Source organism: Burkholderia sp. IMCC1007 (assembly GCF_027257875.1).
Lineage (GTDB): Bacteria > Pseudomonadota > Gammaproteobacteria > Burkholderiales > Burkholderiaceae > Burkholderia.
On sequence record NZ_JAPVQY010000060.1, the window covers coordinates 1 to 49127 of the forward strand.

General features: G+C 69.0%; 55 protein-coding genes. 37 read left to right on the forward strand and 18 right to left on the reverse strand.

Annotated features, from left to right (window positions below; all coding sequences use genetic code 11):
* From O1Q03_RS33045 to O1Q03_RS33065, 5 genes are all read left to right on the forward strand, one after another.
* A partial coding sequence (locus O1Q03_RS33045; RefSeq protein WP_269508911.1) for a glycosyltransferase family 9 protein occupies window positions 1-546 on the forward strand: 546 nt, incomplete at its 5' end.
* Between the two features lie 3 nt (window positions 547-549).
* Window positions 550-2295: a carbamoyltransferase family protein gene (locus tag O1Q03_RS33050; protein WP_269508913.1), complete on the forward strand. Its 1746-nt coding sequence runs from the start codon at window positions 550-552 to the stop codon at window positions 2293-2295.
* Window positions 2292-3293, forward strand: a complete 1002-nt coding sequence (locus O1Q03_RS33055; RefSeq protein ID WP_269508915.1) for a glycosyltransferase family 2 protein — start codon at window positions 2292-2294, stop codon at window positions 3291-3293. Before O1Q03_RS33050 ends, O1Q03_RS33055 begins: the two co-directional genes overlap by 4 nt.
* Window positions 3290-4366, forward strand: coding sequence for a glycosyltransferase family 9 protein (locus O1Q03_RS33060; protein ID WP_269508917.1), 1077 nt, complete (start codon window positions 3290-3292; stop codon window positions 4364-4366). Before O1Q03_RS33055 ends, O1Q03_RS33060 begins: the two co-directional genes overlap by 4 nt.
* A complete protein-coding gene (locus tag O1Q03_RS33065; protein ID WP_269508919.1) occupies window positions 4356-5306 on the forward strand; it encodes a glycosyltransferase in 951 nt (316 codons plus the stop codon). Before O1Q03_RS33060 ends, O1Q03_RS33065 begins: the two co-directional genes overlap by 11 nt.
* Window positions 5307-5340: 34 nt before the next feature.
* On the opposite strand, the gene O1Q03_RS33070 is transcribed toward O1Q03_RS33065, so the two are convergent.
* A complete protein-coding gene (locus O1Q03_RS33070) occupies window positions 5341-6402 on the reverse strand; it encodes a sigma-54 interaction domain-containing protein (protein WP_269508921.1) in 1062 nt (353 codons plus the stop codon).
* A 351-nt stretch (window positions 6403-6753) separates the two neighbouring features.
* Between O1Q03_RS33070 and O1Q03_RS33075 the strand changes: the two genes are divergently transcribed.
* Window positions 6754-8121: a sigma-54-dependent transcriptional regulator gene (locus O1Q03_RS33075; protein WP_269508923.1), complete on the forward strand. Its 1368-nt coding sequence runs from the start codon at window positions 6754-6756 to the stop codon at window positions 8119-8121.
* Between the two features lie 17 nt (window positions 8122-8138).
* Here the strand turns inward: O1Q03_RS33075 and O1Q03_RS33080 are convergent, their stop codons facing one another.
* Window positions 8139-9062, reverse strand: coding sequence for a glycosyltransferase family 2 protein (locus tag O1Q03_RS33080; protein WP_269508925.1), 924 nt, complete (start codon window positions 9060-9062; stop codon window positions 8139-8141).
* On the reverse strand, window positions 9041-9736 hold the full coding sequence (locus O1Q03_RS33085) for a PIG-L deacetylase family protein (protein WP_269508927.1): 696 nt from the start codon (window positions 9734-9736) through the stop codon (window positions 9041-9043). Before O1Q03_RS33085 ends, O1Q03_RS33080 begins: the two co-directional genes overlap by 22 nt.
* Before the next feature lie 118 nt (window positions 9737-9854).
* On the opposite strand from O1Q03_RS33085, the gene O1Q03_RS33090 reads away from it, so the two are divergent.
* The gene (locus O1Q03_RS33090) at window positions 9855-12158 is read left to right on the forward strand and encodes a hybrid sensor histidine kinase/response regulator (protein WP_269508929.1); all 2304 of its coding nucleotides are present in this window, start codon (window positions 9855-9857) and stop codon (window positions 12156-12158) included.
* Between the two features lie 33 nt (window positions 12159-12191).
* Here O1Q03_RS33090 and O1Q03_RS33095 read toward each other — a convergent pair whose 3' ends face one another.
* Genes O1Q03_RS33095 through O1Q03_RS33105 form a run of 3 tightly spaced genes read right to left on the reverse strand, consistent with a single transcriptional unit; the run spans window position 12192 to window position 14960 of the window.
* Entirely contained in the window at window positions 12192-13238 is a 1047-nt protein-coding gene (locus O1Q03_RS33095; protein ID WP_269509008.1) for a UDP-glucuronic acid decarboxylase family protein, read from the reverse strand.
* Entirely contained in the window at window positions 13238-14554 is a 1317-nt protein-coding gene (locus O1Q03_RS33100; protein WP_269508931.1) for a glycosyltransferase family 4 protein, read from the reverse strand. The genes O1Q03_RS33095 and O1Q03_RS33100 overlap by 1 nt, the downstream gene beginning before the upstream one ends.
* Complete coding sequence (locus O1Q03_RS33105; RefSeq protein WP_269509016.1) at window positions 14529-14960, reverse strand: hypothetical protein; 432 nt, start codon at window positions 14958-14960, stop codon at window positions 14529-14531. Before O1Q03_RS33105 ends, O1Q03_RS33100 begins: the two co-directional genes overlap by 26 nt.
* On the opposite strand from O1Q03_RS33105, the gene O1Q03_RS33110 reads away from it, so the two are divergent.
* From O1Q03_RS33110 to O1Q03_RS33140, 7 genes are all read left to right on the forward strand, one after another.
* Window positions 14863-15201 (forward strand): BON domain-containing protein, encoded by a 339-nt coding sequence (locus O1Q03_RS33110; protein ID WP_269509010.1) that lies wholly within the window; start codon window positions 14863-14865, stop codon window positions 15199-15201. The genes O1Q03_RS33105 and O1Q03_RS33110 overlap by 98 nt on opposite strands.
* 26 nt (window positions 15202-15227) lie before the next feature.
* Window positions 15228-16256 carry an SDR family oxidoreductase gene (locus tag O1Q03_RS33115; RefSeq protein WP_269508933.1) on the forward strand — a complete coding sequence of 343 codons (1029 nt, stop codon included), beginning with the start codon at window positions 15228-15230 and terminating at the stop codon, window positions 16254-16256.
* A 41-nt stretch (window positions 16257-16297) separates the two neighbouring features.
* Window positions 16298-16597 (forward strand): DUF2795 domain-containing protein, encoded by a 300-nt coding sequence (locus tag O1Q03_RS33120; protein ID WP_269508935.1) that lies wholly within the window; start codon window positions 16298-16300, stop codon window positions 16595-16597.
* Between the two features lie 67 nt (window positions 16598-16664).
* The gene (locus O1Q03_RS33125; protein ID WP_269508937.1) at window positions 16665-17231 is read left to right on the forward strand and encodes a hypothetical protein; all 567 of its coding nucleotides are present in this window, start codon (window positions 16665-16667) and stop codon (window positions 17229-17231) included.
* A 148-nt stretch (window positions 17232-17379) separates the two neighbouring features.
* A complete protein-coding gene (locus O1Q03_RS33130) occupies window positions 17380-18237 on the forward strand; it encodes an SDR family oxidoreductase (RefSeq protein ID WP_269508939.1) in 858 nt (285 codons plus the stop codon).
* A 28-nt stretch (window positions 18238-18265) separates the two neighbouring features.
* A complete protein-coding gene (locus O1Q03_RS33135) occupies window positions 18266-18877 on the forward strand; it encodes a DUF4142 domain-containing protein (protein ID WP_269508941.1) in 612 nt (203 codons plus the stop codon).
* A gap of 59 nt (window positions 18878-18936) precedes the next feature.
* Window positions 18937-19548 (forward strand): DUF892 family protein, encoded by a 612-nt coding sequence (locus O1Q03_RS33140; protein ID WP_269508943.1) that lies wholly within the window; start codon window positions 18937-18939, stop codon window positions 19546-19548.
* A 124-nt stretch (window positions 19549-19672) separates the two neighbouring features.
* Here the strand turns inward: O1Q03_RS33140 and O1Q03_RS33145 are convergent, their stop codons facing one another.
* Window positions 19673-20980 carry an NRAMP family divalent metal transporter gene (locus O1Q03_RS33145; RefSeq protein ID WP_269508945.1) on the reverse strand — a complete coding sequence of 436 codons (1308 nt, stop codon included), beginning with the start codon at window positions 20978-20980 and terminating at the stop codon, window positions 19673-19675.
* Complete coding sequence (locus O1Q03_RS33150) at window positions 20977-21645, reverse strand: UdgX family uracil-DNA binding protein (RefSeq protein ID WP_269508947.1); 669 nt, start codon at window positions 21643-21645, stop codon at window positions 20977-20979. The genes O1Q03_RS33145 and O1Q03_RS33150 overlap by 4 nt, the downstream gene beginning before the upstream one ends.
* Before the next feature lie 233 nt (window positions 21646-21878).
* Here O1Q03_RS33150 and O1Q03_RS33155 point away from each other — a divergent pair, with 233 nt between their 5' ends.
* The 3 genes from O1Q03_RS33155 to dctA all read left to right on the forward strand — a co-directional run bounded on the left by O1Q03_RS33155 (window position 21879) and on the right by dctA (window position 24922).
* Window positions 21879-22328 (forward strand): response regulator, encoded by a 450-nt coding sequence (locus O1Q03_RS33155; protein WP_269508949.1) that lies wholly within the window; start codon window positions 21879-21881, stop codon window positions 22326-22328.
* Window positions 22329-22611: 283 nt separating this feature from the next.
* Window positions 22612-23535 carry a LysR family transcriptional regulator gene (locus O1Q03_RS33160; RefSeq protein WP_269508951.1) on the forward strand — a complete coding sequence of 308 codons (924 nt, stop codon included), beginning with the start codon at window positions 22612-22614 and terminating at the stop codon, window positions 23533-23535.
* Window positions 23536-23599: 64 nt separating this feature from the next.
* Complete coding sequence (gene dctA / locus O1Q03_RS33165) at window positions 23600-24922, forward strand: C4-dicarboxylate transporter DctA (protein ID WP_269508953.1); 1323 nt, start codon at window positions 23600-23602, stop codon at window positions 24920-24922.
* A gap of 24 nt (window positions 24923-24946) precedes the next feature.
* On the opposite strand, the gene O1Q03_RS33170 is transcribed toward dctA, so the two are convergent.
* The 5 genes from O1Q03_RS33170 to O1Q03_RS33190 all read right to left on the reverse strand — a co-directional run bounded on the left by O1Q03_RS33170 (window position 24947) and on the right by O1Q03_RS33190 (window position 28802).
* Window positions 24947-25729 (reverse strand): substrate-binding domain-containing protein, encoded by a 783-nt coding sequence (locus tag O1Q03_RS33170; protein ID WP_269509012.1) that lies wholly within the window; start codon window positions 25727-25729, stop codon window positions 24947-24949.
* Between the two features lie 57 nt (window positions 25730-25786).
* Window positions 25787-27082, reverse strand: coding sequence for an MFS transporter (locus O1Q03_RS33175; RefSeq protein ID WP_269508955.1), 1296 nt, complete (start codon window positions 27080-27082; stop codon window positions 25787-25789).
* Window positions 27083-27365: 283 nt separating this feature from the next.
* Window positions 27366-27851 (reverse strand): PRC-barrel domain-containing protein, encoded by a 486-nt coding sequence (locus O1Q03_RS33180; protein WP_269508957.1) that lies wholly within the window; start codon window positions 27849-27851, stop codon window positions 27366-27368.
* An 85-nt stretch (window positions 27852-27936) separates the two neighbouring features.
* Complete coding sequence (locus O1Q03_RS33185) at window positions 27937-28368, reverse strand: CBS domain-containing protein (protein WP_269508959.1); 432 nt, start codon at window positions 28366-28368, stop codon at window positions 27937-27939.
* A 179-nt stretch (window positions 28369-28547) separates the two neighbouring features.
* The gene (locus tag O1Q03_RS33190; protein WP_269508961.1) at window positions 28548-28802 is read right to left on the reverse strand and encodes a hypothetical protein; all 255 of its coding nucleotides are present in this window, start codon (window positions 28800-28802) and stop codon (window positions 28548-28550) included.
* Between the two features lie 153 nt (window positions 28803-28955).
* Between O1Q03_RS33190 and O1Q03_RS33195 the strand changes: the two genes are divergently transcribed.
* The 12 genes from O1Q03_RS33195 (at window position 28956) to ligD (ending at window position 39729) form a co-directional block, all read left to right on the forward strand.
* Window positions 28956-29258 carry a hypothetical protein gene (locus O1Q03_RS33195; protein WP_269508963.1) on the forward strand — a complete coding sequence of 101 codons (303 nt, stop codon included), beginning with the start codon at window positions 28956-28958 and terminating at the stop codon, window positions 29256-29258.
* A gap of 182 nt (window positions 29259-29440) precedes the next feature.
* The gene (locus O1Q03_RS33200) at window positions 29441-29710 is read left to right on the forward strand and encodes a hypothetical protein (protein ID WP_269508964.1); all 270 of its coding nucleotides are present in this window, start codon (window positions 29441-29443) and stop codon (window positions 29708-29710) included.
* A complete protein-coding gene (locus tag O1Q03_RS33205) occupies window positions 29707-30018 on the forward strand; it encodes a hypothetical protein (RefSeq protein ID WP_269508966.1) in 312 nt (103 codons plus the stop codon). Before O1Q03_RS33200 ends, O1Q03_RS33205 begins: the two co-directional genes overlap by 4 nt.
* Window positions 30019-30076: 58 nt before the next feature.
* The gene (locus O1Q03_RS33210; protein WP_269508968.1) at window positions 30077-30400 is read left to right on the forward strand and encodes a hypothetical protein; all 324 of its coding nucleotides are present in this window, start codon (window positions 30077-30079) and stop codon (window positions 30398-30400) included.
* 57 nt (window positions 30401-30457) lie between these two features.
* On the forward strand, window positions 30458-30967 hold the full coding sequence (locus O1Q03_RS33215; RefSeq protein WP_269508969.1) for a DUF892 family protein: 510 nt from the start codon (window positions 30458-30460) through the stop codon (window positions 30965-30967).
* A 228-nt stretch (window positions 30968-31195) separates the two neighbouring features.
* Window positions 31196-32629 carry an RNA polymerase factor sigma-54 gene (gene rpoN / locus O1Q03_RS33220; RefSeq protein ID WP_269508971.1) on the forward strand — a complete coding sequence of 478 codons (1434 nt, stop codon included), beginning with the start codon at window positions 31196-31198 and terminating at the stop codon, window positions 32627-32629.
* Window positions 32630-32699: 70 nt separating this feature from the next.
* Window positions 32700-32888, forward strand: coding sequence for a DUF3008 family protein (locus tag O1Q03_RS33225; RefSeq protein ID WP_011879877.1), 189 nt, complete (start codon window positions 32700-32702; stop codon window positions 32886-32888).
* A gap of 46 nt (window positions 32889-32934) precedes the next feature.
* On the forward strand, window positions 32935-33096 hold the full coding sequence (locus O1Q03_RS33230) for a DUF1328 family protein (RefSeq protein ID WP_269508974.1): 162 nt from the start codon (window positions 32935-32937) through the stop codon (window positions 33094-33096).
* Window positions 33093-33479: a DUF3022 domain-containing protein gene (locus O1Q03_RS33235; RefSeq protein WP_269508976.1), complete on the forward strand. Its 387-nt coding sequence runs from the start codon at window positions 33093-33095 to the stop codon at window positions 33477-33479. Before O1Q03_RS33230 ends, O1Q03_RS33235 begins: the two co-directional genes overlap by 4 nt.
* A 136-nt stretch (window positions 33480-33615) precedes the next feature.
* Window positions 33616-35724 (forward strand): catalase HPII, encoded by a 2109-nt coding sequence (gene katE, locus O1Q03_RS33240; protein ID WP_269508978.1) that lies wholly within the window; start codon window positions 33616-33618, stop codon window positions 35722-35724.
* A 71-nt stretch (window positions 35725-35795) separates the two neighbouring features.
* Complete coding sequence (gene ku / locus O1Q03_RS33245) at window positions 35796-36824, forward strand: non-homologous end joining protein Ku (RefSeq protein WP_269508980.1); 1029 nt, start codon at window positions 35796-35798, stop codon at window positions 36822-36824.
* Between the two features lie 61 nt (window positions 36825-36885).
* Window positions 36886-39729: a DNA ligase D gene (ligD, locus tag O1Q03_RS33250; RefSeq protein WP_269508983.1), complete on the forward strand. Its 2844-nt coding sequence runs from the start codon at window positions 36886-36888 to the stop codon at window positions 39727-39729.
* Between the two features lie 5 nt (window positions 39730-39734).
* On the opposite strand, the gene O1Q03_RS33255 is transcribed toward ligD, so the two are convergent.
* On the reverse strand, window positions 39735-41051 hold the full coding sequence (locus O1Q03_RS33255) for a cation:proton antiporter (protein ID WP_269508985.1): 1317 nt from the start codon (window positions 41049-41051) through the stop codon (window positions 39735-39737).
* A gap of 103 nt (window positions 41052-41154) precedes the next feature.
* A complete protein-coding gene (locus O1Q03_RS33260; protein ID WP_269509014.1) occupies window positions 41155-41511 on the reverse strand; it encodes a DUF3175 domain-containing protein in 357 nt (118 codons plus the stop codon).
* A gap of 65 nt (window positions 41512-41576) precedes the next feature.
* Here O1Q03_RS33260 and O1Q03_RS33265 point away from each other — a divergent pair, with 65 nt between their 5' ends.
* From O1Q03_RS33265 to O1Q03_RS33285, 5 genes are all read left to right on the forward strand, one after another.
* Window positions 41577-42341: a hypothetical protein gene (locus tag O1Q03_RS33265; RefSeq protein ID WP_269508987.1), complete on the forward strand. Its 765-nt coding sequence runs from the start codon at window positions 41577-41579 to the stop codon at window positions 42339-42341.
* Between the two features lie 91 nt (window positions 42342-42432).
* Window positions 42433-42798 carry a hypothetical protein gene (locus O1Q03_RS33270; RefSeq protein ID WP_269508989.1) on the forward strand — a complete coding sequence of 122 codons (366 nt, stop codon included), beginning with the start codon at window positions 42433-42435 and terminating at the stop codon, window positions 42796-42798.
* 337 nt (window positions 42799-43135) lie between these two features.
* Window positions 43136-43690 carry a type 1 glutamine amidotransferase domain-containing protein gene (locus O1Q03_RS33275; RefSeq protein ID WP_269508991.1) on the forward strand — a complete coding sequence of 185 codons (555 nt, stop codon included), beginning with the start codon at window positions 43136-43138 and terminating at the stop codon, window positions 43688-43690.
* A gap of 4 nt (window positions 43691-43694) precedes the next feature.
* Window positions 43695-44036 (forward strand): DUF1488 domain-containing protein, encoded by a 342-nt coding sequence (locus O1Q03_RS33280; RefSeq protein WP_269508993.1) that lies wholly within the window; start codon window positions 43695-43697, stop codon window positions 44034-44036.
* 233 nt (window positions 44037-44269) lie between these two features.
* Window positions 44270-44494 carry a hypothetical protein gene (locus O1Q03_RS33285; protein WP_269508995.1) on the forward strand — a complete coding sequence of 75 codons (225 nt, stop codon included), beginning with the start codon at window positions 44270-44272 and terminating at the stop codon, window positions 44492-44494.
* Window positions 44495-44576: 82 nt separating this feature from the next.
* Here O1Q03_RS33285 and O1Q03_RS33290 read toward each other — a convergent pair whose 3' ends face one another.
* Window positions 44577-45827, reverse strand: a complete 1251-nt coding sequence (locus O1Q03_RS33290; protein ID WP_269508997.1) for a phosphatidylserine decarboxylase family protein — start codon at window positions 45825-45827, stop codon at window positions 44577-44579.
* 117 nt (window positions 45828-45944) lie between these two features.
* Here O1Q03_RS33290 and O1Q03_RS33295 point away from each other — a divergent pair, with 117 nt between their 5' ends.
* Window positions 45945-46196 carry a hypothetical protein gene (locus O1Q03_RS33295; protein WP_269508999.1) on the forward strand — a complete coding sequence of 84 codons (252 nt, stop codon included), beginning with the start codon at window positions 45945-45947 and terminating at the stop codon, window positions 46194-46196.
* 187 nt (window positions 46197-46383) lie between these two features.
* Here the strand turns inward: O1Q03_RS33295 and O1Q03_RS33300 are convergent, their stop codons facing one another.
* Both O1Q03_RS33300 and O1Q03_RS33305 read right to left on the reverse strand, forming a co-directional pair.
* Window positions 46384-47505, reverse strand: coding sequence for a sensor histidine kinase (locus O1Q03_RS33300; RefSeq protein WP_269509001.1), 1122 nt, complete (start codon window positions 47503-47505; stop codon window positions 46384-46386).
* A 172-nt stretch (window positions 47506-47677) separates the two neighbouring features.
* Window positions 47678-47830, reverse strand: a complete 153-nt coding sequence (locus O1Q03_RS33305) for a hypothetical protein (protein WP_269509003.1) — start codon at window positions 47828-47830, stop codon at window positions 47678-47680.
* 413 nt (window positions 47831-48243) lie between these two features.
* Between O1Q03_RS33305 and O1Q03_RS33310 the strand changes: the two genes are divergently transcribed.
* A complete protein-coding gene (locus tag O1Q03_RS33310; RefSeq protein WP_269509005.1) occupies window positions 48244-48762 on the forward strand; it encodes an Hcp family type VI secretion system effector in 519 nt (172 codons plus the stop codon).
* An 89-nt stretch (window positions 48763-48851) separates the two neighbouring features.
* Window positions 48852-49127, forward strand: a 276-nt coding sequence (locus tag O1Q03_RS33315; RefSeq protein ID WP_269509007.1) for a contractile injection system protein, VgrG/Pvc8 family, incomplete at its 3' end; no start/stop codon positions are given.

The following is a 49127-nucleotide window of genomic DNA, read 5'->3' on the forward strand; positions in this document are numbered from 1 at the left end:
TGGCCGGCCGAGCGCTTCGGCGACGCGGCCGCGCGGCTCGCGCCGCTGTTCGACGGCATTGCCGTGACCGGCAGCGCGAGCGAGCAGGCGCTGGTCGACGCGGTGTGCCGGCGCGTCGGCCCGCGCGCGCTGCCGCTCGCCGGCACGCTGCCGCTGGGCGAACTCGGCGCGCTGATCGAAACCGCCGACCTGCTGCTGTCGAACAACAGCGGGCCCGTCCATCTCGCGGCCGCGCTCGGCACGCCGGTCGTCGACCTGTACGCACTGACCAATCCGCAGCACACGCCGTGGCGTGTGCCGCACCGCGCGTTGAACGTCGATGTGCCGTGCCGCAACTGTTACCGCAGCGTGTGCAACCAGCCGGGCCATCCGTGCCTGCTCGGGGTGAGCGCCGATGACGTCGTCGCGGCCGCGCAAGCGCTGCTGCGCGGCAGCGAGCGCCATGCACTGCGTGCGGCCGCGCGCGCCGCGGCGCACCGCGACGAGCCGGTCGCGGTCAACGCATCGAACGTGATTCCCTTCGCGCACGTCATCAACAGGAGCTGACGCATGCCCGAACCCATCCATACGCTCGGCATCAACGCCGCGTTCCACGACAGCGCCGCGTGCATCGTGCGCGACGGCGTCGTGATCGCGGCGGCCGAGGAAGAACGCTTCACGCACGTGAAGCACGCGAAACGGCCGGTGCCGTTCTCCACGTGGGAGCTGCCGTACCACGCGATCGACTACTGTCTCGCGGAAGCGGGCATCGTGCTCGCCGACGTGCAGCACGTCGCGTATTCGTATGATCCTTGGCTCGAACTCGACCGTCAGGGCGACGCGCCCGCGCTGACGCTGCCGCTCGCGCCGTCCGCGCATGCGCCGCGCGCGGACGGCGCGTCGCCGTGGCATCCGCTGTTCCTGTCGTCGATCGTGAACGCGCCGCGCCAGCTCGCGGGCGGCGCGCCGCACCATCTGCAGCGGCGTTTTCGCGGCGTCGCGCACGACGGGCCGTTCCGCTGGCACTTCATCGAGCACCATCTCGCGCACGAGGCGAGCGCGTTTCTCGCGGCGCCGTACGACCATTGCGCGGTGATGACGATGGACGGGCGCGGCGAACGCGCGACGACGAGCTACGGCGTGTTCGACGGCAAGTCGTACCGGCGGCTCGGGCAGGTCAACCTGCCGCATTCGCTCGGCCTGCTGTACGAGCGCGTGACGCGCTACCTCGGCTTCCTGCATTCGTCGGACGAGTACAAGGTGATGGCGCTCGCGTCGTACGGCAAGCCGGTGTTCGCCGACGCGATGCGCAAGCTGGTCGACTATCGCGGCGAAGGGCGCTACGAGGTCGCCGACGGCGATCTCGTCGCGCTGTTCGGGCCGGCGCGCGAACGCGGCGGCCCGATCGAGCCGCATCACTGCGACATCGCGCATGCGCTGCAGCTCGTGCTCGAGGAGACGGCGCTGCAGGCAGCCGACTGGCTCGCCGCGGAGAGCGGCGAGAAGCAGCTCGCGATGGCGGGCGGCGTCGCGCTGAACTGCGTGATGAACGGGAAGATCCGCGATCGCGGCCCGTTCGACGACGTATGGGTGCAGCCGGCCGCGGGCGATGCCGGCACCGCGCTCGGCGCCGCGTTATGGACCGACTTCCGGATGCGCGGCGCGCGCGGCGACTGGCGGATGGACCATGCGTATCTCGGGCCGTCGTACGGCGACGACGTGATCGAGGCATTCCTGAAGGAAGCGCAGCTGCCGTACCGGCGGCTCGCGGACGTCGCCGCGCAGACCGCCGCGCTGCTCGCCGCGAACCGCGTGATCGGCTGGTTCCAGGGGCGCATGGAGTTCGGGCCGCGCGCGCTCGGCGCGCGCTCGATCCTCGCGTCGCCGATCGATCCGGACATGCAGCGCAAGCTGAACCGGATCAAGGATCGCGAGGACTTCCGGCCGGTCGCGCCGGTCGTGCTCGAGAGCAAGGCACATCAGTGGTTCACCGGCGGCCGGCGCACGCCGCTGCGCGCGCCGTTCATGCTGTTCGTGTACGACGTCGCACCCGGCGCCGAAGCGACGATTCCGGCGGTGCGCCATATCGACGGCACCGCGCGCGTGCAGACCGTCGACGAACACCAGCATCCGCTGCTGCATGCGCTGCTGACCGAGTTCGACGCGCTGACCGGCGTGCCGGTGCTCGTCAATACGTCGTTCAACACACGCGGCGAGCCGATCGTCTGTTCGCCGCGCGACGCGATCGAATGCTTCTGGACGTCGCCGCTCGATGCGCTCGTGATCGGTTCGTTCCTGCTGGAGAAGCCGAGATGAACGTGCGCGACACGCAACTGCCGCCGGTCGTGTCGGTCGTCGTGCCGACCTACCGGCGCCCCGACCTGCTCGAGCGCTGCCTCGACGCGCTGTGCATGCAGGTGTTCGATCCGACCGCGTACGAGATCGTCATCGTCGACGACGATCGGGCCGGCAGCGCGAGGGCGGTCGTCGATGCGTGCCGTGCGCGCGTGACCGACGTGCCGGCGATCCGCTACATGACGGCGCCCGATACGCAGGGGCCGGCCGGCGCGCGCAACGTTGGCTGGCGCACCGCGCGCGGCGCGCTGATCGCGTTCACCGACGACGACACGATTCCCGACCCGACCTGGCTGCGGCACGGCGCGGCCGCGCTGCTGGCCGAGCCGTCGGCGGCGGCGGCGGCCGGGCGGATCGACGTGCCGTTGCGGCCGCGCCCGACCGACTACGAGCGCGACGCGGCCGGGCTCGCGCACGCGGAATTCGCGACCGCGAACTGCTTCGTGCGGCGTACCGCGCTCGAGCGCGTCGGCGGTTTCGACGAACGCTTCACGCGCGCGTGGCGCGAGGATGCCGACCTGATGTTCGCGCTGCGCGAGCATGCGGGGCCGATCGTCGGCGTCGACGCCGCGCGGATCGTGCATCCGGTGCGGCCCGCGCGCTGGGGCGCGAGCATCGGCCAGCAATCGAAGGTGTATTTCGACGCGCTGCTGTACAAGAAGCATCGCGCAACTTACCGGCGCCACATCCGGCCGGCGCCGCCGTGGAACTACTACGCGGCCGTGCTCGCCGCGCTCGGCGCGATCGGCTGTGTCGCGGCCGGCTGGCACGTGCCGGCAATCGTTTGCGCGGCCGCATGGGCGGCGATTACCGCCGCGTTCTGCGTGAAGCGGCTGCGCGGCACGCAGCTCACGCCATCGCATATCGCCGAGATGATCGTCACGTCGATCGCGATTCCGCCCGTGTCGCTGTACTGGCGCATGCGCGGCGCGCTTCACTTCCGGGTGTTCTTCCTATGATGCTCGATCCCGTTTCACCCTCCGGCCCGCCGCGCATCGCGGTGTTCCGCGCGCTGCAGCTCGGCGACATGCTGTGCGCGGTGCCCGCGCTGCGCGCGCTGCGACGCGGCGAACCGGATGCGCGCATTACGCTGATCGGCTTGCCGTGGGCGCGCGAATTCGCGTCGCGCTTCTCCGATTACATCGACGGCTTCATCGCGTTTCCCGGCGCGCCGGGCCTCGGCGAACAGCCGGATGCCGGCACGGCCGCGCGCGAAGCGTTCGTCGCGGAATGCCGCGCGCGCGACTTCGATCTCGCGATCCAGCTGCATGGCAGCGGCGTGCAGACCAACGCGATCGTCGCGTCGCTCGGCGCGACGCGCACGGCCGGCTTCGTGCCGGCCGACGGCGACGCGGCCGCGCTCGACTACACGGTGACGTGGCGCGACGACGAACCCGAAGTCAAGCGGTATCTGTCGCTGATGCGCAAGCTCGGCTACCCGGACTGGGGCGACTACCTGGAATTTCCGCTCGGCGGCCTCGACTACGCGCTGTGGCACGTGCTGTGCGACGAGCATGCGCTCGATCCGGGCCGCTACGTGATCGTCCATCCGGGCGCGCGGATGGCGTCGCGCCGCTGGCCGGTCGAACGCTTCGCGAGCGCCGCGCGGCAGCTCGCCGACGACGGCTGGCAGATCGTGCTCACCGGCACGCGCGCCGAACTGCCGCTGGCCGCCGCGTTCGCCGAGCATCTCGGGCGGCCGTGCGTGAACCTGTGCGGCCGCACGCCGCTCGGCGCGCTGGCCGCGCTGATCGGCCGCGCGCGGCTGCTGTTGTGCAACGACACGGGCGTGTCGCACGTCGCGGCGGCGCTCGGCACGCCGAGCATCGTCGTCGCATGCGGCAGCGACACGGCGCGCTGGGCGCCGCTCGACACCGAACGCCATCGCGTGCTCGCGAACTACCCGGCCTGCCGGCCGTGCATGTTCGACACCTGCCCGTACGGGCACGAGTGCGCGGCCGCGATCGGCGTGGGCGACGTGATGGAACGGGCGGGCGAACTGCTCGCGGAGGAGAGACGTCATGTCACGTAAGCGGTTGCGCGTGCTGACCTGGCACGTACATGGGAATTATTTGTATTACCTGTCGCAGACGCCGCACGATTTCTACATCGTGACGAAACCGCAGCATCCGCCGGGCTATGCGGGGCGGGTGGGGCACCTGCCGTGGGGCGACAACGTGCACGAGGTGCCCGTCGAATGCGTGCGCGACACGGCGTTCGACTGCGTGCTGTACCAGCATCACAGCCACTATCAGCACGACCGCCTGCGGCTGCTGAGCGACGCACAGCGCGCACTGCCGGCGGTGTTCGTCGAGCACGATCCGCCGCGCGAGCATCCGACCGACACGCTGCATCCGGTGCAGGACCCGAACGTGTTGCTGGTGCACGTGACGCCGTTCAACGCGCTGATGTGGGACAACGGCATCACGCCGACGCGTGTGATCGAGCACGGCGTGCTGATGCCCGACAACGTCGAGTATCGCGGCACGTTGCCCAAGGGCGTGACGGTCGTGAACAACCTCGCGCGGCGCGGGCGGCGCCTCGGCGCGGACCTGTTCGACGTCATGCGCCGCAGCGTGCCGCTCGATCTGGTCGGGATGAACTCGGCCGAACTCGGCGGGATCGGCGAGGTGCCGAATCCGGCGTTGCCGCATTTCCTGTCGCACTACCGGTTCTTCTTCAACCCGATCCGTTATACGAGCCTCGGGCTTGCGGTGATCGAGGCGATGATGATCGGCATGCCGATCGTCGCGCTCGCGACGACGGAGATGGCGCAGCTCGTCAGGAGCGGCTACAACGGCGTGGCCGACACGCGGCCGGCCGTGCTGATCGAGGCGATGCGCATGTTGATCCGCGATCCGGAACTTGCGCGCGAGTGGGGACAGGCTGCGAAGCGCGACGCGTGCGAGCGCTTCAATATCGAGCGTTTCGCGCGCGACTGGGATCGCGCGCTGTGCGACGTGACGGCGTAGCGGCGACGCACGCCGCCGCGCGTGCATCGCGCATTTACCGGCCCGGTGCGCGTGGCGCCGCGGCCGAGCCGGCCGCGCTGCCGGTGTTGCCCGTGCCGGTGGCAGTCGGCGTCGCCGCCGGGGGCGCCGTTCCGTTCGCGCCGTTGCGTTCATGCTCGGGCAGCAGCGCGAGCCGGTTGTAGAGCGTCTTCAGGCTGATGCCGAGCGCCTTCGCGGTGCGCGGCTTGTCGCCGTTGAAGTGTCGCAGCGATGCGACGATGAAGCGCTGCTGCGTATGCGCGAGCGTCGTGCCGATATGCAGCGTCATCGCGTTGTGGCGCACTTCTTCACGCGGCGGCGCCCGGCGCGGCAGCTGCAGTTCGATCTGTTCGTCCGCGAGGATGAACGCGCGCTCGAGCGTGTTGCGCAGCTCGCGCACGTTGCCGGGCCACGAGTACGTGCGCAGCGCCTTCAACGCCTGCGTCGACAGACGCTTGCGCGTGCGGTGCCGCGCATTCAGCCGCTCGATGATCTGCAACGCGATGTCGCCGACGTCGTCTTCCCGCTGCCTGAGCGCGGGCACGTGCAGCGCGACCGTCGCGATCCGGTAGAAAAGATCGTCGCGCAGCCGGCCGCTGCGCACCGCTTCGACCGGATCGTGATGGGTGGCCGCGATGATCCGCACGTCGAGCGGAATCGGCTCGTAGCCGCCCACGCGCATGATCGTGTTCGATTCGAGCGTGCGCAGCAGTTTCACCTGAAGCTCCGCGGGCATCTCCGCGACTTCGTCGAGAAACAGCGTGCCGCCGCGCGCGGCTTCGAACACGCCCACGTGTTGTGCAACGGCGCCGGTAAAGCTGCCTTTTTCGTGACCGAACAGATGCGATTCGGCGAGGTCTTTCGGAATCGCGCCGCAGTTGACGGGCACGAATGGCCCGCGCCGCCGCGGGCTCATGTCGTGGATGAGCCGCGCGACGATGTCCTTGCCCGCGCCGCTTTCGCCGACCACGAGCACGCTCACGCCCGTCGCGGCGACGCGCGATATTTTCAGCAACAAGTCCTGCATTGTTCGCGAACGACCGAACAGACGCGTGCCATCATCGTCGGATTTCGACATGGATATGACCAGCTTGGGAATTTATGACCGAATGCGGTGAAGACACGGTGAAAAAATGACGTGGCACACGTTGTTTTTCACTGGAAAAGCATACCGTTTAACGCTGCCGCAAGACATTGAATCTTGCAATGCGAACGCCGCGAACGGATAGATTTATTCGATGGAGCGCGACTGCGGGAGCCGCTTCTTCTATACTGCTAGACACTCGTTTGTCATGGCAGAACAGCTTGTCTGCTCGTTCGTGTGCCATGCGGAAGGCCGCTCGCCGAGTGCCTCGGCGCGGCGCTCCGCACGGCATGTCCGCCGCGGTTCCGGCCGATGCTCGGGCCGGCCGCATTACAAGGAGCTTCGATGCCTTATGTGCTGATCGTCGAAGACGATGCCGATACACGCACGATGCTCGCGACGCTCGCGCAAGCGCAGCAGTTGACGTGCGACACGGCCGCGACGCTAGAAGAAGCGCGCACGCTCGTCACGACGAATACCCCCGATCTCGTGCTGTGCGACCTCGTGCTGCCGGACGGCAACGGCATGGATCTGTTTGACGCATTGCCCAAGCGCGGGCATTGCGAAATGGTGTTGACCACCGGTCACGCGAGCCTCGAAACCGCGATCGACGCATTGCGCCGAGGCGCCACCGATTACCTGGTGAAGCCGCTCAACATGCAGCGGCTGAACAGCATCTTCGCGCGCGTGCCGCGCACCACTGCGCTGCACGAGGAAATCGCCGAGCTGCGTTCGGAACTGCAGCGCCTCGGGCGCTTCGGCCGGATGCTCGGCAGCTCGCCGGCGATGCAGACCGTCTACGACGCGATCGGTCGCGTCGCGCGCACCGAGGCGTCCGTGCTGCTGACGGGCGAATCGGGCACCGGCAAGGAGCTCGCCGCGCAAACGGTGCACGATCTGAGCCTGCGCCGCCGCGGCCCGTTCCTCGCGGTCAATTGTGGCGCGATCGCCGCGAACCTCGTCGAAAGCGAGATGTTCGGCCACGACCGCGGCAGCTTCACCGGCGCCGAGCGTCAGCATAAGGGTTTCTTCGAACGCGCGGACGGCGGCACGCTGTTCCTCGACGAAATCACCGAGATGCCGCTCGAGTCGCAGGTCAAGCTGCTGCGCGTGCTCGAAACCGGCCGCCTCACGCGGCTCGGCTCCACCCGCGAGATCGATGTCGACGTGCGCATCATCGCGGCGACCAACCGCGATCCGGAAGCCGCGATGGCGGACGGCAAGCTGCGCCCCGACCTCTTTCACCGGATCAACGTGTTCCCGATTCCGCTGCCGTCGCTGCGCGAGCGCGGCGACGACATCCCGATGCTCGCCGACGCATTCCTGAAGCGCTACAACGAGGAGAGCGGCCGTAACCTGAGCTTCTCGCCGGCTGCCCGCGAAGCGCTGAAGCGCTACGCGTGGCCGGGCAACGTGCGCGAGCTGCGCAACTTCGTGCAGCGCGCGAGCATCTTCAGCGACGCCGACGTGATCGACACGCTGCCGCCGCCGATCATGGACGAGCTGTCGAGCATGGTCGACTCGCATGAAGATCGCGTGACCGTGCCGTTCGGCACGCCGCTCGAGGAAGTCGACCGCAAGCTGATCCTCGGCACGATCGCGCAATGCGGCGGCGTGAAGGCGCAGGCGGCCGAAGTGCTCGACGTCAGCCTGAAGACCATCTACAACCGGCTCGCACAACTGGAAGACGAAGTCGAAAAGCCCGACTCGTGATCCGGCACCGGCCGCGCTCATGCGTGCGAGCCGGTGCGGCGTCGTTCGTCGCGGTCGAGCCGGCGGCGCATGCGTTCGACGTGCGGCGGAATCGGCCGGCGCTCGCGCAGGATCCACGGCAGGCCGGCGAACGTGCGTGCGACGCCGCGCCCGCGCCACAGGCGCGGCAGCATGCGCACCGTATGCGCGAGCGCGGCCCTTGCCGGCCATCTGAGCCACGCGGTCCATACCGCGTTGCGCGTCGACACACTCATGCGCGTCCGGATGTCGCGCTGCATCGAAGGGTAATGATGAACCGTCAGGTGCGGTGCATAGACGAGCCACGCGCCCGCGCGGCACAGATCGAGCGCGAGCAGCGCCTCCTCGCCGCCGAGGAAGTAGCGCGGGTGATAGCCGCCCGCACTCAGGAACGCATCGCGCCGGAACGCCGTCGCGCCGGCCAGCAGCCCGAGGATAGGCCGGCCCGGCAGCGCGACGGGCGCATCGAGCGGGCTGTCGGCCATCAGCCGGCAGGTCGGGTCTTCGCGCTGCTCGGGGCCGACCAGCACGCGCGCGGTCACGGCCGCGACGAGCGGATGCGCGTCGAGCAGGTTGGCCGCCGCGGCGAGCGAGCCGGGCGCCCACCATGTGTCGTCGTCGCAGAACGCGACGTGCGGCGTGCGCGCGAGGGCCACCCCCAGGTTGCGCCCGGCCGCGCCGAGATTGGCGGGCGCATGCACGAGCGTTACATGCGGAAAACGGGTGCGCACGAGCGCGGCGGTGTCGTCGTCCGACGCGTTGTCGACGACCACGATCGCCGGGCGGTCGGGCAATTCGGTGAGGCGCGCGAGCGTGCGCGCGAGTTCCGTCGCGCGCCGGTAGGTCAGCACGATCGCGGTCACGCGCGGCTCGCGCGGCGGCAGCGGTGCGCGCGGCGGCGTTACGCGCACGTGCCGTCGCATTCGAGCCGCCAGTACGTTTCAGGTTCGAGGAGATCGGCGCGCATATGAGGTTCCAACAGCGCAATCTGGCTTGCGTACGCTTCCACCGCCGCAGCTTTCTGCGGCACGCCGTCGGTGCGGTTGCCGGCCGGCATGGCAACCGGATGGCCGATCCAGCCGTGCTCGCGCCAGCCGATCACGCGCCTGGCCATCAGCCCGTCGATCCGCCGGTACGGCACGTCCTCGTAGAAGCGCCACGTGCGCGACGCGTCGCCGTCGCGCAGCAGCGCGAGCACGGCCTGCTGCACCTGCAGGTGATCGCGATGGAACAGACCGGCCGGCGCGAGCACGCCGAACGCCGGGTGCGCGTCGATCGTGTCGGCCGCGCGTGCGGCGATCTCCGGCGACGCGGCGCGCGTGCCGTACTGATCGTCGAGGAAGTCGAGCCATACCGGGCGAGCGTGGAGCAGCGCAAGCGCGCGGCGATCCTCGTCGCGGCGCACGCGCATCGCCTCGTCGGCCGTGCGGAATCCCGCGCGGCGATCCCACGGCGGTGCGGCCGTGTCGCGTGGCGGAATGCCCGCGAACACGGTGACGACGACCGAGCCGGGCGCCTGCGCGAGCAATTGCCCGCAACTGAAGACGGCATCGTCGAGATGCGGCGAGATGACGAGCCAGCGTGTCGGAGCGGTCATGTCGTGAGAGTCCCCGTGGTGAGCGGTCGAACCGGCGATCCGGTTCGGCGAGCACGCGCCGTGCCCACCCGTCCAACCCTGGCGCGCGGCCGCCAGCCTTCCGGCAGGAGCGTGTCCGATGTTTGAAATTGCACGGCCGCGAGCCGGAAATTACGCAACCGCCGTCATGCTGGTCGCGATCGCCACCGTGCTGCAGGCGCTCGTGATCCGGTTCGGCGGCACGAACCTCCCGTTGTTCCTGTACTACCCGCTGCTCGGCGCCGCCGCATGGGCGACGTCGTTCCTGTTCGGCGTGACGGCGACCGTGGCGAGCGGCGCGCTCGTCTGGATGCTGTTCCTGTCGGATCCGGCGGCGTACACCGGCGCGCTGCCCGAGCGCATCGTGCGGCTCGGCACGTTCGTGCTGGTCGGGCTGCTGGTGTGCGCGATCGCGTCGATGCTGCGTCACGCGCGGCTCACCAACGACCTCGCGCGCCGCAGCGAGACCGCCGCGCGACGGCGGCTCGACGCGCTGCTGCAGGCGCTGCCGCACGGCGTGATCGCCGCCGACACCCAGGGGCGTGTCACGTACGTGAACGCGGCGGCCGCCGAGCTGATCGGCTGCCGGGCCGACGATGCGACGGGCCGGCCGGTGCGCGACGTGCTGCGCGTGTGCGATCGCGACGGCCAACGCGTGGCGAGCTCGCCGCTCGAACGCGCGCTCGCCGGCGAAAGCGCGACGTCCGACCGTCACTGGCTATACGGGGAAGGCGGCGACCCGGTGCCGATCGTCGAAGCCGCGTCGCCGCTCGGCGATGCGGACGGCAACGTCGACGGCGCGGTGCTGCTGCTGCGCGATGCCGGCGCGGAACGTGTGCACGCCGATGCGTCGCGGCTGCAGCGGGCGGTCGTCGACACGTCGCCGGACGCGATCGTCGGCGTCGACGCTGCAGGCCGCATCGTCAGCTGGAATCCGGCCGCGCAGCGGATCTTCGGCTACGACGCGGCCGACGCACGCGGGCGCGCGTTCGACACGTTGATCGCCGCGCGCTGGTTGCGCCGCAATCCGCTGGCCGACGTGTTCAGCGACATGCAGGAACCGGTCGGCCCGCTCGACGTGCTGTGTACGCGGCGCGACGGCCGGCGGTTTCGCGCGACCGTGTCGGCATGCCCGGTGCGCGGCGCCGCGCGCGCGAGCGTCGCGATGTCGCTGACGCTGCGCGATACCGGCGCGCAGCGCCGCCGCGATCTGCGCACGCTGCGCTCGCTGCAGGGTGCGCGCAACCAGGCCGACCAGGCCGATACGTCGAACCGGCTGAAGGACGAACTGCTCGCGACCGTGTCGCACGAATTGCGCACGCCGCTGAACGTGATCTACGGCTGGGTCGAGGTGCTGCGCAACACCGGCGACCTGACGCTCCAGCAGCAGGCGATCGACGCGATCGACCGCAGCGCGCGCTCGCTCACGCGCATGGTCGGCGACATTCTCGATGCGTCGTCGCTCGCGACCGGCAAGCTGCAGCTCGATACGATGCCGGTCGACGTCGCGCGGCTCTTTTCCGACGCGACCGCCGCATTCCAGACGGCCGCGTCGTCGGCCGGCATCGTGCTCGAGTACGACTGCGTGCCGGCGACCTGCATCGTATCGGGCGACGCCGAGCGGCTGCGCCAGATGCTGTCGAACCTCGTGTCGAACGCGTTGAAGTTCACGCCGGGCGGCGGGGCGGTAAGCGTCACGCTCACGCGCGACGCCACGCATGCGATGCTGACCGTATCGGATACCGGCCAGGGTATCGCGCCGGAATTCGTGCCGCACGTGTTCGACATGTTCCGCCGCGCGGACGATTCGCCCGCGTCGTCGCGGCGCGGGCTGGGCCTCGGGCTGTCGATCGTCCGGCATATCGCGCAGCTGCACGGCGGCAAGGTGCGCGTCGAAAGCGCGGGCCGCAACCGCGGCAGCACGTTTACCGTCACGCTGCCGGCCGGCTGGCAGCCGGTGGGGGCGATGGCGTGGGGCGCCGCGCAGGCGAACGGCCGTCTCGATGCGCTCGCGCTCGATGCGGAGCGCATCCTGATCGTCGACGACGACGCGACCACGCGCGCGAGCCTGACCGCCGCGCTGACGACGCTGGGCGCCGACGTCGCGATCGCCGCGTCCGGGCGCGAGGCGCTCGCGGTCGTCGCCGATCTGCAGCCGACCGTCGTGCTGTCCGATCTCGCGATGCCCGACGGCGACGGCTTCTGGCTGCTCGACGCGTTGCGGCGCGGCGGCGCGAACGTCGGCAGTCCGCCGGCCGTGCGCGTGCTCGCCGTGACCGCGCATGCGGGCCTCGCCGACGAGCGCCGCGCGCTCGACGCCGGCTTCGACGGCTATCTGTGCAAGCCGGTCGACGTGCGCGAGCTCGCGCACAAGATCGCGCAGGTGACGAAGCGCGACGGCTGACGCATCGCGCGCCGGCCGTCGCGTCACAGCGGCTCAGGTCGCGGCGGCCGGCCGGTTCTGCGTGCTGATCTGCGCGAGCATGTGCGATGCGATCTGCGTGCTGCGCACGAGATCGCCCGGCGTGTGATGTATCGCTTGCCGATGGATGAAATAGCGCGCGGTATGCGCGAGCCCGCTCGCGAGCGGGGTCGTCGCGCGCCAGTCGAGCCGGCGTCGCGCCGCGTCGAGGTCGGGGCGGCGCTGACGCGGGTCGTCCGAGGGCAGCGGCCGGAACTCGATCGCGACCGGCGTGCCGACGATGCGCACGACTTCGCGCGCGACATCGATCATCGCGATCTCGTCGTCGCTGCCGAGATTCACCGGCTCGCACGCATCGCCCGGTTCGTCCATCAGGCGGATCAACGCGTCGACCATGTCGTCGACGTAGCAGAACGAGCGCGTCTGCTTGCCGTCGCCGTACACCGTCAGCGGCTCGCCGGCGAGCGCCTGCGTGATGAAGTTCGACACGACGCGACCGTCCGCCGGATGCATGCGCGGCCCGTACGTGTTGAAGATCCGCGCGATCCGCACGTCGACGCCGTACTGGCGGTGATAGTCCATGAACAGCGTTTCCGCGCAGCGCTTGCCTTCGTCGTAGCATGCGCGCACGCCGATCGGATTCACGCGCCCGCAGTAGCGCTCGTCCTGCGGATGCACGTCGGGGTCGCCGTACACCTCGCTCGTGGACGCCTGCAGGATACGCGCCTTCACGCGCTTCGCGAGGCCGAGCAGGTTGATCGCGCCGTGCACGCTGGTCTTGGTGGTCTGCACCGGGTCGCGCTGGTAGTGCACGGGCGACGCGGGGCACGCGAGGTTGTAGATCTCGTCGACCTCGACGTACAGCGGAAACGTCACGTCGTGCCGCATCAGCTCGAAGTTCGGCGCATCGAGCAGGTGCGCGATGTTGTCCTTCGTGCCCGTGTAGAAGTTGTCGACGCACAGCACGTCGTGCCCGGCCGTCACGAGGCGTTCGCACAGGTGCGAACCGAGGAAACCGGCGCCACCGGTGACGAGCACCCGTTTGCGATCGTAGCCCTTCATCATGCATTCTCCTTGCGGTGCGCGAGGACGCCCGGCGTGGTCGCCACCGGCGTGCGGCGCGCGCTCGCCGCGGTGCCGGCGCGCTGCGGATGCGCGACGTCGCGGTAGATCTCGACGAGGCGATCAGCGACGCCGCGCCACGTATAGAGGCGGTGTGCGCGCAGATAGCCGGCGCGGCCGAGCGCATCGCACAGATCTGGTTGCGCGCGCAACTGTATGAGCCGCGCGGCGAGCGCGGCCGGATCCCGCGGCGGCACGAGAAAGCCGGTGGTGCCGTCGTCCACCGTGGTGCGGATGCCGCCCACGTTGCTGCCGATCACGGGCGCCGCGCACGCCATCGCCTCGACCGGCGTGATGCCGAACGGCTCGTACCACGGCGTCGTCACGAACACGTCGGCCGCGCTGTAGTACAGGTGCAGCGCGTCGCGGTCGCGCCGGCCGACGAAGATCACGCGATCGGCGATGCCTGCGTCGTGCGCGAGCCCGGCGAGCCGCGCGAGCTCCGGATCGCGCGCGGGGTCGGGTTCCGCCTGGCTGCCGCCGACGATGTAGAGCTGCGTCGGCCGTTGCGGGTCGCGCGGCATCCGTGCGAGCGCGTCGATCACGGTGTCGACCCCTTTGCGCGGCACGAGGCGGCCGAGCTGCAGTACGACGAATGCATTCCGCGCCCAGCCGAGCCGCGCGCGTGCATCCGCGCGCGGCACCGGGCGGAATTCGCGCGCGTCGAAACCGCACGGCACGATCTCGATGCGCGCGGCGTCCGCGCGATAGTGCGTCGTCAGGTCGAGCGCGTCCTGCGGACATTCGGCGATCAGCCGGTCGGAGCGGCGCGCGAGCGTATCCTCGATCGCGAAGCGCGCGTCCGGAAAGCCGTCGGCCGCGCCCTGGTGCAGGCGGCGCACGCGGCCGAGCGCATGAAACGTCGTGACGAGCGGAATGCCGAGGCGCCTTTTCACGCGCAGCCCGGCTTCTCCCGACATGAAGAAGTTCGCGTGCATCACGTCGACCGGATCCGGCTCGCGGCGCATGCGCGCGATCATGTAGTCGGCGAACGCGCCCATGTACGGGAGCAGCTGTTCCTTCGGCACGTCCGTGGCGGGGCCGGCCGGCACGTGGATCACGCGCATGCGCGCGCCGATCTGCACGACTTCCGGCAGGTGTGCATTGTCGCAGCGCGTATAGACGTCCACGTCGAGGCCGCGCTCGGCCAGTTGCTTCGCGACGTTCGCGACGTAGATGTTCTGGCCGCCTGCATCCACGCCGCCGATCACCCCCAGCGGTGACGCATGTTCACTGATCAACGCGATTCTTTGCATGGTGTTGCTCCCGATGTCGGAGGCCGCGCCGATGGGCCCCGTTGCGCACTCCCTCGGCAATCGCCATGCCCGGCGTTTTGCGGGTGAATCGGCCGCTCGATGCGCCGAAAAAATTACAACGCGTTGGATGAAAGGGCGTCTGATCGGGCCGCCGGAGGCCCGTGCGGCGGACAGTGCGCGGCACGCGACTTGCGCCAGCGGGGTGTCCGCCGGCGCTGCCGGCTTCATCAAAGGAGGTCACGATGAAGGTATTCCCGCTGCAAGCCCGCTCTCCGCGATTTCGTCGTCGTCCCGCGAAGCGCGTCGGCATGGCGCTGGCGATCGCCGCGGTAGCCGCCTGCACGGCGGCCGCGCCGAACGTGTTCGCCGCCGGCGACGACGACGCGGCCTCGTCATCGTCATCCATGTCGCATTCGAGTACCGGCACGAAGATTCACGACGCGACCATCACGACCAAGGCGAAGGCCGAACTGGTCGGCACGAGCGGCCTGTCGGCCGGCGACATTCACGTGAAGACCCGTCGCGGCATCGTGACGCTCACCGGCAGCGTGCCCGACGACCAGCAGCGCGCGCAGGCGGTCAGCGTGGTCAAGCAGATCGACGGCGTGCAGGACGTGCGCAACCAACTGACCATTCGGCCCAAATAACGACGCCCCCTGACAGGAGTCCAGTGATGAACTGCATGCTCAAACCGGTCGGCGAGCAGACGATCGTGATCACGGGCGCCACGAGCGGTATCGGCCTCGTCACCGCGCGCAAGGCGGCACGGCGCGGCGCGAAGCTGGTGCTGTTCGCGCGCAACCAGGAGGCGCTCAACACGCTGTGCGACGAAATTCGCCAGCACGGCGGCCTCGCGGTGGCGGTGGCCGGCGACGTCGGCAACGTCGAGGATCTGCAGCGCGCGGCCGCGCAAGCGGTCGAAACCTACGGCGGCTTCGATACGTGGGTCAACAACGCGGGCGTGTCGATCTTCGGCACGGCGGCCACCGTGCCGCTCGAGGACCAGCGCCGGCTGTTCGATACCAACTACTGGGGCGTCGTGCATGGTTCGCTCGTCGCGTCCGATCATTTCCGGCGCAAGAGCGATTTCCACGGCGGCGCGATCATCAACATGGGCAGCGAGGCGTCGGATGCGCCCGTGCCGCTGCAAAGCGCGTACGTCGCATCGAAGCACGCGGTGAAGGGCTTCACCGATTCGCTTCGGCTCGAGCTGGAGTCGGATCGCTTGCCCGTCTCCGTCACGCTGATCAAGCCGGCCGCGATCGACACGATGTTCGTGATGCACGCGAAGAACTACATGAACGTCGAGGCGAAGCTGGCGCCGCCGATCTACGACCCCGATCTCGTCGCCGACGCGATCCTGTTCGCGGCCGCGCATCCGCGCCGCACGCTGTTCGTCGGCGGCGCCGCGAAGTTCACGTCGGCGAGCGCGTACCACGCGCCGCGGCTGTTCGATCGCTTGGCGGCCACGCTGTTCTCGCGCGGCCAGCGCACGGTGCGGCCCGCACGGCCGCGCGACGACAACGCGCTGTACGAATCGCGCCACGCGCTGCACGAGCGCGAGGGCATGGAAGGGCCGGTGCTGCGCGCCTGTGCCTACAACGCGGTGGTGCAGCGGCCGAAGGTCGCCGGCGCGGTCGCGCTCGGCGCGGCGGCGCTGGTGGTCGCCGCGCTCGCGCGTGCGCGCCGCACTCCGGTGTAAGCGGCGCGCGTCATTTCATCCATCATCCGAAGGAGGTTTCCATGACATCCCGACAACATACGGGCCACGAACACAGCCACTCGCGTGCGCACGAGGGCGAGCGCACGCAGCAGGATCACGACAAGGGCGGCCACCAGACAGGGCACGGCAAGGTGCCGAGCCCGGTCGACGTGCAGAAGGCGCTCAAGGGGATGGACTACCCCGCGAGCAAGGCGGACGTGGTCCAGTGCGCGGAGCGTTCGCATGCGGACCCGAGCGTGCTCGACATGCTGCGCCAGATACCCGATCGCGAATACAGCACGCCGGCATCGGTGTCGAAGGAACTCGGGCGGCTGATGTGAGCGCCGCCGCGTCGCGTCGCACGCGCCTGCGCGCGTGCGGCGCTCTACCGTCACGAGGAGGATGAGCATGGCGATGATCGTCGCAGGCCGCTTCACGACGTTCGATGAAGCGGAAGGCGGGGCGCGCCGCCTTTACGAGCGCGCGTTCGCGCCGGACGACGTGTCCATCTTTTTCCTGAACCCCGGCGGCCAGCACGCGCGCTTTCCGATCGGCGGCGACGTATACGCCGATACCGCCGCGAAACCGGGCGGCCGCGGCGCGGTGATCGGCGTGTTGCGCGGGTTGCTGATCGGCGTGATCTTCGGGCTGATCGTCTATGCGCTCGGGCTGCGCTACTGGTTCGTGCCGGTCGCCGGTGCGCTCGCGGGCGCGTACCTCGGCGCGTTCGGCGGCGCGCTCGGCCGGATGCGCGGCGAGCAGGCCGAAGGCAAGGGCACGCTCGCGCACACCGAGACCGGCGTGATCCTCGCCGCGCGCGTGACGGCCACGACCGCTGCCGCCGCGGAGGACGTGCTGCGTGCCACTGGCGCGCAGGCGATCGAGCGCGTCGAAGGCGACTGGCAGGACGGCGAATGGCGCGACTTCGACCCGGTGCGCCGACCCGACGGCACGACGCAGGGCACCCCGCGCTGAGCCCGCGCGGCGGAATCGGCCACGTCCTTTTTCTGCATGCGTTTGCAACACGGCGCGCGCGCCGTGCGCACGGCCGCGGGCGAGCCGGCGCGCCGCGCGCGGCACGCCGCTTGCGCTGCACTCGCGACACCCGCTCAAGGAGGAATCCATGACTACGTCACACACCCCGCCGCCCCAGAAGCAGACGCAGCAGCCGGGCCGGGAGCAGCAGATGAATCCGAAGCCGCACGACGAGGCGGCCGATTACGTCGGCAGCGGCAAGCTGTCCGGCAAGGTCGCGCTCGTGACGGGCGGCGACAGCGGGATCGGCCGCGCGGTCGCGATCGGTTTCGCGAAGGAGGGCGCCGACGTCGCGATCGTCTACCTGAACGAATCCGACGATGCCGCGCACACCAAGCACCTGATCGAGCAGGTCGGCCGGCGCTGCGAGGCGATCGCGTGCGACGTCGGCGATCGCAAGCAGGCGCGCGACGCGGTGGCGCGCACGGTCGATCGGCTCGGCCGGCTCGACGTGCTGGTGAACAACGCAGGCGAACAGCATCCGCAGTCGGGTATCGAGGACGTCACCGAGGAACAGCTCGAGCGCACGTTCCGGACGAACATCTACGGGATGTTCTTCTGCACGCAGGCCGCGCTGCCGCACATGAAGCAGGGCGGCCGCATCGTCAACACCGCGTCGGTGACCGCGTACCACGGCAATCCGAAGCTGCCCGACTACTCGGCGACCAAGGGCGCGATCGTCGCGTTCACGCGCTCGCTGTCGCTCGAACTGGCCGAGCGCGACATCCGCGTGAACGCCGTTGCGCCGGGCCCGATCTGGACGCCGCTGATCCCGTCCACGTTCAGCCCCGAGCAGGTGTCGAAGTTCGGCTCGAACGTGCCGCTCAAGCGCCCCGGTCAGCCGGACGAACTGATCGGCTGCTACGTGCTGCTCGCCTCGGAAGGCGCGAGCTACATGACGGGACAGACGTTGCATCCGAACGGCGGCTCGATCGTCGGCGGCTGACGGCCATCCCCATGCAAGGAGAAAGCGCATGAAACAACCCAACTGGACGATCGCGGCGGTTGCCGTGGGCGTACTCGCCGTGTCGGGACTCGCGCATGCCCAGATGCCGAGCGAGCCGCCGGCATCCAATTCGCATGTGCCGAGCGGCGTGATCAATCCGTCGTCGGGCGCGGGCGCCGGCGACGCGGGCATCGCGAAGGCGCCGCAGGGTGGCGACGCGGAATTCGTCGACAAGGCCGCGATAGCCGGCAAGGCGGAGGTGGAGGCCAGCCAGCTCGCGCTGAGGCAGGCGCAGTCGCCGGACGTGCGTGCATTTGCGAAGCGCATGGTCGCCGATCACGGCAAGGCGAACGCGAAGCTCACCGAGATTGCGGCGGCCAAGGGCATGAAGCCGCAGGCCGACCAGATCAAGGACCCGGACGTCGAGGCGCTGCGCGGCAAGTCGGGCCACGACTTCGACGTCGCGTATCTCGCGGCGGCCGGCCCCGATGCGCACAAGAAGGCGATCGCGCTGTTCGAAGGCGAGGCGCGCGATGGCCAGGACGCGCAGCTGCGCGCGTTCGCCAAATCCACGCTGCCGACGCTCAAGCATCACCTGAGCATGGCGCAGCAGGCCGAACGCAAGGTGGGTGCGCAATAACGCGCGCCCGGTTCACCCCCAGGGCCGCGCGTGCGGCCCGCTTTTTCGGAGAAGCAGTCATGGCCCAACGGCAATCGAAGCACGAAGGCATCCTCGAACTGCTCTGCCAGGCTTACGAGACCGAGCTTGGCGGCGCGAAGATCTACGAGGCCGCGATCCAGTGCGCGACCGACGAGGACCTGCACAAGGAATGGGAGAAGTACCATCGCGAGACGCTGCACCACCAGGAAGTGCTGCAACAGGTGTTCAAGAAGCTCGGCCTCGATCCGAATACGAAGTCGCCGGGCCGTAGCGCGGTCGAAGCTACCGGCAAGTCGCTGGTGCAGGTGATCGAGCAGGCGAAGAAGCAGGCCGATCCGGCCGTCGCGCAGGTCGTCGCGGCCGAGTGCGTGGTGCTCGCCGAGACCAAGGATCACCTGAACTGGGAGCTGATCGGCTACGCGGCCGACCAGTTGCCCGACGGCGACGCGGCGAAGGCGCTGAAGGCCGCGCACGACGAAGTCGAGGCCGATGAAGATCATCACCTGTATCACACCCGCGGCTGGGCGCGTGAAATGTGGATCCAGTCGATGGGCTTCAAGGCGGTGCTGCCGCCGCCGGAAGAAGTGAAGAAGGTCGAATCGGCCGCGGATGCGGCGCGCGCCGAAAAGTCGCGCGGCAAGATGATGTAACGACACACCTGGCTTCACCTGCCCTCGGCCGGGCCGTGGCGCTTGCGCGGCGGCCCGGCTTTCCGCCTTCCGTTTCGTCGATTTTCATATCGGTTGCGTACGCAACCAGTTGCGACGCGCCTCGTCAGCTCAGCAAATCCGCGGCCATCACGATCACCGACGCCGCCATCAGCACGACCGCCAGCCATCCGAAGCACTTCGACACGAAGCCGGTGCCCGGCTGCCCCTCGGCATCGCGGCGCTGCGCCAGCAGCATCACGAGCCCGAGCATCGGCACTGCGGCGATGCCGTTGAGCACGGCGCTCCAGTACAGCGCCTTGATCGGATTGATCGGGCTGAAGCAGATCGCGATGCCGACGATCACGCACAGCGCGAGGACCGTATAGAACCCGGGCGCGCGCCGTACCGGCTCGTTCAGCCCTTCGCGGAACCGCCACGCTTCGGCACAGCCATACGCGGCGCTGCCGGCGAATGCAGGAATGGCGAGCAGCCCGCAGCCGACGATGCCGAACGCGAACACGAGAAACGCCGCTTCGCCGGCGATCGGCCGCAGCGCTTCGGCTGCCTGCGCGGTCGAGCCGATGTCATGCTTGCCGTGCGTGAAGAACACCGCCGCGCCGATCACCATGATGCAGAACGACACCGCATTGGTCACGATCATCCCGGTCCACGTATCGATCGTGATGCGCCGCTCGGTCTCGCGGCGCGCGCCCGGCGCGCATGCCGCCTCGCCGTTGCGGCGCTCGGCCTGCGTCTCCTCGACCTCGAGCGCCGCCTGCCACACGAACAGGTACGGGCTCAGTGTCGTGCCGAGCACGGCGACCGCCGTCGTCGCATAGTCGTGCGTGAACGCGATGTGCGGCAGCACGAGCGCATGCAGCAGGCTGCCCCAGTCGACGTGGACGAACGCGAGTTCGATCACGTACGCGAGCAGGCCGAGCGTCATCCATTTGAGCCAGCGCGCGTAGCGTTCGTAGGACATCAGCACCTGCAGCGCGAGCGACGCGAGCCCGTAGACCGGCGCATACCAGTAGCTGCGGCCGCCGGCGACGAGCGCGGTCGCGTCGCCCATCGCGGCGAGATCCGCGCCGACGTTCACGACGTTGACGATCACGACCATGGCGACCAGCGCCTTGGCGAGCGTGTCGGAGAAGTGCTCGCGGATCCCCGCGATCAGACCTTTGCGATTGCTGCGGCCCACGAATGCCGACGCGAGCTGCACGACCACCATCATCGGCAGCGTGACGACGATCATCCACAGCATGTGGAAACCGAACTGGCTGCCGGCCTGCGCGTATACCGCGACGTTGCTCGGATCGGCGTCGGAGGCGCCCGCGAGCAGGCCGGGGCCGAGGCGCCGGTACCACGGCTTCGCGGCGGCCGGGCTCGGCGCCGGCTCGGGCCGCGCGTCGTCGCCGCGCAGGTCGCTCATTCGGCGTCTCCTCGTGCCGCTTGCGGCCCGTCGCGCGCGTCGTCGTGGCCGCGTGCGAGGCGCGCCGCGGTGCGCAGCGCATCGACGAGCGTCCGGTACGCGCGTTCGCGCGAATCCGCGCCGCGCGTGCGCAGCACGTACGACGGGTGATAGGTCGCGACGACCAGGCAGCCTTCGGGCGAGCGCACCGGCGTGGGCGTGCGCTCGAGCGTCGCGGCGTTGTCGTGCAGCACCGCGCGCAGCGCCGTCGCGCCGAGCGCGACGATCACGCGCGGGCCGAGCGCATCGAGCTCACGCTCGAGCCAGTAGCGGCACGCGGCGACCTCGCGTTGCGCGGGCGTCTTGTGCAGCCGCCGCTTGCCGCGCGGTTCCCATTTGAAGTGCTTGACCGCGTTGGTCAGGTAGACGCTCGCGCGTTCGATCCCGGCGTCACCGAGCGCGCGATCGAGCACGTGGCCCGCCGCGCCGACGAACGGCACGCCCGCGCGGTCTTCCTGGTCGCCCGGCTGCTCGCCGACCAGCACGATCCGCGCATCGACGGGGCCGGCGCCCGGCACCGCCTGCGTCGCGTGCTCCCACAGCGTGCAGCGGCGGCATGCGTCGAGCGTTTTCGGGGCGACGTCGTCGCCCGCCTCGGCGGTTTTCGCGGCCGGTTTGGTGGTCATCCGGCGCTCCCGGTGCGGGCCGGGCCGCGGCGCGGACGCGCCCGCGCAGCGTCGCGTGCCGGCCTGGCGACGGCACGCGAACCGAAGGCCGTGGCGGCCCCGAATGACGGCATCACGCGCATCTGCGGCTCCCGTGGTCGATGATCCCGACGTGCAGCAACCGGCATGCCGGATGCAGTCGCTATGGGCGCGCAGCTTGCGCCGGGGCCGCATCCGATCACAGGGAGAAGGCGATGCAAATCCACCCCGGCGACGATCCGTCCGCCGACGACGTGCTGCTGTGGCGTTCGCCCGATAGCGTGCCGCCGCGCCCGCGCCGCGTGCTGGTTGTCGACGACTATCGCGACGCGGCCGACGCGCTGCAGTTGCTGCTCGAGGCGCGCGGCTTCGAGTGCCGCGTCGCGGACGATCCGTTTTCGGTCTGCGATCTCGCGCGCGACTGGCAGCCGTTCGCGATCGTGCTGGACATCGCGATGCCGGGCCTGGACGGGTTGCAGCTCGCGACGCGCCTGCGCGGCGACCCGCGCACCGGCGACATGCTGCTGGTCGCGTGCAGCGCGTTCGCGTCGCAGCGCGATCGCGAACGTGCGCGGGAGGCGGGCTTCGACGCGCACTGCGCGAAGCCGCTGACGCCGCACCGGTTGCTGCGTTATCTGGAATCCGCGAGCGACGGCTGGCGTTGATGCGCGGCCGGCAGGGCCATTACACGGGCGTTGTAAAACGGCGGCGGGCGCGGGGTTCGGGCGGGTTCAGGCGTTCAGGCGGGTTCAGGCACGTTCAGGCGTTCAGGCGCGCAGCGTACGCGGTCCGGCGCAGCGCCCCGCAGCGAACGCGAGTGCGCCGGCGACGACGCGCTGCGGCATCGCGCGTAGCCGCCCCGGCGCCGGGGCCGGTAACGCCCGGCTGGGTGGGCCACGGTCGAATCGGGCACAATACCGGGCATCTGAAAGACCGGAGACGTGCCCCGTGGGAATCAACTTCGATTTGACCGACTTGCAGGCGTTTCGCGCGGTGGTGGAGCTCGGCAGCTTCCGCAAGGCCGCCGAGTCGATCAGCATCTCGCAGCCCGCGTTGAGTCGCCGGATCGACAAGCTGGAGGAAGCGCTCGGCGTGCGGCTGTTCGAGCGCACCACGCGCAGCGTCACGCTGACCACCGTCGGCCGCGTGTTCGCGCCGAGCGCCGAGCAGTTGCTCGACGATCTCGACGTCGCGCTGCTCGGCATCCGCGACGTGTCGTCGAGCCGCCTCGGCCATGTGACGATCGCGTGCGTGCCGTCGGTGGCGTACTACTTCCTGCCGAACGTGATCGCGAGCTATCACCGGCGCTTTCCGCGCATCCGCGTGAAGCTGCTCGATGCGAGCGCGAACGAGGTGCTGAGCGCGGTGATCAGCGGCGAGGCCGATTTCGGCGTGAGCTTCATGGGCAGCCAGGAGCCCGAGATCGACTTCAAGCTGCTGCTGCAGGAACGGTTCGTTGCCGCGTGCCGGCGCGATCATCCGCTCGCGCGCAAGAAGCGCGTGACGTGGGCCGAGCTCTACGCGCACGAGTACGTGTCGGTGGACAAGACGTCCGGCAACCGCCTGCTGCTCGACCAGGCGCTGACGGCCGTCGCGCCGCCCACGCCGAGCGTGTGCGAGACGCGCCACGTGACGACCATGCTCGGCCTCGTCGAAGCGGGCCTCGGCGTCGCCGCGGTGCCGTCGATGGCGATGCCCGGGCACGACCATCCGCTGCTGACGAGCGTCCCGCTCGTCGAGCCGGTGGTGAAGCGCCGCGTGGGGATCGTGAAGCGGCGCGGGCGCGCGCTGACGCCGGCCGCGGAGGCGTTCCACCAGGCGATCGTCGACGCGAAGCGCGGCGCCGCCGCACCCCGCGCCGCAGCGAAATGAACGACGTCACGACTACGACGATGACGTCCCGCATCACCGCCCGCACGTCGGGAACGGCCGCATCGTGACGCTCGCCAGACCGCTGCGTTCGCTCTACGTGCAGGTGCTGCTCGCGATGGCGCTCGGCGTGAGCGTCGGCCACTTCTGGCCGTCCGTGGGCACGCTGCTCAAGCCGCTCAGCGATGCATTCGTCGCGCTCGTGCGGATGATGATCGCGCCGATCGTGTTCTGCACGATCGTGTCCGGCATCACGTCGCTGGCGAACGGGCAAGCGATCGGCCGCACGATCGTCCGCGCGCTGGTGCTGTTCTATCTGCTGACCGCCGCCGCGCTCGCGTTCGGGCTCGTCACCGCGTTCGTGCTGCGGCCCGGCGCCGGCATGCACGTCGACGTGCGCCATCTCGATGCGAGCCTGCTCGTGCAATATGTGCGGCATGCGCAGCCGCACGGGTTCGTCGAGTTTGCGCTGAACGTGATCCCCGACACGATGCTCGGCGCGTTCCAGAAGGGCGAGGTGCTGCCCGTGCTGCTGCTGTCGCTGCTGTTCGGGTTTGCGCTGAATGCGTATCCGCAGGCCGGCCGCCCCGTGCTCGCGCTGATCGACGGCGTCGCGCAGATCGTCTTTCGCGTGCTCGCGATGATCATGCGGCTCGCGCCGCTCGGCGCATTCGGCGCGATGGCGTTCACCGTGGGCCGCTTCGGCATCGGGTCGGTCGGCTCGCTCGCGCGGCTGATCGCGTCGTTCTACGTCGCGTGCGTGCTGTTCGTCGCGCTGGTGCTCGCGCCGCTCGCACGCGTGCACGGGTTCGCGTTGTGGCGGCTGTTGCGCTACATCCGCGAGGAATTGCTGATCGTCCTCGCGACGTCGTCGACGGAACCCGTGCTGCCGCGCCTGATCGTCAAGCTCGAGGCGCTCGGTTGCGACAAGGGCGTCGTCGGCCTCGTGCTGCCGGCCGGCTACTCGTTCAACCTGGACGGCACCGCGATCTATCTGACGCTCGCCGCCTTGTTCATCGCGCAGGCGTGCGACGTGCCGCTGTCCGCGCCGCAAATCGCGGCGATGCTAGCGGTGATGCTGCTCACGTCGAAGGGGGCGGCCGGCGTGTCCGGCAGCGGGCTCGTCGCGCTCGTCGCGACGCTCGCGGTGATGCCCGACCTGCCGGTGGCCGGCGTCGCGCTGCTGATCGGCATCGACCGCTTCATGTCCGAGGCGCGTGCGCTGACGAGCGTGATCAGCAATGCGTGCGCGGTGATCTTCGTGTCGTCGTGGGAGGGGGCGTGCGATCGTGCGCGACTCGCACGGATGCTCAGCGCGATCGGGCCTCGATACCCGAACGGCGGCGACGATGCCGGGGCCGATACCGGGCGCGACGGGAACGCGGCATGACGCACGCGTGCCCGTCGCGCGGGTTCAATGGGCGACGACGGAATCCAGCCCGGTCGACTTCACTGCCGGCTGCACGTCCGGCGACGCGAGATAGTCGAGCAGCGCCTTCGCTTCGGCCGGATGCTGCGCGCCGACGGGGATGCCGGCCGCGAAACGCGTGACGGACTGCAGCGCTTCGGGAATCTTGCCGACGTAGGTCGCGCCCTTCACGGGCAGCAGTTCGCTCACCTGCTGGAAGCCGATCTCGTAGTCGCCGTTCGCGACCACCGATGCGACCGGGATCCGCGGAATCATTTTCGCCTTCGACTTCACCTGGTCCTCGATGCCGAGCTTCTTGAACAGCTCGCGCTCGATGTAGACGCCGCTCGCGCTGTCCGAGTACGCGATCGATTTCGCGTGCAGCAGCACTTCCCTGAGGCCGTCGGCCGTGCCGATGTCGGGTTTCGCCGCGCCTTCGCGCACGACCATGCCGATCCGCGAATCGGCCAGCTCGACGCGCGAGCCGGGGATGACCTTGCCTTGCTTGATCAAGTCGTCGAGCGCGTAGCCGACCATGATCACCGCGTCGGCCGGTTCGCCGCGCGCGAGCCGGTTCGGAATCGCTTCGGGCGACTTGCCCATCGAGGGCCCAAGCGCGGTGTCGAGCGTGTTGCCCGACTGCGCTGCGAAGCGCGGGCCGAGCACCTTGTACGCGGCGGTGAAACCGCCCGAACTCATCACGTGCAGCTCGGTGGCATGGACGTTCGCGGCGACGGCGGAGGTGGCGACGAGCGCGGTCGCGCACAGTTTCAGCAGCAGGTTTTTCATTTTCATGGTCAGGGTCGTGCGGAATCGGGGTGGTGGGCCGGGATGGCGCGCGATGCTTCAGTGCGCGGGCGTCAGCGTCGTCCGGTGGCGGCGATACAGCGCGAAGGTCGCGAGCAGCGCGCACACCGCGGCGAGGCTCATCCAGTAGCCCGGCGCGGCCTTGTCGCCGGTCATGTGGATCAGCGCGGTCGAGATCGCGGGCGTGAAGCCGCCGAACACGGCGGTGGCGAGGCTGTACGCGAGCGAGAAGCCCGCCACGCGCACTTCCACCGGCATCACTTCCGCCAGCGCGACGATCATCGCGCCGTTGTAGATCCCGTACATGAACGACAGCCACAGCAGCACCAGCAGCATGTTGACGAACGACGGCGCGTGCGCGAGCAGCGACAGCGCCGGGTACGCGGTCGCGATCGCGAGCACGGTCATGCCGACGAGCAGCGGCCGGCGGCCGATGCGGTCCGACAGCGCACCGCCGATCGGCAGCCAGATGAAGTTCGATACGCCCACGCACAGCGTGACGAGCAGGCTGTCGGCGGTACTCAGGTGCAGGACCGTCTTGCCGAAGGTCGGCGCGTAGACCGTGATCAGGTAGAAGCTCGTGGTGGTCATCGCGACCAGCATCATGCCGGCGATCACGACGCCCCAGTTGCGTGCCAGCGTACCGAACACTTCCTTCATGCCCGGCCGATGCCGGCGCGCGGTGTATTCCTGCGTTTCCTCCAGCTTGCGGCGCAGCATGAAGATGAACGGCACGATCGTGCAGCCGACGAAGAACGGCACGCGCCATCCCCACGACGCGATGGCCGACGCACTGAGCCACTGATTGAGCGCGAAGCCGATGCCGGCCGCGACGACGATCGCGACCTGCTGGCTGGCGGACTGCCAGCTCGTGAAGAAACCCTTGCGGCCGGGGGTAGCCATTTCGGCGAGATAGACCGACACGCCGCCGAGCTCGGCGCCCGCCGAGAAGCCCTGCAGCAGTCGCCCGAGCAGCACGAGCGCGGGTGCGAGCAGGCCGATCGTCGCGTAGCCCGGGACGAACGCGATCAGGATGGTGCCGCTCGCCATGATGGCCAGCGTGACGATCAGGCCCTTGCGACGGCCGACCTCGTCGATGTATGCGCCCAGCACGATCGCGCCCAGCGGCCGCATCAGGAAGCCGGCGCCGAACACGGCGAACGTCATCATCAACGATGCGAACTCGCTGGCGGCGGGGAAGAATACGGCGGAGATCTGTGTCGCGTAGAAGCCGAACAGGAAGAAGTCGAACTGCTCGAGGAAGTTACCGGCCGTCACGCGGAATACCGCGGCGGCCTTCGAACGTCCGGTCGGAAGGCTGGGGGAGGGGTGCATCAGGGTGTCTCCAGGAAATCGGAAAAATGCGCGAGGCAGCGGTTGATTGTCGTTTGCGCAATGTTCGCCCGGAGACGTTGAAACGATAAGTGCGATTTTTGGAAGAATTGATGCTGTGGGATTATCAATCAGGCGCCGCGCGCGGGGCCGGATCGCGGCACTTGGCGAGGCCAGCCCTGACGACCAATACGAGCGTCGCCCGGCGGGTCGCTGATCCCGCGCACGCAAAAAAGCCCCGCTTGCGCGGGGCGTGTCGGCTAATACACCGGCAAATCGTGAATGCTCAAAGGCGCGGATCGCGCGCGCGCGGGTCGTTCAGGTCCTCGGTCGGGTCCGTCAGCCCGAGCTCGTCGCCGGCGCTCCAGTACGGCGTGCTGCCGTAGTACTCGTGCAGCGGCTGGGCCCATTGCGGGTCCGCCATCGCCGGCCAGTGATCCTTGTCGAAGCCCGGCGCGTTGCGGATCCGCTCGGACGATACCGACAGCAGGAAGCACTTGCGTTCGGTATCGAGCGTGAGCGCGCTCCATGGAATCGCGAGCAGCTTGTCGCCGATGCCGAGCAGGCCGCCGCTCGACAGCACGGCATACGCGACGCGGCCCGAGCGTACGTCGAGCATGATGTCCTTGATCTTCCCGACGTCGTCGCCATCGGTCGTATAGACCTTGTTGCCTTCCAGCGTGTCGGCCGCCATCACGTCCGGGCCGGGGCCGGCTGCGGTCGCGGCGCCCTTGCCGACGATGCGGGTCTGTCCTTGATCGGGAGTCTGCATGGTTGTCCTCCTGGCTGCATGGAGCGCGACCTTGCCCGGAGCGGGCGGTCGCGCGGGTTATCGGGGCGAAGCGGGAATCGCTCCGTCACGTCTGCTTCGGTTGCGACACGCCTTCCAGCGTGTCCGCGATGTCGTCGCGCGCCGGGCCGGCCGTGCGCGTCGCGATGTCCGCGAGCGACAGCATGCCGACGAGGCGCCTGTCGTGATCGACGACGGGCAGCCGGCGCAACTGCGCGTCGGCCATGTAGTGCTGGATCTCGTCCAGCGAATCGTCCTCGAAACACCATTCGATCGGGCCCGACGCCACCTCGTGCACGCGCGTTTCGGGCGGCTTGCCGGCCGAGATCGCGCGCACCGCGAGGTCGCGGTCGGTGAGCATCCCGATCAGCCGGTTGTTGTCGCACACGGGCAGCGCGCCGATGTCGTAGCGCTCCATCAGTTGTGCTGCATGACGGATTGAATCGGTCGGCGCGATGCGCACGACGTCCTGCGACATGATTTCGTTGACGCGATGCATGAAGCTCTCCTTATGGGTTGAATGCGGGCCGTCGGGTTCAGCGCGCGTTCAGGTTCAGCAAGCGGCGTGCCGTGCGTGCCGCATGCGCGCTTGCGGCGTCACCGCGCTCACCGCGCTCACCGCGCTCACTCCGCTCACTCCGCTCACCGCGCTCACTCCGCTCACTCCGCTCACTCCGCTCACTCGTCGCGGCGTTTCGCCGGGTCCTGCCACGGGCCGTCGTCGTGCGTGCCCGGGGGCGTGTCGGGCTCGATCCGCGTGACGCCGCCGGTCGCGGGCGGGTCGCTTGCCGGAAACGTGTCCTCGAGCTGCTTGTCGATGTGCCGCTCCGAGTGGCGCGTCTTCGTATGGTCCTGGTCCTTCAGCGGCGGCGACTGATCGCGCTGCGGCGCGTCCGACGGCGTGGCTTTGCCGGACCGGGTCGAATCCTTCATGGCGAGGCTCCGTATCGGTGACGATGACGGGCCTGATGTCGCAACCGGCGTGCCCATAGTGGGCGACGGCACACGACTTGCCGCAGCGCGGGTAATGACAACGTGCGCTGTGCGATGAAGCGCCGCGCCACACGCAATCACACGGGAGGCACGATGACGATTCCGAAACGGCGGCCAGGCGTGCGTTACGAAGTCAACGTATGCGGCGGCGGATTCGATTCGGTGAAGAGCCACTTCAGCGCATGGAAACAGGAGCCGCTGATCTACCGGCCCGATCGCCGGATGTTCGAGGGCAAGAACGACGTGCGGCCGCTGGACGAGACGTTCTCATCGACCGAGCGCGCGCGTTTCGCGCTGCAGCGCGCGTGCGATCCGGGCGACTCGTATGCGCTCGCGGCGCGGGTGCGCGACGACGGCCGCGAGCTGTGGCTCGTGATGGCGGCCTACGACGTCTAGCGTGATGCGATTGAAAGTTTTGCAGCGCGCGGTGTAGCGAAGGCATGGCGCACCGGATCGCCGGATGCAGGCGCGGGTGCCTGCCGCGCCGCCGGACGGCACACGGCTTGCGGACCGTTACGGTACAGCCGCGCACGCGGTGCAGGACGATCTCGTCAGGACAACGCAACGACCGAAAGCTCATGCAGATCAAACCCGACCCCACTGCGTCGCTGCACCGGCCCGAGCCGCCGGTGCCCGACGTCGAACCGGACCCGACGCCCGAGCCGGACCAGGTGCCGCCCGGGATGCCCGAGCCGTTTCGCGATCCGGAGGGCGACCCGCCCGAGCGCCGGCCGCCGGAGCGCGAGCCGCCGGACGAACCGCCGTCACGGGCGCCGCCGATCCATACCGCTGACGGGCGTCGCACGCGCGGCGTTCGTCACATCACATCACAGGAGGGCCCACGATGAGTATCCGCGTGAAACCCGGCATGTTGCGCGACGTCGCCGAGACGCTCGGCCGTCATTTCGAGGCGCGTGCGATGCCGTTCCATGTCGAGGAGCAGCCGGCCGGCGCGTTGCATATCGGCTTTCGCGTCGACGGCCATCCGGCGTCGCTCACGGTGACGTTCGACGACGACGCGTTTGCCGCGCTCGAACGCGCCGGGATCGAGCAGCAGCGCGGCGCGCTGACGCGTGTCGCGGCCGAATTCGACGCGATGATGGCGCGTCGCGCGCCGACTGCGTATGCGGGGGATTTTCATTTCAACCGGCTATGAGCCGTGCCGCATCGGCCGGCCCGCCGCCGACTCCATCCAGACTCCAGGGAGGCATCCGATGAAACCGATCCAGACGATCCGCGTGGGCGTGTGTGCATTCGCGGCCGCATGCGCGCTGGGCGCATGCACGCAACCGCAGTCACCCTACGGCTCGCGTGGTGCGCCGCCGGCACCGCCCGACGGCCACGGCGCGTCGCCGACCACGACGATGCCGGACGCGAACACGCGCTACGACACGCGCCCGTCGCCGCACAACATGATGCCGCCGGGCGCGACCGGCGGCGAGACGGCCGACGTGCCGCCGCCGGGGCCGAACGGCGCGCAGGACGCGCCGAGCAACGCCAAGCCGATGCCGGGCACGCCGCCGCTAATGCAGTACTGACGCGCGACGGGGCATGCGCCGCATCGATCCCGTTCAACGACGCGCCGGAGGGCCGCGATGGCGAACCCGCACGAACACCTGGAAGACTGGCTGCGCGACGCGTATGCGATGGAGCGCGAGGCCGCGACGCTGCTCGACGCGCAGATCGCGCGCGTCGGCCACTACCCGCTGCTGCAGGATCGCCTGCGCATGCATCGGGAGGACACGCGCGCGCAGCAGGCGCTCGTCGAAGCGTGCCTGCAGCGGCTCGGCACGGTGCCGTCCGCGTTGAAGGACTTCGCGGCGCACGTCGCGGCATACGGTCAGGCGGCGAGCGCGATGCTCGCGAGCGACGAGGTCGTGAAGGCCGCGATGGCCACCTATGCGTTCGAGCAGGTCGAGATCGCCGCGTACACCGCGCTCGTTGCGGCCGCTGGAGCAGCCGGCGAGGACGAGATTCGTGCGTGCTGCGAACGGATCCTGCAGCAGGAGCGCGACATGGCGGCGTGGCTGTTGCGCCATCTGCCGGAGCTGACCGTCGCGTTTCTCGACCGCTCGGCCGTCGATCGGACCGACGCGAAAGGCTGACCGCCGCGCGTGCGCAGCAGCGTCGACGCACCCCGTTTCGCGACCGGCCGAGCTGCGCGAATTCCGTGCCCCGAACTTCCCGGCGCTTGTAAAAAAGCGGCTTCCGACACCGTCGATAACGGGGCGCCAACGCGCGAGAGCCGCGCGGGACAGGGCTCGGCGGGACTGGCATGCATGCTGCTTGATAGGGGCATACGAATTCGCACACACCCCATCAGGAGAGCATCGATGTCCGTCACGCTTGCGCTGCAGATGCGACAGCATCTGGCACTCACGCCGAGGCTCCAGCAGTCGCTTCGTCTGCTGCAGTTGTCTTCGCTCGAATTCCAGCAGGAATTGCGGCAGGCGCTCGACTCGAATCCATTTCTCGAAGACGGGCAGGCCGACGACGAAGTCGCCGTCGAGACGCCCGAACCCACGGCCGAAGCCGCCGCGCCCGAGGCGCCCGCCGAGCACGACGAGGTGCGCCCGCCGGACGGCGACGTGTCGTACACGGCCGCGCCCGCACCGCGCGGCGCGGGCCGCCAGGGCGAGGACGGCGGCGAGCTGTCGCCCGGCGAATGGATGGCGGCCGAGCCGTCGCTGAACCAGGCGCTGCACGATGCGCTGCGACTCTATCCGCTGAACCGGCGCGATCGCGAAGCGGCGCGCCTCGTGATCGACGCGCTCGACGATGACGGCTACCTGCGCCAGGAACTGGCCGAGCTGCGGGCCGCGGCAGACCCCGCATTACTGCTGTCGGAACAGGATCTGTCGGTCGCGCTGCGGCTCGTGCAGATGCTCGATCGCCCCGGCATCGCCGCGCGCTCGCTGTCCGAATGCCTGACGCTGCAGCTCAACGCGATTCCCGCCGGCACGCCTGCGCTCGCGGAAGCGAAGGTGATCGCGCGCGAGCATCTGGAACGCCTCGCACGGCGCGAGACGGCCGAGATCCAGCGGCGCGTCGGCTGCAGCCAGCAGACGATGCAGGCCGCGTGCGCGCTGGTGCGCGGGCTCGATCCGCGCCCCGGCAATCACTATGGCAGCACGCGCGGCGACTACGTGGTGCCGGACGTGATCGTGCGGCAGGTGCGCGACGAATGGATCGTGACGATCAACCCGGCCGTGCTGCCGCGTGCGCGGCTGCACGAACGCTACGCGACGCTGTTCGCGCAGTCGAGCGGCGAGCGCGATTCGCCGCTCGGCCAGCAGCTGCAGGAAGCGCGCTGGCTGATCCGCAACGTGCAGAAGCGCTTCGACACGATCCAGCGCGTCGGCGAATGCATCGTCGCGCGGCAGCGCGACTTCTTCCGCTACGGCGAGATCGCGATGAAGCCGCTCGTGCTGCGCGACATCGCCGAGGAGCTCGACCTGCACGAATCGACCGTGTCGCGCGCGACGGGCAACAAATACATGGCCACGCCGCACGGCACGTTCGAATTCAAGCACTTCTTCCCGCGCAAGCTGGAGGCCGCCGGCAAGGGCGTGTGTTCGGCGTCGGCCGCGAAGGTGCTGATCCGCGACATGATCGCGGGCGAACGGCACGACGATCCGCTGTCCGACGTCGCGCTCGCGCAGAACCTCGCGGGGCGCGGCATCCTTCTTGCGCGTCGTACCGTGACCAAGTACCGCCAGGCGATGAAGATTCCGCCGGCCGAACTCCGGCGGCGCGACGCCGCATGACGGTGCTCCCGGTCGATCTGCGCGCCGGCCGCGTGTCGCGAGTCGCGCGCATCAACGAAAGGAGGAAATCATGCCAGCGAAATCCCAGGCGCAGCAGCGCGCCGCGGGGGCCGCCCTGTCGGCCAAGCGCGGTGATACGAAAATGAAGGACCTGAAACCGCCGTCGAAATCGATGGCCAAGTCGATGAGCGAGAAGGAGCTCGAGAAAATGGCCTCGACGCCGACCCACGGCAAACCCAAGCACAAGCACGATTCTTGACCGCACGCGACGGGCGCCCGCGGCCACTGTTCTCCAGGAGGAATTCATGCTTCGATATGCCATCATCTTCTTCGTCATCGCGATCATCGCCGCCGTGTTCGGCTTCGGCGGCATTGCGGCCGGTGCGGCCGAGATCGCCAAGATCCTGTTCTACATCTTCGTCGTGATCTTCCTGGTCACGCTGGTGCTGGGAGTCGTGCGCCGATGACGGTGTCGCCCGACCGTTCGCAGCGCATCGCCGAACTCGAGCATGCGCTCGCGAACGGGTTTCCGTCGGAGTCGACCGTCGTCGTGCACGCGGACGACGCTTCCGGACGACTGACGATCCAGGTGTCGTGGGTGCGCGTGCCGGCCGATGAAAGCGCGCGCCAGTGGCGCTGCGTGGTCGACCTGCACTTTCATCCGGACGTGCTCGCGCGCTATGCGGCGCTCGACGCGTCCGACCGGTTGCGCGTGCGCACCCGCCTGTGCGACCTCGCACGGCGCGCGGTGGACGAGCACAAGCCGCGCGTCGAGGACGCCGAGATCGAATGCAGCGTCGAGCTCGACGTGACCGACCTCGAACTCGACCGCGCGTTGCGCGCGCCCTGACGCCCGCCGACCCCGCCACGCGCGTTCCCCGCGGCGCCCGCCGCGCCGCGCGCGTGCTTTCCGTGCCGGGCGGCCGCGCGCGTTGCCGCATGGCCCCCGGCGCCCGTCTTCACCGAACCGAAACGAGGACTCGCCGATGACGACTCCCCCGCAATCCCGCCCAGCGCAACCCGCCCCGCAGTCGACCGACAGCGCGAAATCGCGCCAGCTCGACGAGCATCGCGTGCATCCCGCGGGCGAGGCATTGCGCACCAACCAGGGCGTGCGCATTGCCGACAACCAGAACACGCTGCGCGCCGGCGCGCGTGGTCCGTCGCTGCTCGAAGACTTCATCATGCGCGAGAAGATCACGCACTTCGATCACGAACGGATTCCCGAACGCGTCGTGCATGCGCGCGGCTCGGCCGCGCACGGCGTGTTTCGCGTGTACGAGTCGATGGCCGACTACACGAAGGCCGCCTTCCTGCAGGACCCGGCCGCCGAAACGCCGGTGTACGCGCGCTTCTCGACCGTGCAGGGTCCGCGCGGCTCCGCCGACACGGTGCGCGACGTGCGCGGCTTCGCGGTGAAGTTCTATACCGAAGAAGGCAACTACGATCTCGTCGGCAACAACATGCCGGTGTTCTTCATCCAGGACGCGATCAAGTTCCCCGACTTCGTGCACGCGGTGAAGCCCGAGGCGCCGAACGAGATGCCGACCGGCGCGTCCGCGCACGACACGTTCTGGGACTTCGTGTCGCTCGTGCCGGAAACCACGCACACCGTGCTGTGGCTGATGTCCGACCGTGCGCTGCCCGCGAGCTATCGCGCGATGGACGGCTTCGGCGTGCACACGTTCCGCTTCGTGAACGCGGCCGGCGCCGAGCATTTCGTGAAGTTCCACTGGCGGCCGGTAAGCGGCGCGTATTCGCTGCTGTGGGACGAGGCGCAGCGCATCGCCGGGCACGACCCCGATTTCAACCGCCGCGATCTGTGGATGGCGATCGAGCGCGGCGACTATCCGGAGTTCGAGCTCGGCGTGCAGCTGATCGATCCGGCCGACGCGCACACGTTCGGCTTCGACCTGCTCGACCCAACCAAGCTCGTGCCGGAGGAACGCGTGCCGGTGCGCCCGATCGGCCGGATGACGCTGAATCGCAACCCGGACAATTTCTTCGCGGAGACCGAGCAGGTCGCGTTTCATCCGGGCCATGTGGTGCCGGGCATCGACTTCACGAACGACCCGCTGCTGCAGGGGCGGCTCTTTTCGTACACGGACACGCAACTGAGCCGGCTCGGCGGCCCGAACTTCCACGAGTTGCCGATCAACCGGCCGGTGTGCCCGTTCGCGAACAACCAGCGCGACGCGATGCACCGGCAGACGATCGCGGCGGGCCAAGCGTCGTACGAGCCCAATTCGCTGAACGGCGGCTGGCCGCGCGAGACGCCGTCCGCGCCGTCCGGCGGCGGCTTCGAGACCGTGCACGAGCCGCTCGAAGGCGCCAAGGTGCGCGTGCGCAGCGAATCGTTCGCCGACCATTTCTCGCAGCCGGCGCTGTTCTACCAGAGCATGACCGAGATCGAGCAGCGGCATATCCGCGACGCGTACTGCTTCGAGCTCGGCAAGGTGACGAAGCCGGAGATTCGCGCGCGCGTGGTCAACGAGATCATCGCGCGCTTCGACGCGGGGCTCGCCGCGCAGGTGGCCGAACGGCTCGGGTTGCCGGTGCCGCAGGCGGCGGCCACGCCGGCCGTCGCGCAGCGCTCGCCCGCGTTGAGCCTGATCGGCCGCTCGAAGCCCGGCATGCGGTCGCGCAAGATCGCGCTCATCGCGACGCCCGGCGCGAACCAGGCGCTCGTCGAGCAGGTGCGCAGCGCGCTCGCGGCCGCGCACGCTGTGCCGACGCTCGTCGCGCCGACCCTCGCGCCGATCGGCAGCATCGTGCCGCAGGCGACGCTCGCCGGGATGCCGTCGGTGATGTTCGACGCGGTGTTCGTGTGCGGCGGCGACGGCGACGGGCGCGATCTCGCGCACAGCGCGGACGCGCGGCACTTCGTGCGCGAGGCGTTCAAGCACCTGAAGCCGATTGCGGCGGTCGGCTCCGGGCGGCAGTTGTTGAGCGCCGCGCATCTGCCGGATCCGGCGGAAGGCGTATGCGTCGGGCACGCGGCCGATCTCGACGCGGTGCTCGGCGCGTTGTCGGACGAACTCGGCCGGCATCGGGTGTGGGCGCGCGAGCAGCAGGCGGCCGAGCTGCCGGCCTAGCGCGAGCCGCTATTGACGTCGTACCGCGCGCGCGCCGTCCGGCGGGCGCGCATTCGGCAAGGAGGAACAGCATGGCACCGCGGATGATATGGAAAGGCGCGATCAGTTTCGGGCTCGTTCACGTGCCGGTGCAGCTGTTCCCGGCGACGCGCACCGTGAAGCCGTCGTTCCGGATGCTCGACAAGCGCTCGATGGACCCGATCGGCTATCGGCAGATCAACAAGCGCACCGGCAAGGAAGTGACGCGCGAGGACATCGTGCGCGGCTACGAGTACGAGAAGGAGCGCTACGTCGTGCTGACTGACGACGAAATCCGCGCGGCGAACCCGGAATCGACGCAGACGGTCGACATCCTGACGTTCGTCGACGAGGACGCGGTGTCGTTCCTCTATCTCGACACGCCGTACTACCTCGTGCCGGATCGCAAGGGCGAGAAGGTCTATGCGCTGCTGCGCGACGCGCTGAAGGACAGCGGCAAGATCGGTATCGCGCTCGTGGTGATGCGCGACCGCCAGCATCTGGGCGCGCTGATTCCAGTCGGGCCGATGCTCGCGCTCGACACGCTGCGCTGGCAGGAGGAATTGCGGCCGCTCGACGAGCTGTCGGTGCCGCCCGACGACGCGAAGCGCGTGGGCGTCACCGCGCGCGAGCTCGGGATGGCGAAGAAGCTGATCGACGACATGTCCGGCAAATGGACGCCGGACGAATATCACGACACGTTCCGCGACGACATTCTCGAGCTGGTCGAGCGCAAGGTGCGCGCGGGCAAGATCGAGGAGATCGAGGACCGGCCCGCCCAGACGGCCCGCACGCCGACCAACGTGGTCGACCTTACCGAGCTGCTCAAGCGCAGCCTGAAGGGCGGTGCCGGCGCGCGTGCGGCCGACCTGCGAGCCGAGCGGGACGAAGAGGAGGACCAAGCATCTGAATCGTCTTCGTCTTCGTCGTCGCGCGGCGGCGCACGCCGCAAGCCGGCGTCGAAAACCGCATCGAAAGGCGCGGCGACGAAGACGGCGGCGAAGCGTCCGGCCGCGAAGCGCGGCGCGACGGGCGAGCACGCGACGAAGAAGCCCGCCGCGCGCCGCAAGCATGCGGCCTGACGCCGATTACGGCGATTCCCGTTGATTCAGCTGATTTCGTTGATTCCGATGAGGTGACGCGATGGCCGGCAAGCTCGATCCGTATCGCCGCAAACGCCATTTCGACGCGACGCCCGAGCCCGAAGGCGCGCACGGGAAGCGCCGCGGGAAGGCGGCCGCGAAGCCGAGCGCCAAGACGGCCGCCGCGCGCGGCGGCCATCCGCTGCGCTTCGTGATCCAGGAGCATCATGCGCGGCGGCTGCACTACGACTTCCGGCTCGAACTCGACGGCACGCTGAAGTCGTGGGCCGTGCCGAAGGGGCCGAGCTTCGATCCGCAGGTGAAGCGGCTCGCGGTGCACGTCGAGGACCATCCGCTCGAATACGCGTCGTTCGAGGGCGAGATTCCCGCCGGGCATTACGGCGCGGGCTCGGTCATCGTGTGGGACGAAGGCACGTGGACACCCGACGGCGGTGTCGCCCATGCCCGCGAAGGCTATCGCGCGGGCAAGCTCACGTTCCGGCTCGACGGCCACAAGCTGCACGGCGGCTGGGCGCTCGTGCGCAGCGGGCGGCAGGAAGGGCGCCAGGAGCAATGGCTGCTGATCAAGGAGCGCGACGACGACGCGCGCAGCGCGGACGAATTCGACGTGGTCGGCGAGCGGCCGGGCAGCGTGCATGACGGCGCACCTGCGTCGGCGCGTGCGGACGCGGACGGCGGTTCTACTCGCGCGCGCGGTTCGCCGCGCGGCCGGGGCGGCAAGGCAGCCCCTGCTCGCAAACGCGGTGCGCGCGCCGGGCGGCACGACGGCCACGATCACGATGCCGATGCCGATGCCGATGCCGGCGCGAGCGCGCCCGCCGACCCGTCCGAGGTCGACGGCGCCGTGCGTGCACCGCTGCCCGAGCGCATCGCGCCGCAGCTCGCGACGCTGGTCGACGCGCCGCCGACGCATGCCGGCTGGTGCTATGAACTCAAGTTCGACGGTTACCGGATGCTCGCGCGCATTGCGGGGAAGGGCACGCGGCGGCGCGTCACGCTGATGACGCGCGAAGGGCGCGACTGGACCGCGAAGATGCGCGCGCAGCGCGACGCACTCGCGGCGCTCGACGTCGACGACGCATGGCTCGACGGCGAGGCCGTCGTGCTCGGATCGAACGGGTTGCCCAACTTCCAGGCGCTGCAGAACGCACTCGGCGCCGGACGATCGGACGAGGTCACGCTGTTCCTGTTCGATCTGCCCTATCTCGACGGTTATGACCTGCGCGACGCGCCGCTCACCGCGCGCCGCGCGCTGCTCGAACCGCTGCTGGCCGACAGCGACCCCGCGCGGCTGCGCTTCTCGCCCGATCTCGGCGACGACGTCGCGTCGCTGATCGCGAGCGCGTGCGACACCGGGCTCGAAGGGCTGATCGGCAAGCGCGCCGATTCGCGGTATCGCGCCGGCCGTTCGCCTGCGTGGATCAAGCTCAAATGCCGGCGCCGGCAGGAGTTCGTGATCGGCGGCTATACCGAGCCGTCCGGCAGCCGCAGCGGCTTCGGCGCGTTGCTGCTCGGCGTGCATGAACCGTCGGGCAGCGGCAAGCGAACGCGCGGCCCGGGGCCGCTGCGCTACGTCGGCCGCGTCGGCACGGGCTTCGATACGCGGATGCTCGACAAGCTCGCGGCGATCCTGCGCAAGCACGAGCGCGCGACGACGCCGTTCGAGCCAGCGCCGCGCGAGCGCTCGCGCACGCCGGTGCACTGGATCGAGCCGACGCTCGTCGCCGAATGCGAATTCGCGGAATGGACCGGCGACGGCATCGTGCGGCAGGCCGCGTTCATCGCGCTGCGCGAGGACAAGCCTGCGTCGCAGATCGTGCGCGAAGTACCCAAGCATACGGAAACCACGGAAACGGAGGCGTCGATGGATCAGCGTCAGACCACGCACCACGGCAAGCGCGAGCACGCATCGCGCACGGCTCGCGACACGGACGATCGCAAGACCCACACACGTGCGCGCTCGTCCACGCGCGCCGCGGCGGACGATAGCGGCCCCGACCAGCTCGGCCGCGTACGCATCACGCATCCCGAGCGCGTGATCGATCCGCAGAGCGGCACGCGCAAGATCGATCTCGCGCGCTACTGGCAATGGGTCGCGCCGTGGCTGCTGAAGGACCTGAAGGGGCGCCCGGTATCGCTCGTGCGCGCGCCGGGCGACATCGGCGGCGAGCTGTTCTTCCAGAAGCATGCGGAGCGCCGCGAGCTTCCGTTCGTTACGCGGCACGAAGGGCTGGATCCCGGCCACGGCGCGCTGCTGTCGCTCGACAGCGTCGACGCGCTGCTCGGCGCCGCGCAGATGGGCACGATCGAGCTGCATACGTGGAACGCGCACGCGTCGAACATCGAGCGGCCGGACCGCATCGTGTTCGACCTCGATCCCGATCCCGCGCTGCCATGGAGCACGATGATCGAGGCCGCGCAAATGGTGCGCGGGCTCCTCGACGAACTGGGGCTCGTATCGTTCTGCAAGACGAGCGGCGGCAAGGGGCTGCACGTCGTCGTGCCGATCACGCGGCATGCGGGCTGGGACGACATGAAGGACTTCTCGCGCGCGCTCGCGCAGCATGCGGCCGGCGCGCTGCCCGAGCGCTTCACCGCGACGATGGGCGCGCGTCACCGGCGCGGCAAGATCTTCATCGACTATCTGAGGAACGGTCGCGGCGCGAGCACGATCGCCGCGTACTCGGTGCGCGCGCGCCCCGGGATGGGCGTGTCGGTGCCGCTGCGCTGGGACGAGCTGCCCGACACCACCAGCGGCGCGCAATGGACGATCGACACGCTGCACGAGCGTCTCGACCGGCTGAAACGCGACCCGTGGGAGGACTATGAGAGCACGCGCCAGCGGGTCACCGCGCAGATGCGCGCGCGGCTCGGCCAGTCCTGACCGGTTCAGCGCCGGTGCTGCTGCAGCCGGTGATACCAGTCCATCAGCGGCGTGGCCGACACGCCGTGCGCGATCACCGATGCCGACACGACCGCCAGCACCGGCGCCGCGAGCGGGCGCACCACCGTCGACGGCCCGTGTTCGAGCGCGAACAGCAGGTAGTAGAACGAGCCGATCCCGCGGATCCCGAACCACGCCATCAGCCGCCGCTGCGCATGCGTCGCGCGCGAACCGGTGAGCGTCGCGAGCACCGCGACCGGCCGAACGACCGCGAACAGCAGCACGGCCAGCGCCACCGCGCCCCACGTGACGAGCGGCGTCGGCAGCGTGCCGAGCACGCTGCCGATCATCGTCATCACCAGCGCCTCGGCGATCCGTTCGAGTTCGATCGTGAAGTCCAGCACCGATTCGGCCATGAACGCGTGCACCTTCTTCGGATCGGTCGCGACCACGTCTTCCGAATCGATCGGCCCGAGCACGTCGCGCGGCCGGCGGTCGCCGCTCGCGCGATGCTCGACGCGGCGCATCGCGACGCCCGCGGCGAACGTCGCGATGAAGCCGAACGTGTGCGCGAGTTGCGCCGCGCCGAACGACAGCACGATCAGTGCGAGCGCGAAGAAGCCTTCGAAGCCGAGCGCCTGCGCGTAACGCGTGCGCAGCCAGGCGATCGCCGTCGTCGTCGCCGCGCCCAGCACGCCGCCGATCGCCACCGCGCCCACGATGCCCCATAGCGCGGTCAGCGCGAACCCGGCCGACAGCGGCGGCAGCCCGTGCGTCGCGTTGCCTGCGCCGCACAGCGCGAGGCCCGCGAGCGCGAACGGCAGCGCGATCCCGTCGTTCATCCCGCCTTCGCCGGACAGCGCGAAGCGCAGCAGGTCGCGATCGCCGGGATCGTGAACCTGCACGTCGTGCGCGAGCACCGGATCGGTCGGCGCGAGGATCGCCGCGAGCAGCAGCGCGGGGCCCCAGCCGAGCCCCAGCACGAGCACCGCGCACACGGCGAGCAGCGGCACCGTCGCGATCATCGCGAGCAGACCGAGCCGGCACGGCACGAGCCACAGTTTGTCGGACAGCGGCACGCGCAGCCGCAGCCCGATCGCGAACAGCGACACCAGCAGCGCGACTTCGACGATCGCGCGCAGCAGCGGCGCGTCGCGCTCGAGGTCCAGGTGCAGCAGCGCGGCGCCGGACGGGCCGAGCGCGACGCCGAGCACCAGATAGATCATCGCGGTGCTGCAAGGCAGGTGGCGCAGCGCGGTCGTCGCGACGCCCATGCCCATCAGTACCGCGCCGATGATGAGATACCACTGGGTTTCATGCATGCGAGCAGGTGAATCAGGTGAATCAGGTGAATCAGGTGAATCAGGTGAAGCGGGTGGAGCAGGTAGCAGGCGGAGCAAATCGGTCGGGAACGCGCGTGCGCCGTCACGGCTTGCGCCCGAACGCCTCGCGCAGTTTGCGCTTCGCGCGTTCGAGCGTCGCGCGGCGGGTCTTCGGCAGGTTGCGGCCCGCGCGGTTCACATAGAAGTTCAGCATCGACATCGCCGACTGGAACGGCGACGCCTTGCGGCGTCGGCTGTGTTCCGCCGAGCGTTTCAGCGACGCGGCGATCTCGCCCGGATCGTCGGACTTGAAGATGTCCGGCTCGAGGTCGAGGGCATCGCTTTTTTGCATGACTTCGCCGGACCAGCGCCGGCCGTGGGCCGGGTGGGCGCTGCGTGTGCGGCCGGGGCGTCGCGTCGCGCGTTTGCCGTGCGAGCGGGAGGTGGAAGCGGAGGGCATTGCGGGGGCTCCGTAGGGGTTCGGGAACACCCGCGTGCGCGCCGCAAGTCGCGTGCCACGCATCGTTGACGGCACAGGGCTTGCTGAAAGGTACGGGCAGGAAATGCCACAGCCTCACTTCTATCGAGGGAGAACACTTCATGAAGCCATCAACCGAATCGAAATTTGCCGCGCATCGTGTCGTTGCGTGCGCGGTCGTCGCGCTCGTCGCGGCCGCGCCGGCCGCGTGGGCCCAGAACTCGCAGCGGCCGGGCGAAGGCACCGGCGCGCCCATCCTGTCGCCGCCGGATACGTCGGGACAGGGAACCGGCAGCGGCATGTCGAACGGCAATATGTCCGGCGGCAGCGCGTCCAGCGGCGGCAAGTCCAGCGGCGGCATGTCCAGCGGCAGCATGTCCAACGGCAGCATGTCCAACGGCAGCATGTCCAACGGCAATATGTCGAACGACAGCATGACCAACGGCAATACCTCGACGCCGTCGGCCGGCAGCATGCACTCGCACCGAAAGCATCCGCGCACCAGCGCACACCATACGAAGCCGGGCGGCGGCCCGAACGGCGCCGGGACGGGCGGTAGCGGCGGCAGCGCCAATACCGGCGGCGGCGCCGGCATGAGTGGCAGCGGCTCCGGCAGCGGCGGCATGAACAGCAGCGGCTCCGGCGGCACCGGTATGAGCGGCAGCGGCTCCGGCAGCGCCGGGATGGGCGGCGTGGGCGCGGGGGCGGCCGGTACCGGCGCGGGCGCCGGCAACGGCCGCTCGCCGGGCGCGACGGGCTCGGGCGGCGGCGGAGCGGGCGGCACCGGCAGCGCCGGCTCCAGCGGTTATTGACGACGACCGTGTCGCGCTGGGGCTGCCCGGCGCGACACGATGGCGCGTGTTGACTCGTACTCGGCACGCCGCCGCCACGCAGGAGAACATCATGCAATCGAATCCCCGGATCTCATCCGACGACATCGAACCCGACACCGACACGGTCGATACCGACGACTTCGACACGACCGTCCATCTCGATGCCGACACCGGCAGGATCACGTTTCATGCGGCGTGGGCGATGGGCCCCGATACACCGCGCGGCGCTGCCCGGCATTCCGTCGTGCTCGCGCTCGACTGCGACACGATGGAGCGCTACGCGGACCTAGACGAAGGCACGCGCATGCGGGTGCATACGATGCTGCACGACAGCGTGCAGGACATGCTCGCCGCACTGCCCGACCTCGATGACGACGTGACGCTGACCATCGAACTGACCGATGCGATGCTTGATGTGGCGAGCCGTCTCCAGTGAGCGCCAGCGACCGCGTGGCTCGTGCAGCGGCGTGAGGCGGGGCTTGCTCCACCCGCGCCGGCGCACCCGTGCCCCCGTGCCAAGCCCGCCTGGGGGCGGGGCGTTACGCGAGGCTACTTACATCCCGTTGAAATCTTTGCAGACGCATGGCGGCGTGACAGCGCATCGACACGGCATCGCGGGGTACCGCCCCGGTTCAATGCGTGATTTGGCGGTCTTCCGGTCGCGTCCGTCTATCGGGCGTCGCACTTGCGAGGCCGCAACGCAGCACCCGGCATGCCGATTGCTCAGCGACGGGCACGGCACGACCGGTGCCGCAACTCAGAGGGAGAGAACCATGACCGGCAAGCTGGATCATTGCAGGATAGCGATTCTCGCGGTGGACGGCTTCGAGGAAGCCGAGCTCGTCGAGCCGCAGCGTGCGCTCGCGGCCGAAGGCGCGCAGGTCGACGTGATTTCGCAGAAGGGTGGCGAGATCCAGGGGTTCAGGCATGTCGACAAGGGCGAGCGCGTGAAGGTCGACCATACCTTCGACGATGCGCGCGAAGGCGACTACGACGCGATCGTGCTGCCCGGCGGCGTGATCAACGGCGACGCGATCCGGATGCTGCGGGCCGCGCGCGAATTCGTGACCGCGGCCGTCGGCGCCGGCAAGCCGATCGCCGCGATCTGCCACGGCGGCTGGCTGCTCGTGTCGTCCGGGCTCGTCGAAGGACGTACGATGACGAGCTGGCCGAGCCTGCAGGACGACATCCGCAACGCGGGCGGCAAGTGGGTCGACCAGGAAGTCGTGCGCGACGGCAACCTGATCACGAGCCGCAAGCCCGACGATCTGCCCGCCTTCAACGGCGCGCTCGTGCAGTGCCTCGCGTCTAAGCCGACGGGGGCGTGACGCGATGCCGGCCGATCCCGTTCGTCGCGTGAAGCTGGCCGACGATCCGCCCGAATTCGACGGTGCGGCGCTGCAAATGCGTTTCGTCGTCGATGTCGACGGCCAGCCGCAAGCCTGCGCGATCACCGTCGAGGCACTCGAGGATCATTTCGGCGCGCGTTCCGCCCTCGAAGCCGACTTGCGCGACGCGTTCGAGCGCGGTCGTGCGCGGATCGAGGCCGCATGCGCCGAAGTGCTCGCCGACGGTAAGGGCGGCGTGGAGCTGCACAGCGGCTATTTCCGGGTACGCGACAGTGCGGCGGGTGATGCTGCGCGCGCAGGTCTCATACGCTCGCGCCGGTCCTGATTCCTGGCCCTTTTTAGTGCCTGCGCGCCGCGTTACACGCCGTTGAAAAGTTTGCAGCGGCCCGCGCGCGGCGCGTGGTGACAGATCGCGCCACGGGTCGGCTGCAGCTAGAACCGCCCTTCGACGCAAGTTGGCACGGTCCGTGCATGTCTAGCCGTTTGTCGGCGCGCCTTTGCGCCGCATGTCGGCGCGATGCCGACCGCATCGCGATAACGTCAAAGGGGGAGACAAACATGCTGACCGCTCACGAATTTGCCGCGCTGTTCCTCGTGCATCTCGCACCGGAACAGATTCAGGCCGATCGCGAGGACATCGTCGCGCTCGTCGAACGCCAATTGATCGAGATGCGTCCAGACGGGTCGGGCGCGACCCGCCCCGCGCTGACCGCCGACGGGCTTTCGGTGGTGCAGTGCGTGCAGCGGCACAGCCGCCATCACTACGGCGGGCCCGACGCGTGACGCCGACGCGCGCCGGACGGCTCACCGTCCGGCCGCCTGCCGTCCGGCCGCGGCGTCCGCATCGCCGCCGCCGGCTTCGGATTCAGTGCGCGATCGCGACCGATTCGTTGACTTGCACGACCGGTGCATTGCCGTCGAACGGCGGCGCGTGCAGGAAACGGTCGATCACGCCCGGCTCGAACAGCAGACAGTAGGTCGAGCCGCCGAACTGGAAATAGCCGATCTCTTCGCCCTTGTCGATGCGCTGTCCCGGCACGACTTCGATCACGCACGACGATACGTCGCCCATGCCGACGAACACCGCGGCCACCGTGCCGATCCCCGGATCGTCGCTCGCGATCGCGACGACCGCGCGCGCCGCGATCGCCGTCATGTAGCCCTGCGAGTCGTTGAGGCCGGCAGGGTCCGGGCCTTCGGCTTCGGCGACCGAGTAGTAGGTGCCGTCCACGCGGTACGCGTGCGTGACGACGCCGCGCACCGGCGCGTGCCAGCGGTGATAGTTGTACGCGCTCAGATACGCCTGGTACAGGTCGCCGCCGACGAAGCGCTCGGCGAGCGGCAGCCGGGCCGGTGTGAAGATGTCGCGCAGCGAATAGGGCTGGCCCTTGATCCAGAACTTGTCGCGCAGCTTCACGTTCGACTCCGTGTGATACGGCGCCGCTTCGCATGCGCTGACGATCACGTGCGAATCGTCGGGCGCCGCCACCGGCCGCGCCCCCGCGCGAAAGCGCCGCGTGAAGAAGTCGTTCCACGAATTGAAGCCCCAGTGCGGCTGGTCCTCCTGATATTCGAACTGTGACAGCCCGAGGCGCTCGCGCGCTTCGTCGCAGAACCAGCCGTCGGGCGCCGCCGTGTCGAGGTGCGTGCGCGAATGCGGGCCGCCGAGAAAGTCGCACCACACGTTCAGCACCTGCTTCAGATGCGCATTCACAGTTGCGTCGCGAAACACCGCGTGGCCCGACGGCATGCACATCGGCCAGTCGAGGAATGCGTTCACCGGACATACGATCAGACTCGATTCGCTGAACGGCGGCGTATAGGTCATCAGGTGGTCGATCACCGTCATCAACTCGCCGATCGATGCGTAGCCGAGCGTGCGGCCCGCGTCGCGCGCTTCGTCGATCGCGCGCGTGAGGCTCATGCGCAGCACCGCGTTTTCGTCGAACAGTCGCGCCAGTTCCTGCACGGCCGGCGTGCGCAGTCGTTCGCCGGCATGCGCGCGCGCTTCGTTCGCAATTTTTTCCCGGTATGCGGCCATATGCGATTCCTCGCTGGCCATCCATCCGCCGAGGCGATGGCGCGTGGCGGGCGGCGTGCTGCGGTGTGTCGGCATGGTCACCTCCGGAGTGTCAGGGTCCGGACGATTGAGCAAGGCGCTTGCCCGGCGGGCGGCACCCGAATTGCTGCGGCGAGTGCAGCACATTTCTTTCGATCACACAGGAGAGGGCACATGAACGCAGATTCAAATGCGCGACAGGCGAATGACGCGGCGTCGAGCGACGAGCGCGGCGGCGAACAGCGGACCGTGGCGCCGACTCGCACGCGGGCTCGGGTGCGGGCTGCGACGTCGTCGCGGCACGGTGGGCGCAGAGCCGAGCGTAGCGGCGGGAACGGGCCGATTACGACCAGCAGCGACGAAGATACCGGCAAGCCGCTTTGGGAGGACGACAGCGGGGAGACGCCGCCGGAGGAGTGGTCGTGACGGGAGGGTGGCGGCGCGGGGCGTTCGCGGTGTGGTGACGGTTGGGGGCGTGGTTGCGGGTTGGCCAACCGGCCGGTGTTGCGATACCGGCAGCATTGCGCAGTAAGATGCGGCTCATCTGGCAACGCGCGGCAAGCCGGAAGGCGGGCTGCCTTACGTCAATTCGAAGCGGGACGGAAGGCCGGGTTCACGTGCTTTTTGGCAAACGTACCGAGAATATCGTTTCCCTGGGATCGGAGCGCGCGTCGATTTGACCGCCATGTGCCTTGGCGATTTCGCTGGCGATGAACAGGCCGAGCCCTAGGCCGACGTCGTCGACCTTTCGTGTCGGCCGATCTTCCCCCCGCTGGAGCGGATCGAAGATACGGGCCAGCGTGAGCCGGTCGATGGCCGGCCCGTTATTGCCGATCTCGATAAGCACGTCCGAGTTGGTCACCGTGGCCACCACCCGCACCGGTGTGTCGGGTGTCCCATACTTGACGGCGTTGTCGAGCAGATTGCTTAGCAACTGCTGAATGCGCTGATCATCCCAATCGCCGTGCAGATCCCCGCTTACGTCGATGCTGATTTCGCGGTCTGGATGGGCCGCCTGCAATTCATCAACGACGTCCGCGAGCAGGTGTGCGAGATCGACGTTACGAGGCACGATGTGGATGCCAAGTCCGAGCTGGGTCCGATTGAAATCGCAGAGATCGTCGAGGAGGCCCTGCATCCGTCCACCGCTTCTGATCAGCCGCGCCGCAGCTTCCGAGACTTCCTCGCCCGCATTGAGCGCGGCAAGATAGGTCGCCGTCATCTGAATGGTCTGCAGCGGCGTGCGCATGTCGTGACCCAGCATGCCCAGCAACAAGTTGCGGGCATGCTCGACCTGATCGGTAAAAAAGGCGACGGATTCCGCCAGTGCTTGGTCGATCGCTTCGTTGAAGCGAATCATGTCGTCAAGATGAGGGGCGCTCGGCTGACACTCGTCGATCCACAAGCGCAACACGCTGGCGCGCAGCGCCCGATACTCGGCCGCCAGCTGATTGATGTTGAAGCCTCGACGGGCGCGCAGAATGGCATGCGTTTGCGCGGCCGTTTCCGTGGCATTCACCGGCTCGGGCGCATGCCCGAGCGATTTTTCGTGTTGCTCTTCCCGTGTTTGCGGGGTCGCTATGTCCTTGGCTATGGCAGTCAGGATCCCGCGCGCGTGATCGCGTAGCGCGCGCGAGTCCATGTCTCTCGATGCCGGTAACAGCGTGGCAGCGAACGCTTCCCACCGCACCAGGATCGCCTCCATGTTCTGAACGATGTAGTCAGCTAGACGCATGTCGCCCCTCATGACGGAATGACCGGTGGATGCTGCTGTCATATTGCACGATATCACGTGAATAGCGGGGTTCGGAGGCGACTATGTCGAATGGGGCATGGAGCGTGTTTGGCGCGTGCTGATCACCTTGCGTCGCTCCCGAGTGGACGAGCGGTCGCACACCCGGGTTCAGTCACGCGATGAAGATCGCCGGCTCCGGGGGCAGCGTGAGGCCGTGCTGGTAGTGCGGCCGCACGTGGTGCCATACCGTACGCTCGTCGTCATTCGCGCGACACGACGGCTCGACCAGATCAGCGGCTTTGAGCAGCGCAAACACCGAGCGCATATGGCGCCGCAAGAGCCGGGCCGGTGAGGGTGCTTCCGGGTCACGATCGGGTGGGAACTGGCAGTGCGGGCAGGTTTCTTTGTATTCGCGGTCGACGGCCGCTTTATGGTGATCGGGCCATTTTTGGCCCGGTCGGGTCAAAAATGGCCCGCTTAATTCTTTTTGTTTTCAAGGGGTTGAATTTGAGCGGGCCAAAAATGGCCCGAAATAGCGGCCAAAAAAACGGTTTTTGCCGTCACGGCGTTGTCTTCTCTCGAGTAAATGCGCCTTGAGACGGCGCTAAAGCCTTGATAGTCAAGGCTCAAGATGTTTGCGTGTCTGTGCTGGCATGGAGCTTGCAGTAGCTATGGCGCCGTCACCGATGGCAACACGGTCCGAGGGCCGTGTCGATTCCAACAACAAGGACAGCATTCATGCCGACTCCCGCTTATATCAGCATCCAGGGCAAGACCCAGGGCCACATCACGCAGGGCGCTTTCACCCCCGACTCGGTGGGCAACGTGTACCAGGAAGGCCACGAAGATCAGATTCTGGTCCAGGAAATCGAACATCTGATCGCGACGCCGACCGATCCGCAAAGCGGTCAGCCGTCGGGCCAGCGCGTGCACAAGCCGTTCACGTTTACTTCTCCGCTGAACAAGGCCACGCCGCTGCTGTACCAGGCGCTGGCGGCAGGCGAGATGCTCCCCGAGGTGGAGGTGAAGTGGTATCGCACCTCCACCGAGGGCAAGCAGGAGCACTTCTTCACGACCAAGCTCGAAGACGCCACCATCGTCAACATCAACGCCGTGTTGCCGCATGCGCAGGACGCCAGCAAGGCCGAGTACACCCAACTGGTGAAGGTCTCGATGGCGTATCGCAAGATCACCTGGACGCACGCCATCGCCGGCACGGAAGCGTCGGACGACTGGCGCAAGCCGCAGGAAGCCTAAGCCCGGGCCTTTGCGCGGCCGGTGCATGCGCCGGCCGCGCTATCCGCATGTAGACCCACGGCTCGATCACGGGCCGGTAAGGAACGCTGATGGCGACTTCATCCGATCTGCGCTTTACCTTTGCTGTTGGTGACGAACCATTCGAGGTCGTCGAGTTCACGTTGCGTGAGGGGTTGTCCGAGACCTTCCTGTTGCAGGTCGAACTGGCCAGCCGTAACGCCGCGATCGACTTCGGACGGGTGCTCGACCACAACGGCCTGCTGACGATCTGGCAAGGCGCGCGGCCGGTGCGCTACGTGCATGGCACGGTGTCGTCGTTCGAGCAGGGGGACACCGGCTTCCGGCGCACGCGTTACTCGGCCGTG

Excerpts from the sequence above, each read along its gene's own strand:
- O1Q03_RS33050 (WP_269508913.1), top strand. The coding sequence starts at position 550 with ATGCCCGAACCCATCCATACGCTCGGCATCAACGCCGCGTTCCACGAC.
- O1Q03_RS33055 (WP_269508915.1), top strand. The coding sequence starts at position 2,292 with ATGAACGTGCGCGACACGCAACTGCCGCCGGTCGTGTCGGTCGTCGTG.
- O1Q03_RS33060 (WP_269508917.1), top strand. The coding sequence starts at position 3,290 with ATGATGCTCGATCCCGTTTCACCCTCCGGCCCGCCGCGCATCGCGGTG.
- O1Q03_RS33065 (WP_269508919.1), top strand. The coding sequence starts at position 4,356 with ATGTCACGTAAGCGGTTGCGCGTGCTGACCTGGCACGTACATGGGAAT.
- O1Q03_RS33070 (WP_269508921.1), bottom strand. The coding sequence starts at position 6,402 with ATGTCGAAATCCGACGATGATGGCACGCGTCTGTTCGGTCGTTCGCGA.
- O1Q03_RS33075 (WP_269508923.1), top strand. The coding sequence starts at position 6,754 with ATGCCTTATGTGCTGATCGTCGAAGACGATGCCGATACACGCACGATG.
- O1Q03_RS33080 (WP_269508925.1), bottom strand. The coding sequence starts at position 9,062 with ATGCGACGGCACGTGCGCGTAACGCCGCCGCGCGCACCGCTGCCGCCG.
- O1Q03_RS33085 (WP_269508927.1), bottom strand. The coding sequence starts at position 9,736 with ATGACCGCTCCGACACGCTGGCTCGTCATCTCGCCGCATCTCGACGAT.
- O1Q03_RS33090 (WP_269508929.1), top strand. The coding sequence starts at position 9,855 with ATGTTTGAAATTGCACGGCCGCGAGCCGGAAATTACGCAACCGCCGTC.
- O1Q03_RS33095 (WP_269509008.1), bottom strand. The coding sequence starts at position 13,238 with ATGAAGGGCTACGATCGCAAACGGGTGCTCGTCACCGGTGGCGCCGGT.
- O1Q03_RS33100 (WP_269508931.1), bottom strand. The coding sequence starts at position 14,554 with ATGCAAAGAATCGCGTTGATCAGTGAACATGCGTCACCGCTGGGGGTG.
- O1Q03_RS33110 (WP_269509010.1), top strand. The coding sequence starts at position 14,863 with ATGGCGCTGGCGATCGCCGCGGTAGCCGCCTGCACGGCGGCCGCGCCG.
- O1Q03_RS33105 (WP_269509016.1), bottom strand. The coding sequence starts at position 14,960 with ATGGATGACGATGACGAGGCCGCGTCGTCGTCGCCGGCGGCGAACACG.
- O1Q03_RS33115 (WP_269508933.1), top strand. The coding sequence starts at position 15,228 with ATGAACTGCATGCTCAAACCGGTCGGCGAGCAGACGATCGTGATCACG.
- O1Q03_RS33120 (WP_269508935.1), top strand. The coding sequence starts at position 16,298 with ATGACATCCCGACAACATACGGGCCACGAACACAGCCACTCGCGTGCG.
- O1Q03_RS33125 (WP_269508937.1), top strand. The coding sequence starts at position 16,665 with ATGGCGATGATCGTCGCAGGCCGCTTCACGACGTTCGATGAAGCGGAA.
- O1Q03_RS33130 (WP_269508939.1), top strand. The coding sequence starts at position 17,380 with ATGACTACGTCACACACCCCGCCGCCCCAGAAGCAGACGCAGCAGCCG.
- O1Q03_RS33135 (WP_269508941.1), top strand. The coding sequence starts at position 18,266 with ATGAAACAACCCAACTGGACGATCGCGGCGGTTGCCGTGGGCGTACTC.
- O1Q03_RS33140 (WP_269508943.1), top strand. The coding sequence starts at position 18,937 with ATGGCCCAACGGCAATCGAAGCACGAAGGCATCCTCGAACTGCTCTGC.
- O1Q03_RS33145 (WP_269508945.1), bottom strand. The coding sequence starts at position 20,980 with ATGAGCGACCTGCGCGGCGACGACGCGCGGCCCGAGCCGGCGCCGAGC.
- O1Q03_RS33150 (WP_269508947.1), bottom strand. The coding sequence starts at position 21,645 with ATGACCACCAAACCGGCCGCGAAAACCGCCGAGGCGGGCGACGACGTC.
- O1Q03_RS33155 (WP_269508949.1), top strand. The coding sequence starts at position 21,879 with ATGCAAATCCACCCCGGCGACGATCCGTCCGCCGACGACGTGCTGCTG.
- O1Q03_RS33170 (WP_269509012.1), bottom strand. The coding sequence starts at position 25,729 with ATGAAAAACCTGCTGCTGAAACTGTGCGCGACCGCGCTCGTCGCCACC.
- O1Q03_RS33175 (WP_269508955.1), bottom strand. The coding sequence starts at position 27,082 with ATGCACCCCTCCCCCAGCCTTCCGACCGGACGTTCGAAGGCCGCCGCG.
- O1Q03_RS33180 (WP_269508957.1), bottom strand. The coding sequence starts at position 27,851 with ATGCAGACTCCCGATCAAGGACAGACCCGCATCGTCGGCAAGGGCGCC.
- O1Q03_RS33185 (WP_269508959.1), bottom strand. The coding sequence starts at position 28,368 with ATGCATCGCGTCAACGAAATCATGTCGCAGGACGTCGTGCGCATCGCG.
- O1Q03_RS33190 (WP_269508961.1), bottom strand. The coding sequence starts at position 28,802 with ATGAAGGATTCGACCCGGTCCGGCAAAGCCACGCCGTCGGACGCGCCG.
- O1Q03_RS33195 (WP_269508963.1), top strand. The coding sequence starts at position 28,956 with ATGACGATTCCGAAACGGCGGCCAGGCGTGCGTTACGAAGTCAACGTA.
- O1Q03_RS33200 (WP_269508964.1), top strand. The coding sequence starts at position 29,441 with ATGCAGATCAAACCCGACCCCACTGCGTCGCTGCACCGGCCCGAGCCG.
- O1Q03_RS33205 (WP_269508966.1), top strand. The coding sequence starts at position 29,707 with ATGAGTATCCGCGTGAAACCCGGCATGTTGCGCGACGTCGCCGAGACG.
- O1Q03_RS33210 (WP_269508968.1), top strand. The coding sequence starts at position 30,077 with ATGAAACCGATCCAGACGATCCGCGTGGGCGTGTGTGCATTCGCGGCC.
- O1Q03_RS33215 (WP_269508969.1), top strand. The coding sequence starts at position 30,458 with ATGGCGAACCCGCACGAACACCTGGAAGACTGGCTGCGCGACGCGTAT.
- rpoN (WP_269508971.1), top strand. The coding sequence starts at position 31,196 with ATGTCCGTCACGCTTGCGCTGCAGATGCGACAGCATCTGGCACTCACG.
- O1Q03_RS33225 (WP_011879877.1), top strand. The coding sequence starts at position 32,700 with ATGCCAGCGAAATCCCAGGCGCAGCAGCGCGCCGCGGGGGCCGCCCTG.
- O1Q03_RS33230 (WP_269508974.1), top strand. The coding sequence starts at position 32,935 with ATGCTTCGATATGCCATCATCTTCTTCGTCATCGCGATCATCGCCGCC.
- O1Q03_RS33235 (WP_269508976.1), top strand. The coding sequence starts at position 33,093 with ATGACGGTGTCGCCCGACCGTTCGCAGCGCATCGCCGAACTCGAGCAT.
- katE (WP_269508978.1), top strand. The coding sequence starts at position 33,616 with ATGACGACTCCCCCGCAATCCCGCCCAGCGCAACCCGCCCCGCAGTCG.
- ku (WP_269508980.1), top strand. The coding sequence starts at position 35,796 with ATGGCACCGCGGATGATATGGAAAGGCGCGATCAGTTTCGGGCTCGTT.
- ligD (WP_269508983.1), top strand. The coding sequence starts at position 36,886 with ATGGCCGGCAAGCTCGATCCGTATCGCCGCAAACGCCATTTCGACGCG.
- O1Q03_RS33255 (WP_269508985.1), bottom strand. The coding sequence starts at position 41,051 with ATGCATGAAACCCAGTGGTATCTCATCATCGGCGCGGTACTGATGGGC.
- O1Q03_RS33260 (WP_269509014.1), bottom strand. The coding sequence starts at position 41,511 with ATGCCCTCCGCTTCCACCTCCCGCTCGCACGGCAAACGCGCGACGCGA.
- O1Q03_RS33270 (WP_269508989.1), top strand. The coding sequence starts at position 42,433 with ATGCAATCGAATCCCCGGATCTCATCCGACGACATCGAACCCGACACC.
- O1Q03_RS33275 (WP_269508991.1), top strand. The coding sequence starts at position 43,136 with ATGACCGGCAAGCTGGATCATTGCAGGATAGCGATTCTCGCGGTGGAC.
- O1Q03_RS33280 (WP_269508993.1), top strand. The coding sequence starts at position 43,695 with ATGCCGGCCGATCCCGTTCGTCGCGTGAAGCTGGCCGACGATCCGCCC.
- O1Q03_RS33285 (WP_269508995.1), top strand. The coding sequence starts at position 44,270 with ATGCTGACCGCTCACGAATTTGCCGCGCTGTTCCTCGTGCATCTCGCA.
- O1Q03_RS33290 (WP_269508997.1), bottom strand. The coding sequence starts at position 45,827 with ATGCCGACACACCGCAGCACGCCGCCCGCCACGCGCCATCGCCTCGGC.
- O1Q03_RS33295 (WP_269508999.1), top strand. The coding sequence starts at position 45,945 with ATGAACGCAGATTCAAATGCGCGACAGGCGAATGACGCGGCGTCGAGC.
- O1Q03_RS33300 (WP_269509001.1), bottom strand. The coding sequence starts at position 47,505 with ATGCGTCTAGCTGACTACATCGTTCAGAACATGGAGGCGATCCTGGTG.
- O1Q03_RS33305 (WP_269509003.1), bottom strand. The coding sequence starts at position 47,830 with ATGCGCTCGGTGTTTGCGCTGCTCAAAGCCGCTGATCTGGTCGAGCCG.
- O1Q03_RS33310 (WP_269509005.1), top strand. The coding sequence starts at position 48,244 with ATGCCGACTCCCGCTTATATCAGCATCCAGGGCAAGACCCAGGGCCAC.